Raw genomic sequence first — 56,588 nt, forward strand, 5'->3', positions numbered from 1 at the left:
CCGGAGGCGATCACCCTCGCGCAGGCCGCCGCGATCGTGTCCGAGGTCCGTGGGCGCACCGTCAGCTACCACCCGGAGACGCTCGACGAGGCGTACGCGTCACGGGCGCAGTGGAACCCGGAGCCGTGGCAGGCCGACGCGTGGGTGAGCACCTACACGGCGATTGCCGAGGGGGCGCTCGCGCAGGTGTCTGGCGACGTCGAGCGGATCACCGGGCGGGCGCCGATGTCCCTGCGCGAGGTGCTCGAGGCGCGCTGACCGCGGGCGCTCGCGGTCGCGCGCGCACTTCGTGAGCAGGAATGGTCGGGTTGCGCGCTCCTGCTCACGAAGCGGGGCGCAGGTGGGCTCAGGTGACCCGGCGTGCGGCGATCGTCCCCGCGACGCCGAGGGTCAGCACCGAGACGAGCACGACGAGCAGCGGCGCGGTCCAGGTGCCCGTCGCCCCGTGCAGTGCACCCGCGACGAGGGGGCCGGCGGAGCCGAGCAAGTACCCGCCGCCCTGCACGAAGGCGGACATCCGGCGGGCGTCGGCGTCGCTCGACACGATGCGGACGATGACGATGAAGATCACGGTGATGCCGCCACCCTGTGCGGCTCCGCCGAGCACCGACGACAGCAACCAGAGCTGCGGCGCGAACAGCAGGCCGAGCGGCATCGCGAGCCACAGGAACCCGACCAGGGCGATGATCGCGCGGGGCCGCCACCGCGTCGCGAGCAGCGGGACCCCGAGTGCCCCGACCACGGCGAGGATCTGGAACACCGACGAGCTCGCGCCCGACGACGCCTTCGAGAAGCCGATCTCGTCGTGCAGCAGGGTCGGGATCCACGCGGTGAGGGCGTAGTACGAGAACGCCTGGCCGCCGAACGCCAGTGTCAGGCCCCACGTGATGAGCCGTCGCGCGGGCCGGATCGGTTCGGCGGCGGCGACGCGTGCGGCCTCGGCGGCCCGGGCGGTGCGGATCGCGCCGGTGTCGAGCACCTGGTCGATCGGGCCGGTCACGGGCAGGGGTTCGTCCTGCGCCGCCGGCAGCGGGCGACGCCAGGCCGCGCGGCCGCCGACCGCGTAGGTCCAGGCCGCGGCGGCGATCAGTGCGAAGAGCGCCCAGATCGCGATGGCGACCGGCCAACCCCACAGCGCGGCCAGGGGAGCGGTGCCGAGCGACGTGATCATCGACCCGACGTTGAGCGCCGACGTGTAGACCCCGGTGACCAGGCCGACGCGCTCCGGCGAGGTGTCCCGCCGGATCACGACCGGGATCACCACGTTGCCGATCGTGATGCCGATGCCGATGACCGCGGTGCCGATGAGCAGCGCGGCCGAGCTCGGGACGGACCGGACGACGGTGCCGACGAGCACGATCACGAGCGACAGCGACACCGCGCGTTCGGGGTCGGCCTTCGCGATCACCCAGCTGGCGAACGGCGTCGCCAGCGCGAAGCACAGCACCGGGATCGTCGTGAGCAGGCCGGCGATCGTCGCGGTCAGCCCGAGGTCGGCGCGCACGTCGCCGATCACCGGTGCGGTCGCGACGATCGGACCGCGGAAGTTCAGCGCGATGAGGACGATGGCGGCCGGCAGCAACCAGGCGGCGCCGCGGAGCCCCCGCCGGGCGACCTCGCCGCTCATGCGGCCGGCGGCGAGGACGGCAGCAGGATCGGCAGCAGGTCGAGCGGGGTCGCGGCCCGGGCGATGGTGCCCTCGGCCTCGTGCGGAGCGCCGTAGCCCCACTCGGCGAAGACGACCGGGACGCCGTGCACGGTCGCGCCCTGGACGTCGTGCTCCCGGTCGCCGATGAGCACCGGCCGGCTGATGTCGAAACCCCGCGCCTCGAGCCGGCGCAGTGCCTCCTCGACGACGTCGGCCTTGCTCGACCGGACCTCGTCGTCGCTCGCGCCGGTGATGATGTCGATGTCCCCGGTCAGGCCGTAGTGCTCGAGGATGTAGGTCGCGGGGGTCTCCGGCTTGCTCGTCGCCGTGGAGATCGGCAGGCCGGCCTGGTGCAGGGTGCGCAGCACGACGTCGATGTCGGGGAACATCGCCGAGTCGAGGGCGCCGTGCGAGAAGTAGTGCTCGCGGTAGACGGCGAGGGTGCGGTCGGCGAGCTCGTCGTCCATGCCCATCGCGATCCGGAACGTGTCCATAATCGGCGGGCCCACGAACGACATCAGGGTGTCGTGGTCGGGCACCGGCACGCCGACGGTGCGGAAGGTGTGGGTGAGGCTCTCGAGGATGCCCGGAGCGGAGTCGCTGATGGTGCCGTCGAGGTCGAACAGGATGGCGGAGAACGGGCTGGTCATGTCCTGCCCACCCTAGCCGGGCGGTGGCGGGCGACCACCCGGGTTGCGGCGGTGACGGGGCGGGCGCACGCCGCGCCTCCAGGCCGGGGGACCGGACGGTCCTCGCGGCGCCGGAGGGCGACGTCGACGGACGCGCTGGCCGATCAGCGACGTTTGCGCGAGAACCAACCCCCGGCGGTGAGCGAGAGGCCGGCGATCACGGCGATGACGACGATCCAGATGATTGTTGTGGTCTCCACGTTGTGCTCCTGTCGGTGTTGTGCGGGTGGGTGTGGTGCTGGTCAGGGGTTCGGGTGCTCCGGGCGGGGCTGAGCCGAGCGGACCGGCCTGCGGAGACGGCTGCGGCCGCCGGTGATGGACCGGTGGTAGACCCTCGCGCCGCCGACCGCGGCGATCACCGTGGCCGCGGCGATCACCGCCACGGACGCCACGAGGTCGACACCGGCGACCTCGCCGGCGGCGAGCCGCATCGGCATGAGGATCGCGGAGAACGGCGGGATCAGGCTCATCGTGCGCACCCACGGATCCCCGATGCCCTGGAGCGCGAGGATCGCGACGACGAACACCGCTGCGTTCAGCAGCTGGAGGGGCAGCAACGACGAGGACAGTGCCTCCGGCCGCTTCGCGGTGGCGGCGACCGCCCCGTAGATGAAGCCGTAGAAGGCGAACCCGAGGACGAACCACATGATGCTGACGAGCGCCGCCGGGGCGATGAGGTCCTGCAGGCCAGCCGTCCCGAACGCCCGCACGGCGCCGATCCCGACGAGGGCGAGGATCGCCATCTGGATGAGACCGAAGAGCCCGGTGCCGACGACCTTGCCGACGAGCAGGGACACGGGTCGCACGCGCGAGAACAGGATGTCGACGACCCGCGTCGTCTTCTCCTCCATCGTCCCCTGCGCGACCGACCCGCCGAGGCCGGCGATCTGGGTGAACAGCACGATGGACACGACGTACGCGAGCACGAGGCGTGCTGCGTCGCCGGACGAGTCGGAGACGGCACGGACCACCGGTTCGGGGACCGAGACCGGACTGCCGGTGGCGTCGGCCACCATCATCTCGAGTGTGCCGGTCCTGATCGCGGCTGCGACGGCCAGGCCGGCGGCCTCGTCGGCACTGTCGGCCACCGTGACCGTGACCCGGCCGTCGGCGACCGTTGCCGTCCCCGCGACGTCGCCGGAGTCGAGCGCCCTGGCAGCCTCGCTCGTGGTGTCGACGGCGCGGATGTCCACACCGGGCACCGCGCCCCGGCCGTCCGTCGAGAGCGCGGCGACGGCCTCGGGTGTCGCGGCGAACTCGAGCGCGCTCGAGGCGGTGTTGCCGGCCAGCAGCCTGGGGACGAGCGCGAGCGCGACGATGAAGAGACAGCTCACCACCATGCCGATCCAGAACGACCGCATGCGCAGTCCGACGTGGACCTCGCGTCCGGCGATGTGGCCGACCTGCCGGAGGTCGAGCCGTGGTCGATCAGACAGCATCCTGCGTCACCGCGTCTCGGTAGAGGTCGGACAGGGTCGCGCGGGCACGCTCGACGCCGATCACGTCGGCACCGGCGGCCAGGCGTCGGAAGACGTCCGCCTCCGTGCCGGGCGGTACCCGGACCACGTGGCGATCCGGATCCGTCGTCGCGCCGCTGAGCGCATGGCGACCGCTCGTCACCACGTCCGCACCGAGCTCGGCGAGCACACCCGGGGCGACGGGGGTGGCGGTGCGCACGACGTGGAGGTTCTCCGTCCCCTCGAGGAGGTCGTCGACTCGGTCCTCGGCGACGATCCGCCCGTCGTGGATGATGACGACCCGGTCGCAGACGCGCTCCATGAGGTCGAGTTGGTGACTCGAGAACAGGATCGGGCGGCCGGACCGTGCGGTGTCGGCGAGGACCGCGCCCATCGCGTCGACGCCGCTCGGGTCCAGGCCCGAGAACGGCTCGTCGAGGACGAGGGCAGTGGGGTCGCCGAGCAAGGCGGCGACGAGCTGCACGCGCTGCCGGTTGCCCAGGCTGAGTTCGCGGACGACGTCGCCGAAACGGTGCCGGATCCCCAACACGTCCCCCCACCGCGCGACTTCGGCGCGAGCCTGTCGGCGTCCCATGCCGTGGAGCCGCGCCAGGTACACGAGGTGGTCACCGACCCGCATCTCCGGGTACAGCCCCTGTTCCTCCGGCATGTACCCGATACCGCTGCGGTAGGCGGAGTCGATCGGGTGCCCTCCGACCGAGACCGTCCCGTGGTCGGCCTCGAGCAGGCCCAACAGGATCCGCATCGTCGTGCTCTTGCCGGCGCCGTTGCTGCCGATGAAACCGGTCACCTGCCCCGACGGCACGGTGAAGGAGACCCCGTCGAGTACGAGCCGGGACCCGAAGCGCTTGTCGAGGTCGCGAACCTCGATGGTGCCGGCCGGGTTCATGCCGGCCGCCGGAGGACCGCGATCCAGAGCGGGTTCTCGCCCGCTTCGTAGGGCGTGCCGTACCAGTCGCCGAGCAGCGCGACCCGTTCGAGGCCGGCGTCCTCCGCCCAGGCGGCGAGCTCGTCGGGTTCGACGAAGGCGACCCGTTCGTCGAAGAGCGTGACGGACCGCGGTTCCTCCCACCGGTGCGCGACGGACCAGGTGTCCGTCGCCGTGTCCAGACGGTAGGTCGACGTCAGGCGTGCACCGTCCGGGCGCTCGGTGACGACCGGCGGGGGCTCGACGCCGAACCTGCCGACCGCGGTCGCCCGGTCGTACGCCTCGACCACGAGGTGGCCACCCGGCGCGAGCCAGGACGAGGCCCGCCGCACGACGCCTTCCCGGTCGGCCGGGTCGGGCAGGCAGGAGAGCGAACCGAGGACACAGGCGACGAGGACGGCCGATCCGCTCGCTTCGGAGTGGTCCCGCATGTCCGCTTCGACCACCGTCGTCCGGGCTCGGGTCGAGGCGTCCTCGGCACCCAGGTTGTCCCGCAGGCGGTCCACCATGGCGGACGACACCTCCACGGCGCGCACGGTGTGGCCCGCACGCGCCAGCGGGATCGCCACCCGCCCGGTCCCGGCACCCAGTTCGACGATCCGGGACGCGGGCGCGACGAGGCTCCCGAGCGCCTCGGCCTCGAGCGCGCCACCGTGCTCGAACACCCGGTCGTAGACGCTCGCCCACGCTCCGCCGTACCCACCGGAGCGGTCGATGTCCTGGCGGTCCAGGTCGATGTCGATCACGATCGTTCCTCCGTCGGCGCGGACAGTTCCGCACCCTCGATCCGCGGGACGAGCCCGGAGACGAAGCGGTACTCGGGATCGCCGGACTCGTCGTAGCCGCTGTAGAGCACCACCATGAACTGGAAGGCGTCGCTGCCCGGCTCGAGGTCGCCGGCACGCTCGCGGCGCGCGACGGCGTGGCGGATGTAGTTGGCCACGAGCCGGTACGAGGACGCCTGCTGCATCTGCTCGACCTCGAGCGAATTGAGCGCGATGAGGTCGATGCCGACGTCGAAGAACGCTTTCTCGCGGCGTCGGCCGGGGAACCAGAACGCGTGCACGAGCCGCCGGCGGACGATGCTGGACGCCTCGTGCCAGGGGGACACCTGGCCGTCCGCCCCGCGGGTCCGGTACATCAGGTGGAAGTCCTGGGTGGCCGGCTCGGGGGCGAAGAACCGCCAGTTCGGGATCGTCAGCCCGACCGGGTCCAGGCTGCGGAGCCGGTCGAAGCTCCGCTGCGGGTGCTGGGTCAGGAGCGTCAGGACGAACCAGCCGGCGAACACCGCCTCGACGGCGGTCGTGACGACTGTGGTGGGTGCGGGTCGGCGGGCCATCAGCGCGCACCCTCCGCGTCCACGGGCACCCGCGGTGTCGTGTGCTGGAGGACGACGGCCGCGATCCGTGCGACGACTGCGCGGTCGGCGAGGAGACCGAGGTGGTCGGTGTCGTCGACCACGGTGAATCGGCCGTCGTCGCCGGCGCCCACGAACTCCTCGTCGAGCGCCCGCTGGTGCGGGTGTTCACGCAGGGTGCGGTCGGCAGCCACGACGTCGACACGAGCCGAGGTCGTCGGCAGGGTCCCCACCGGTGCGCGGAACACCTGGTACAGGCTCGTCCACTCCCGCTTGGCTGTGGACCACAGGGCGTGGTCGCGCAGTTCGGCCCGCAGCCGCGCTGCGACCTCGTCCGGGTAGAGGGACACCCACGGCGGGACGTCCAGCATCACACCGAGTCCGAGCCGGAGCGAGGGTGCGACGAGCCGCATCGACATGTCGAGCATGCGGGCCCCCTCGGCCTGCACCGCGGACACGGCGACCTCGCCCGGGTGCGTCGGGTCGAGGAGCACGACGCCGGTCACCCGTGACCCGAGGCGCTCCGCTGCACGGGTGACGAGGTACCCGCCGAGCGAGTGTCCCACCAGCACGACGTCACGATCGGCGGCGACCGCGTCGACCAGGTCGACCAGGTCGTCGACGGACTCCTGCAGGCTGTAGCTGTCCCGTGAGAAGTAGCTGCTCGCGCCGTACCCGGCGCGGCTGTAGAACAGGGTGTCGACCCGTCCGGCGAGCTCCTCGCCGTACCAGTGCCAGTAGGTGGCGGAGGACTGGTGACCGCTCTCGAACACGACGAGCGGCAGGGGCTGGGCACCGGGAGCGCGCCGGAGGCGGTAGGACAGCACGTTCCGTGAACGAGTGCGGTGCCGCCGGGCCTCGGGCCCGTCCGCTCGCTCGATGCCGGCGCGGCGCACCAGCGCGGAACCGATGCCGACGACCGCGAGGATGCCGGTGACCGAGGCGACGATCACCGGGAGCCGAGCGGGGGAGCGGTGCGCGCCTCCTGTCAGTGACCGCGCAGCCCGCCCCTGCACCAACGAGAGGATGGCCGGGTAGGTCGCCATGAAGGCCCACACGAACCGGGCGAGTCCCATGTACCGCGCGTTCGCCAGGTGGAACGCGGCCATCGCGCCGACGACCCCGTAGGCCGCGCGGGTGGGCAGCACGAAGACCAGCGGGAACGCGGTCTCGAGCACGAGGACGGTGTGCGCGGCGAGTCGGGAGAGGCGGGGGTGCGCGGTCAGGAACCGGTAGAGCCCCTCGTCGCCGTACGTGCGGGTGCGCAGGATCCCCGGGAGGGCTTCGCCGGTCCGCCACGTCCGGCTCACGATCTTCACCAGGCCGGAGACGCTGTACGACAACGCGGCCTGCATCGCCAGGAACCACACCGCCGCTTCGGCCGCTCGGGGTGAACCGCGACCGACACGGCCGAGGGCTGCCGAGGTCTGCACGAGGAAGGCGAGCTGGTCGGACCCGTCCGAGCCGTAGTGGTTCTTCGGGTGCAGCACGAGCGCGCTCGCAGCGAGGAAGGCGTTCGCCGGGGCCCGGTGTGCCGTCACGTGCGACGGCAGGAAGAGCGACAGCCCCGCGCCGATCCGGAGCACGTGGACGACGTTGTCGATCTTCTCTTCCGAGACGCGGTCGAGGAACGGCATCAGCTTCGGGAACCGGGCAGCCATCGCGCTGCGACCGTACGTCCAGTCGCCCAGGCCGCCGGGACGCTGGTCGCGTCGGCTGAACAGGTACTCGACGCTGCTGAGCACCTGCGTCACCGCGCTCATCCGTTCGGCCGCGAGCAGCGCCGTGCGCGGTCGCGACACGGCGGTCAACGCGTCACCGATGCCGGCCGTGATCGCCCGCAGACGGGGTGCGCGGAGCGGAGGGACGTGCGCGAGGACGGACCGGGCGTTCACGCGCGGCCCCCGCTCGCGGAACGGTCGAGTCGCTGGTGCATGGGTGTGTGGCCTCCTGGGCGAGGGAGTCGCGGGTGCGACCCGTCTGGACGAGGACGTACGTCGACCCGACCGCTGCGCGGTCGAGCGGGGTGCCGGCCGACGAGGAACCGTCGGCCGGCACGGGAGGTCAGCCGATGGCTTGACCGATGGTGAACCCGGCCGTGAACGCCGCGGCACCCGCCGCTGCGCCCTTGAACGCAGCGACGAAACCGGGGCAGAACGCCGCGGCCGTGGCGGGCGTCGCGAGGACCGGGACGGAGGCGCTCAGACCCCGGCTGGACACGTCGGCGAAGGGCAACGTCGCGAGCGCGGCATCCGCGTTCACTTTCTCGAGCAGCATCGTCACCACCCCTAGTCGGCCGTCGCGACGCCGACCCAGACGCCGGCACCGAACAGCCCGGCGAACGCGGCCGCACCGGCGACCGCCCCCTTGTTGGCTGCCACGAACGCGGCAGCGGCCGTGACGGTGGCCGGGGTGGCCAGCACGGGCAGCTCCCCTGGTGCTCCGGACCAGTTGGTGCGGTCCATCTGCAGGTTCGCGATCGACAGATCGCTGTTCACACGTGACGCGAGTGACGTCATGGTCTTCCCCATTCCTCTTCCGTTATCGACATCGATCACGGCCGGCACCGCCCCGGAGGACGGCGAGATGACGGAGGACAGCTGCGCCGGTCGCCCCGCGACTCCCCCCCTGTCAACTCTTACAGGTTCGGTCACAGAGGTCGCCCGGTCGGCCCCCTTTCGAGGGTCGTCACACGCGATTGCCACGGAAACCTCAGGTCTCCGTACCCCAGAAGGAGGACCCGGATCGGGCCTTTCTCAGAACAGGCGGGTGTGCCCGCCCTCGATGCCGCGCATCGCGTCGTAGTCGAGCACGAGGACGCGGATGCCGCGGTCCTCGGCGAGGGTGCGCGCCTGCGGTGCGACCGTCTGCGCGGCGAGCACGCCCTGCACCGGACGCAGGTGCGGGTCGCGGTTCATGAGCTCGAGGTACCGGGTGAGCTGCTCGACCGCGTCGATGCCGGCGTTGCGCTTCATCTCGACCGCGACGCTCGCTCCCGCGTCGTCACGCGCCAGGATGTCGACCGGACCGATGGCGGTCATGTACTCGCGGCGCACCAGGGTGTGGCCGTCACCGAGGAGCTCGATCTGCTCCGCGAGCAGCTGCTGCAGGTGCGCCTCGACGCCGTCCTTCACCAGGCCCGGGTCGACGCCCAGGTCGTGGGACTCGTCCGCGACGACCTCGTACAGGGACACGATGAGCTTGTCCTGCGTCTTCTTCTGCGTGACCGTCCACACCTGCGTGATGCCGGCGCTCGACTGCTCGTCGTCGGGTTCGGTGATCTCGATCGAGCACGGCGGGCTCATCCAGTTCAGCGGCTTGTAGCTGCCGCCGTCGGAGTGCACGAGGAGCGAGCCGTCCGCCTTGAGCATGAGCAGGCGGGTCGCGAGCGGCAGGTGGGCGGAGAGCCGGCCCGCGTAGTCGACGGAGCAACGGGCGATGACGAGACGCACCTCGGAAGCCTAACGGGCGGGCGTTCGCCGACGTGCGAGCGACTCGGCCGGTGCACTGTGCCCGGATTCACGTGCCCGTAACGACGTTCTGCACATGTACGCCGCGACGGCAGGGTCCTACCGTGGCTCCCAATCCGATCGGCCCCACGCCGAATCCTTCCCCGAGGAGCCCCCATGGCCAGCGAGACCGCAGTGTCAGCACCACGAAGCCCGCGCGGCGAGTCGGTCGTCGTCGACGACTACTCGCTCAGCCGTGTCCCGATGTCCGCCCGCTACGGCTGGTTCCAGGTCGCCGTGCAGCGCTTCGGGCAGATCTCGGCCCTGTCGCAGTTCCTGCTCGGCGCGACGCTCGGCTTCGGCATGGGCTTCTGGGAGGCCTTCTGGGCGATCACGCTCGGTGCCGTCATCCTCGAGATCGTCTCGGTGCTCGTCGGTGTCATCGGCGTGCGCGAGGGGCTGAACACGTCGGTCATCGCCCGCTGGACCGGGTTCGGCAAGGCCGGGTCGGCGCTGGTGGGCCTGGCGATCGGCCTGAGCCTGATCGGCTGGTTCGGCATCCAGTCGGGCGTCTCGGCAGCCGGGCTCGTCGCGATCCTGCCGATCCTGCCCGCATGGGCCTGGTCGCTCGTGTTCGGGCTGCTCGTCACGGCGATCGTCCTGCGCGGGTTCAACTCGATGCAGTGGCTGGCGAACGTGACCGTGCCGCTGTTCCTCGTCCTGGTGGGCTGGGCGGTGGTGGTCGAGCTGAGCCAGCACTCGATCGCCGAGCTCGCCGCGCGGGCCCCGGCCGGCCCCGAGCTCAGCTTCGTCGCGGGCACCACGCTCGTCGCCGGCGGGTTCATCGTCGGTGCGGTCATCACGCCCGACATGACGCGCTTCAACCGCACCACCGGCGACGTCGTGAAGCAGACCCTGCTCGGCGTGACGCTCGGTGAGTACGTGATCGGCCTGGCTGGCGTCCTGCTCGCACACGCCGTCGGCTCCGCGGACATCACCCGCGTGATCACGTCGAGCGTCGGCTGGGTCGGCATCCTGGTGATCCTGCTCGGGACGTTCAAGATCAACGACTGGAACATCTACAGCTCGAGCCTGGGCGTGACGAACTTCATCGACGCGGTGTTCGGCAAGCAGGTGAACCGCGGCCTGGTCACGCTCGTGATGGGTGTCGTCGGGTCGGTGCTCGCCGCGGTCGGGTTCCTCGGCGCACTCGCTCCGTTCCTCACGGTGCTCGGGGTCGTCTTCCCGCCGATCGCCGGGATCATGGTCGCGGAGTACTTCGTGGTGAAGCGGTGGCGGCGTGAGCTCAGCGGTGCCGAGAACATCCCCGCGACCTCGCCGACGTGGGTGCCGGCCACCCTGGTGATCTGGGCGGTCGCCTCGCTGATCGGGTACTTCGTGGCCGTCGGCATCCCCTCGATCAACTCCGTGGTCATCGCGTTCGTGCTCTATGTGATCGCCGGCAAGACCGGCCTGGTGCGGGGCGTGGGCGTGAGCCGCACCGAGTCGGCACCCACGGCCGACGCGCCCACGGCGGCCGCCGCTCAGCCCGCCGGGACCGGTGCCCAGCCCGCGACGGCCGGCGAGCAGCCCGCCGTGCCCGGCACCCAGCCCGCCACGGCCGGCGAGCAGCCCGCCTGACGGGCCCCCGAACGGCCGGTCGCGGCGTCGCGCACCTGATCCGCGTGACGGCGCGGCCGGTCCCCACCCCCGCTCCACCCCCACAGCACCCGCACCCCGCTCCACAGCACCACCGAAGGGAACCACCCATGCGCATCGGCATCGACGTCGGCGGCACCAACACGGACGCCGTCCTGATGGACGGCAGCACCGTCCGTGCAGCGGTCAAGCGGTCCACCACCCCGGACGTGACCTCGGGCATCGTCGCCGCGCTCGAGGGCCTGCGCGAGCAGCACGCCTTCGGCACCACCGACATCGACGGCGTGATGATCGGCACCACCCACTTCATCAACGCGCTCATCGAGGCCCGCGGCCTCGCCCCGACCGCGGCGGTGCGACTGGGCCTGCCCGCGACCGCGTCCCTGCCGCCGTTCACCGACTGGCCCGGCCACCTGGTGTCGGCCGTGAACGCTCAGCCGTTCCTGGCGCACGGCGGCCACGAGTTCGACGGCCGCGTGATCTCGGAGCTCGACCCCGAGGAGCTCAAGCGGCACGCGGGTGCGATCGCCGCCGCCGGCATCCGCTCGGTGGCGATCTCGTCGGTGTTCTCGCCGATCAACGACGAGTTCGAGCAGCGCGCGCAGGAGATCATGGCCGCCGAGCTCGGCCCGGACGTGGCGTTCTCGTTGTCGTCGGAGATCGGGCGCATCGGCCTGCTCGAGCGCGAGAACGCGACGATCATCAACGCGGCACTGCGCGAGCTCGCCGACCGCATCGTCGACGGCCTGTCCGGGTCGGTCACGGGCAGCGGCATCGACGCGCCCCTGTTCCTCAGCCAGAACGACGGCACCCTGATGGACGTCGAGTACGCCCGCCGCTACCCGGTGGCGACGTTCGCCTCGGGCCCGACGAACTCGATGCGCGGTGCCGCCGTGCTGTCGGGCTTCGACACCTGCGCGGTCGTCGACGTCGGCGGCACCACGAGCGACGTCGGCGTCCTGACCGCAGGCTTCCCGCGCGAGGCCACCGGCGAGGTCGCCGTCGCCGGCATCCGCACGAACTTCCGCATGCCCGACGTGCTGTCGGTCGGCATCGGCGGCGGCTCGCGCATCCGCGAGGACGGCAGCGTGGTCGGCCCGGACTCCGTCGGCTACCGGCTGACCGAGGAGGGCCTGGTGTTCGGCGGTTCGACGCTGACCGCCACCGACGTCGCCGTCCGCGGCGGCCGCGGTGCGATCGGCGACCCGTCGCTCGTCGACGGGGTGCCCACCGAGGTCGCCGCCCGCGCCCTCGACGTCATCGCCGAGCGCGTCGCCGACATCGTGGAGCGCATGCGCACCTCGTCGGCGCCGCTGCCGGTCGTGGCGGTCGGCGGCGGCTCGGTGCTGCTGCCGGACACCCTGCCCGGGCTCGGCACCGTGCACCGCCCCGAGCACTACTCGGTCGCCAACGCCATCGGTGCCGCGATCGCGCAGGTCAGCGGGGAGGTCGACAAGGTCTACGCGATCAGCGACGGCCGCCGGTCCGCCGTGGTCGACGAGGCCCGGCAGGAGGCCGTCGACCGTGCGATCGCGGCCGGCGCCGACCCCGGGTCGGTGGACATCGTGGACTTCGACGAGGTCCCGATCCCGTACCTGCCGGGCAACGCCACCCGCATCCGCGCCAAGGCGGTCGGCGACCTGGCGCTCGGAGCGCTGGTCCGATGAGCGTCACGCAAGCAGCGCCCCGCGCCGGAGCCGCACACGCCGCAGCCGCGCGGGCAGCATCCAGGCGCGCCGCGCCCACAGCACCCCTCCTCACCGAGATCGGCACCGACTGCTCCGCCCTCGCCCGGGGCGCCGCGATCCTCGGTACCGGCGGCGGCGGCGACCCCTACATCGGCCGTCTGCTCGCCGAGGCCGCCGTCCGCGCCCACGGCCCGGTCGAGATCGTCCAGGTCGAGGACCTGCCCGACGACGCCGTGGTGCTGTCGGTCGCGATGATCGGCGCCCCGACCGTGATGGTCGAGAAGCTGCCGTCCGCAGCGCAGTTCGCCCAGGCGATCCGCAGCCTGGCCGCCTTCCTCGGCGTGACCCCGACCCACCTGGCCTGCATCGAGGTCGGTGGCGTCAACTCGACGACCCCGATCGTCGCGGCGGCCGAGCTCGGCCTGCCGCTCGTCGACGGTGACGGCATGGGCCGCGCCTTCCCCGAGGTGCAGATGGTGCTGCCGACCCTGTCCGGTGTCAGCGCCACCCCGATGGCGCTCGCCGACGAGAAGGGCAACACCGCCGTCTTCGACACGGTGGACAACCGGTGGGCGGAACGGCTCGCCCGCACCGCGACGGTCGAGATGGGCTGTTCCGCGATCACCGCGCAGTACGCCATGTCCGGCGCACAGGTGAAGGAGTCCTTCGTGCGCGGCAGCCTGTCGCTGAGCGTCCGGCTCGGCGAGACCCTGGTGCGGGCGCGCGAGGAGAACGCCGACCCCGTCACGGCGGTCACCGCCGTGCTCGGCGGCTCGGTCGTCTTCGAGGGCAAGGTCGCCGACATCGAGCGGAAGACCGTCACCGGGTTCGCGCGCGGTACCGCCCGCATCGCCGGTTCCGGCAGCGACACCGGACTGGAGGCACTGCTCCGGTTCCAGAACGAGCACCTGCTGGTCGAGGTGGCCGGCCGGGTCCGCACCACGGCTCCCGACCTCATCATCACCTTGGACGCCGAGACCGGCGAGCCGATCACCACCGAGGCCCTGCGGTTCGGCGCCCGCATCCGGATCATCACGGCCCCGGCCGACGAGCGCTGGCACTCCCCGGACGGCCTGCGCCTGGCCGGCCCGCGGTACTTCGGCTACGACACCCCAGCCGTCCGCCACGACGGCACCACGAGCCGCGGCGAGACGAGCACGGGCGAGACGAGCACGGAGGAAGAACGATGAGCTGGACCCTCGACGTCGACGACCTGCCCGACCTGGCCCGCGGCGCCGCCCTGCTCGGCACCGGCGGCGGGGGCGACCCGACCATCGGGATGCTCCTGGTGCGTGCCGCCATCGAACAGCACGGGCCGATCACGATCCTCGACCCGTCCGAGGTACCCGACGACGCCCTCGTGATCCCGACCGCGCAGATGGGTGCCCCCACCGTGGTGCTCGAACGGATCCCGGCCGGCCCGGAACCCCTCGGCGCCCTCCGTCGACTCGAGGCCCACCTCGGCCGGACCGCCACCGCCACCATGCCGATCGAGTGCGGCGGCATCAACTCGATGATCCCGCTGCTCGTCGGCGCCACCGGTGGCCTGCCCGTCGTCGACGCAGACGGCATGGGCCGAGCGTTCCCCGAGCTGCAGATGGAGACGTTCTCGGTCTACGGGGTCCCGGGCAGCCCGCTGGCGATCAGCGACGAGAACGGCCACGGCGTCATCATCGAGACCGGCACGGACAACAAGCAGATGGAGTGGCTGGCCCGCGGGGTCACCATCCGGCTCGGCGGCGTCGCCTACATCGCCGAGTACGCCATGTCCGGCCGCCAGGTGCGCGAGACCGCGGTGCCGCGCACCCTGTCCCTGGCGCTCTCGGTGGGACGGGCGATCCGGGTCGCCCGCGAGACGAACCGCGACCCCGTCGACGCCCTGGCCGAGGCCTTCGGCGCGACGATCTACACGCACCTGCGCGAGCTGTTCGACGGCAAGGTCGTCGACGTCGAGCGCCGCACGGTCGACGGGTTCGCCCGCGGCCGGGCCACCGTGCAGGGCGCGGACGGCTCCGAGCTCGAGATCCGGTTCCAGAACGAGAACCTCGTCGCGCACCGGGACGGCCGACTCGTCGCCGTCGTCCCGGACCTGATCTGCGTGCTCGACGCCGAGACCGCCGAGCCGATCACGACCGAGCGGCTGCGCTTCGGTCAGCGCGTCCGGGTCATCGGGGTCTCGACGCCCGAGCTCATGCGCACGCCCGAGGCACTCGACGTGTTCGGCCCGTCGTGCTTCGGCCTCGACGACCGGTTCGTGCCGGTCGAGGACCTGCACGAGCACGTGCGCCCGCTCCTCGCGACGGTCGGCTGAGCGACGACCGGCTCCGGGTCGGCCGCGCGCCGACCCGGCTGCCGGTCGCGGCACCAGAATGGACCCATGGACCAGGGCGACCGACGTGGCGGCGGTGTGACGGGCCTCCAGGCCGACGACGCGGCCGTGTTCGGACGCGGCACCGCGCTGCTCGGCTGCGGAGGCGGCGGACGGGTCGACCACATGGTCAGCGCGCTCCGGCTCGCCCTGGGCGACCGCAGCGTGCCCGTCGTCGACCTCGACGACCCGGGGTTGGAGTCCGTGACCGCCGTCGGCCTGGTGGGGTCGACGACCGTGCTCGAGGAGAAGATGCCGAGCGGTGACGAGCTGCCCGCGGCGCTCGCCGCGGTGGAACGGTGGACCGGCCGCCGTGCGGACGCCGTCGTCGCCGCGCAGATCGGCGGGGTCACCGGACCGGCCGCAGCGCTCACCGCCCACGCGGCCGGACTCCCGCTCGTCGACGCCGACCTGGTCGGCCGCGCCGTCCCGCGCATCGACCAGCTGTCGGTGTTCATCGGACCCGTCACCACCGTCACGGCCGCCGCGGCCACCACGAGCGGCCTGCGGATCGTGGTCGACGCGCAGCAGCCGCTCGACCTGGAGACCGTGTGGCGCGAGGCGGTGTCGCACAGCGGCGGCTGGGCGGCCTTCGCGATCGGACCGGTCCCCGTCGCGCTGCTGCGCGAGCGGGCCGTCGTCGGCAGCGTGCAGCGCGCCCTGCACGTCGGACGCGCGGCGGCCCAGGCGCGGGACGCCGCCGACCTCGCCGCCCGCACCGGTGGCCGGGTCGTCGCCCAGGGTCGGGTCGTCGACGTGCACCGCGAGGGGGACGCCCTGGCGTTCGTGCGCAGCAGCATCGCGATCCGCGACGCAGGGACCGGGGCGATCGCCCGGGTGGAGGCGGGCAGCGAGTACGTGCACTGCCTGGTGGACGGTCTGCCGGTCGCCAGCACGCCGAGCGTGATCACCGTCGTCGACGCCCGGTCGCTCGCGCCGGTGGCGACGGACCGCATCCGGGTCGGCAACGAACTCGCGGTGCTCGTGCTGCCGTCGGCGCCGTGGTGGTGGGCGGACCCCGCCCGCACCGAGCGGGTGGCGCCCCGGGCGTTCGGCATCGACGCCGACGTGGTGCCGGAGCCGTCAGCGGAGCCGGTCCCGTGACCGCGCTCGGCGACCTGCTGCCGCTGCTGCCGACCGGCACCCGCCTGCTGGTCGGCCCCCGTGCCGGCCTCAGTGCCGGACCCGGCGCGGGCACGGAGCCCGGCTCGGGGGTCGGCAGCGCGACGGTGCGCGGCGTACGCGGGGTCGTGGGGGCCCCCGACGAGGTCGGCCGCTCGCTGCGCGACGGCGACGACGTCGTCGTGCTCCTGTCGCCGGTCACACGGGCCGACGCCCGGTTCGACGTGCTGCTCCGCCGAGCCTCGGCCGCCGGCGTCAGCACCCTGGTCGTCGACGACGGGCTCGAACTCGGCCCGGGCACCGTCTCGCTCGCCGAGCGGCTGGGCGTGACGGTGCTCGCCACCCCGGACCCCTGGGCGACCTCGGTCCGCCTGCACGAACTCATCGGCACCGGGATGGCCCCGGCGGCCCGGGCGGCGCTCGCCGCGTCACGGGTGGCGCTCGACGCCGGCCCCGAGCTCGACGACCTGTTCGCCCGGATCGACCGGGAGCTCGGGCACCCCGTCCGGTTCCTCGACGCCTCGGGCCTGGCACTCCGCGGCGGCGCCGTCGACGATGCGGCCCGCGCCGTGCTCGTCCGTCGCGCCGGCACGAGCGACGTGCTGACCGCCGAGGGCGCGAGCGAGACCCTCGTCGCGATCCCGGTCGGCACCGGCATCGGGCCGCGCGCCTGGTTGGCCGTCGGACTGCCGGCCCCGATCGCGGCTGAGCAGCAGGTCGTCGCGAGTGCGCTCCGGGTGGCCGCCGTCGCCGTCGGGCACCGGCTGCTGCTCACCCGCCTCGACGACGAGCGCGACGCCCGGTACCGGATGGCGATGCTCGACGAGCTCCGCGCCGCCGACGGGGCCCCGGCCCCGCAGCTCGTGCAGCGCACCATCGCCGCCGGGTGGCGGCTCGACGCCTGGCACGTCGGCGCGCGCGTGGTCGCGCGGCAGGGCGTCGACCTGGTCGCGCTCCGCCAGCAGGTCGATGCCGCCGTGCGCGCCGAGGGACTCGACGCGGTCGTCGTCGAGCAGGCGGACGGCTGGGTGCTGTGGGTGTCGGAACCCGACGAACCCGGCCGGGAGGCGGTGGCCGACACCGCGGGTCGGCTGCGGCGCGCGCAGAACGCACTCCGCTCCACCGTGGAGACCAACGTGGGTGTCGGCAGTCTGCAGGCGGGCCCTGCCGGACTGGTCCGGACGCTCGGTGAGGCGGGCGACGCCGCCCGCCTGGCCGCCAGCCGCCCGGAGTCGGGGCACTTCGTGCACGTCGACCGGCTCGGGCTCGCCCAGCTGCTGCTCGCGTGGACGCAGACGGACACGTTCCTGCCGGCCTCGCGGCAGTTGCTCGCCCCGCTCGAACGCGGCGGCGGGGCGCTGCTGGCGACGCTCGCCGCCTACCTGGACGCCGAGTCGTCGATCGCCGAGACAGCCGCCGTGCTCGGGGTGCACCGGAACACCGTGGCCGACCGGATCGCGCGGGTGGAGCGGGTGCTCGGCGTGGACCTGTCCGACCCGGAGACCCGGCTCGCGCTGCACCTGGCGACGCGGGCGCGGGCGGGGGAGGGGGACTGAGCGCGGGGTGCGTCAGCTGCGGCTGGTCTCGCTCGTCTTGTCGGTCTGGCTGGCCTTCTCGGTCTCACGCTTCGTTGTCCCGCTCGTCTTGGCGGCCCCGCGGGCGGGCCGGGCTGCGGCGCCGGTCTCGCGCGCCGCACCCGAGGCCAGCCCGGCTGCGATGATGAACACGAAGACGATGAGCAACGCCCCGAGCAGGCCGATCTCCTCGCCGAGGAACCCGATCAGCGGCGGACCGGCCAGGAACGCCACGTAGCCGATCGTCGCGACGGCGCTGACCTTGGCGGCCGCGGTGCGGGGGTCGTCGGCCGCGGCGGACATGCCCATCGGGAAGCCGAGGCTGGCACCGAGGCCCCAGAGCACGACGCCGACGATCGCGAGCGGCACGTTGTCGATGAAGATGAGCATGCCGAGGCCGACCACCGCGACGATGGCGCTGATGCGCAGGATCGGCACGCGGCCGAACTTGTCGATCAGGGGGCTGCCCGCGACGCGCCCTGCCGTCATCGCGGCGAGGAACACCGTCAGCACGGCAGCGCCGCCGGCGTTGTCGAGCCCGTGTCCGTCGATCATCGCGAGGGGCAGCCAGTCGTTCGCGGACCCCTCGGCCAACGCCATGCCGAGCACGATCACGCCGATGAGCAGCGTGGAGGGCTGTGCCCAGACCTGCCAGCGGGTGAGCGGCGTCGCGACCGGGCTGGTGTCCGTCGACACCGGCTGCTCGAAGCGGTGCTCGTCCTGGAACTTCGTGACCGCGACGAGCATGACCGCGCTCGTGATGACGACGAGCACGATGAAGTGCCACGACACCGGGATCTCGAACCGCTCGGCCAGGGCGCCGAGGCCCGCGCCGGCGAGCGTGCCGAGGCTGAACGCGGCGTGGAACAGCGGCATGATCGTGCGCCCGCCGGCTTTCTCTGCCGCGGCGCCGGAGACGTTCATCGACACGTCGCACAGACCGTTGCCGAAGCCGAACGCGATGAGCGCGATCCAGATGGCGGCGAAGCCCCACCCGAGCGTCACCGCGACCCCGGCGAAGATCATGCCGAGCGCCAGGCACGCCGCAGCCACCTGCACGCCCCGACGAGCACCGAGCTTCGCGACGATGTGCCCGGCGAACGTCAGGCCCCCGATCGAGCCGACCGCCATGCCGAGCACCAGGATGCCCATCTCGAACGTGCTCGCCCCGAGGGAGTCCCGCACGCTCGGAATCCGGCCGAGCCAGGTCGCGATGTCGAGCCCGGACAGGGTGAACACGACGAACACCGCGATGATCCAGGCCCTGGTGGTCGGGACGGTGCGGGTGGACGGCGTCGTCATGGTGGTTCCCATCGTGCTGCGGCGCGGGCGGTGGTGCGCGTTCTGGTGCCGGTGTTGCGTTGGTCGAATCGATTCGACCGCTCGTTCCGGCTACGCTAACGGGCGATGGACGAACCGGCAACAGGGCGCGGCGCGTCGCTCCCCGGCGACGGCGCTGCTCGTCGACCGCGCCCGACGCTCGCCGCGGTCGCTCGCGCCGCCGGGGTCGCGCCCTCCACGGCCTCCCTCGCGTTCAGCGGCCTGGGCCCGGTGTCCGAGGACGCCAAGGCCCGCGTCCTCGCCGCCGCCGCCGACCTCGGGTACGGCGGCCCAGATCCCCGTGCGCGTTCCCTGCGCCGCGGTCGCTCCGGCGTCATCGGCGTCGTGATGGACGAGCGCCTGAGCGATGCCTTCCGCGACCCGGTCAACGTCCTGACGCTCGACGGCATCGCCGAGGTCGCGGGTGCCGCCGGTGCCTCGCTGCTGCTCGTGCGGAGTCCGCTCGACGACGAGCAGGGCGCCGGCCCGCTGGTCGACGCCCCGATGGACGCCGTCGTGCTCGTCGGGTGCAACGTCCGGATCGACCCCGCCGTCGCGGTGCTGCGTCGTCGGCAGATCCCCGTCGTCGCGATCGAGGCGGACGAGATCGAGGGCGCCGTGCCCGTCCAGCTCGACAACCGGGATGCCTCACGCCGTGCTGCGGAGTACCTGCAGGGGCTCGGCCACCGGGACGTGACCGTCGTGACCCTGCCCCTCGATGCCGCGCGTCGCCGCGGGCCGATCGATGACGACCGCTTCGGCTCGGGCATCGCGTTCACGACGCTCGAACGGCTGCGTGGTGTGCGGGAGGTATACCCCGCTGCGATCGCCATCGAGACCGCCGGCAGCTCGGTGGAAGAGGGGCGTCTGGCCGGGACCGCCTTGTTCGCGGCGGACGGACCCCGCCCCACCGCCGTCGTCGCGCAGAGCGACCTGATCGCCGTCGGGGTCATCTCGGCCGCGCTCGACGCCGGGCTCCGTGTCCCGGAGGACGTCAGCGTCGTCGGGTTCGACGGGATCACGGTGGACGACAGCCTGCTCCACCGCACCCCGATCCGGCACCTGACCACCCTGGTGCAGCCGTTCGTGCAGAAGGGCCAGGCCGCCGCTCGTGCCGCCCTGGCCATGCTCGAGGGGGCGGAGCCGCAGCCGGCGTCGTTCACGTCGGAGTTGCGGGTGGGGGACACGACGGGGCCGCCGCCCCCTTCGCGCTGACCCCACGTCGTCCGAATCCGCCATACCGAGGACCCGGCGCACGGTGGACCGGTTCCGTGTGCGCTTTCATCGTCCGAATCTGCCTGTGGTGCGCTTGGCCTCCCAGCGGTCGAGCTGGTGCAGCGTGTTCCGGGTATGACCGACTGCCAACATCGCTTCCTTGATGCGGGCAATCGAGAGGTCTTCGGCGGCAGCGCGGTCGAGCAGCCTCGGCATCATCTCGTCGGTCTGTCCGTTGCGATCCCACCCGTTGTTACCGATGGTGTGCAGCGTTTCAAGGAGGTCATGCTGGGCTTTGGTGAACCCGACCCATGCGAGCTCAGCCGGCGGAGGTGTCATGACTCCGATTCTCGACCTCGCCGCGTCGCACGTCGACGATCTGGAGCTTCGCCGACTGTCCAGCGAACTCTGCCCACTCGGCAGCGTCTCGTCAACCGATCGGCCACCGGACGTCTCAGCTGCTCAGGCGATTGTGAAGACCAGGGATGCGTTCTGTCCACCGAATCCGAACGAGTTGTTCAGCGCCGCGCGCATCGGAGCGCGCCGAGCAGTGCTCGTGACGACGTCGAGGTTGACCGCGGCGTCGAGCTGATTGAGGTTCCTCGTCGGCGGAACCGTCCCCGTCTCGAGCGCGCGGAGGGTGAGGATCGCTTCGACGGCGCCGGCTGCACCGAACATGTGCCCGATGGAGCTCTTGGGGGCAGTGACGAGCGCGTGTGTCCCGACGGCTCGGCGGATCGCGGCGGCTTCCCCGATGTCTCCGATCGGCGTGCCGGTCGCGTGCGCGTTGACGTGATCGACATCCGTGCCGGTGAGCCCGGCCATCCGTATGGCGGCGGTCATCGCGCGTTCCTGCTCGCCGCCGCTTTCCAGGGGTGCGGTGATGTGGTGTGCGTCGGACGTGATGCCCCAGCCGGCGAGCGTTCCGTGGGAACGCTGACGACGCGCCGCAGCGTGCTCGTCTCGCTCCAGGACGATGAAACCGGACCCCTCACCGAGAACGAACCCGCGACGATCGACATCGAACGGGCGGGAAAGGGTCTCCGGGTCGTCATCGCCGGGCTTGGCGAGTGCCTGCGACTGCGCGAACGAGGCCATCGTCACCGGAGTCACCGCGGCCTCGGTTCCCCCAGCGATCACGACATCCGCCTCGCCCGTCGCAATCAACCGCGCAGCGACAGCGATCGCCTCAGCTCCGGACGCGCATGCCGAGACCGTCGTGTAGGCACCAGCGCGAGCGCCGTACTCGATGCTGATCTGCGCCGCAGCAGCATTGGCCATCAGCATCGGCACTGTGCGCGGCGACACCCGCCGGGCACCACTGGCACCGAGGATGTCGTGGGCGTCGAGAAGTGTTTCGATGCCGCCGATACCGGTGCCGACGACCACCGCGAGTCGATCGCCGTCGACGTCCGGTGATCCGGCATCCGACCACGCCTCTGCTGCGGCGACGAGCGCGAGCTGCTGATTGCGATCCAACCGGTTTGCCCGGACCCGTCCGAGCGCTCCGTCGGCGTCGAGCGCCGCGGGTGCCCCGACCCGGATCGGCAAGTGCTCCCACAGCGGGCCCTCGCGGTCGAGCTGGCGAACGCCGGACCGACCTGCGAGGAGCGCGTCCCAGAGGGGTTCAACGCCGTGGCCAAACGGCGAGACCGCGCCGTAACCCGTGACTGAGATTTCCACGATACTCCTTCTTGTACGTTGAACAAGTTGAGTTGTATCACGTACAATTTGTGTGTGGCAAACACGGTCGACCCTGGCACACGACGAGGCGCAGCGACGCGCGCGCGCATCCTTGCTGCGACGGCAGGGCTCTTGAGTGTGAGCGGATCGCGCAACCTTACGGTCAGCGAGATCGCCAGGGCGGCCGGGGTGTACCCGAACCAGATCACGCACCACTTCGGGTCGAAGGACCGGCTGGTGCTGGACGCCGCTTTCGCACTGTTCCTGCGCGACACCAGCCGACTCCAAGCGGCCGGACGCCGTGCCGTAGGCGCTGAGCAGTTTCGCGAGGTTCTTGCCCGGACCGCGCTCGCGATGCCGTCAACGGTCACCGTCGTGCAGGCGCTGGCCACTACCGGTAGCGACGCGGCACAGCGCGAGCGCGTCAGGCTCCTGCTCGCCGTCCTGTTCCGACAATCAGAGCGCTACCTGGAGCGCGTGATCCGGGAGCAGGGCTGGACGAGCGCGTCCGGTGTCGACAGGGACGCGCGGACGTTCTGGAGCACGGTCTTCGGCGCGACCTTGCTCGTATCCGCGGGCGTCAGCGGCAGTGCAAGCGACCTCAACCTCGCCGCGACCCTCTCCGTCACCGACCCTCTACAGCAATCAGCCATCGCGTCTCAGTAGCCGATCGGCTAACGAAATGGGTTGTGAGGGCCACGTCTGACCGAGCGCAGCGTCGACGCGAACAGCAGTACTAGCGCGGACCGCGGCGCGACATCCTCCAGAGCCAGAGGGCTCTCCCGCCACCGAAAAGGACACACCCGGCGCCGACGCCTATGCCGCCCACGCCGGAGATGTCTGTCAGAGCCCCGAGGGCGGCAAACACCACTATCGCGACGCCGCCGTAGGCAGCGAGAGATCCCATGGCGCGCAGCTCTTTTGTGTCCTTGCCCTTACCAGAGTCTTCGGTCACGGGTGCAGCCTGCCACGTGCTGGCGTTACGTGCAGCGCTGTGCAACCGTAGGACGGACACGCTCAGGACGAGTCCTCGTTCGCCGCCGCGTGGATCAGACTCAGAACAGACCGCTCGAAGTCCGACAGAAGTGAATTGGGCGCGGGCAGTCCAGTCCGATTGCCGGCATGTGATTCGGACCTCAGTGCGGTTCCATCAGGGGCAGTTCGGCCGGCTCGATCACCGATCGGTCATCGGACGCCTTCTCCGCGGAGCTCATCCGTCGAGCGAGTAGGCCCAGCCAATCGTAGAAAGGCCCGCGGCAAACAGAGTCGCGGCTCCTGCCCAGAACCAGGGAGCTCCTGGTCGGCTGGTCAACCGACCTCGTCCGAACCCGTACTCGCGGATCGTCAGCACAGTCGCACGTACGAGCAGCCCCGCTCCAACGAGCCCGACGAGCACAATGGCAGACCAGATCCACCAGGAAAACGTCATAAGTCGAGCATGCCCCACTCGCGACTGATGCCCGTCGTGACCGATGACCGATCGGCTACCGGACAGCGAAGGCGTGACTGTGCACGCTGATTTGCGTTGCTGAGCGAACTCGAGCACCGGCGGGTCGATGAAACAAGAACGGCTGAGCATCGCGTTCCACTCATACGCGAGAGTGTTCCGGTCCCGCTTCATTACGGCAGATTCGAGCCCACCGCGACGCGTCGGAATGAAAGCACAACAGGTGTTGCCTAAACTGATCGCATTACCCGGATCGCCACGCCCTCGACGCATCCTCCACCGCGGCCCAGGTGCTCGACGGCGTCGATATACGCGGCCAGCGTGTCCTGGTGACCGAGGGAGCCTTGGGAATCGGCGCGGCCACCACCGAAGCGTTGGTTCGTGCGGGAGCGTCGGTCGTCGTCGCACTCCGGCAGTCCGCGCAGGGGGAAAAGCTTCCGTCGCTGCGCTCGTTGAGTCATGGACGGGCCCCTGCGCGTCGTGGTCGGCAATGCCGGGGTCATGGCGACCCCGGAGACCCGCACCGCACACAGTGTGGTGACCGGCGGAACTTACGATCACGACCCGCGAGAGCGCACCGCGTTGCGCAGCACCGTCCTCGTGGGGCGTCCCGCAGCCCGGTGGTGAGGGCGTGATGTCCCAGCTTTCAGCTTCCGCTGCATCCTCGGTCATGTGGGACGGCGGGGCACCGAAAGGCTTCTGGGTTTCTGGCCGAACTGACACCAGCACGAAGTTCAATGTGATCGCACAGGCTCCCGCTTTCGTCGCGCGCACTGGAGTTTGCATCAACGGCAGCATCACCAACGGTGGAGTCTCAACGACCGTGGCCTACAGCAAGACGGTGCAGGCGGGATCAGGGTCTCAATAAGGTGAATTTAATCAGGTGCACGAATTACTGGTGATCCACCCCTATCTACGACGGACCAGAGGGGCCGTCGTAGCGCTTGATCCGTCCGACGAGCCTGCCCAGGCTCCCGGCCCGTCGGTCGTTGTGGGCCTACCTAAACTGTGGGCCCGGCCCCGCGGGCCGTGTCTCTGCTGCGAGGATGAGCTTTGCGGTTTCGACCCATTCACGGCCGAGCGTCCGGTAATGCTTCTTCTCGTTCCGGTTGAGGCCGGCTCGGTCGGGAATCAGATCGAACGCGTCCCGGATTGCGTCTGGGATATCGGACTTCTCGCCGGCGGTCGCCGCGATCATGACCGCGGCCACGCCGTCACCGGTGCCGCCGCTGTCGATGAGGCGGACGAGTTCCCGGGCGTCTTTGTAGCCCTTCTCCGTGTCGGGGCGGTCGAGGAGAGCGGCGAACTTCGTGGCGATGTGTGCGTCGAGGGTCAGCATGAGCCAGTTGGCGGAGCGGACTGGCTCAGTGTGTTTCGTGAGCTCCGCGACGTCGAGCAGGAGCCGGTTGCCGAGGCGGGGTTCGTAGGGGAAGTACGCGTCGACGTGGACACCGTCGATGCTTCCTGCCGCCTTCGTGCTGTTGCTGAGCCGGTGGTTCTCTTGGTAGCCGTCGAGTCTGTCTCGCAGCGTGGGTCGCAGGCCCTGGTCGGCGATGATCAGGTCGACGTCGTGGCTGATGTCACCGCCGACGCGCAGGTGCGTGGCCCAGCCGCCGATCAGGATTGACGGATCTAGGTCGTAGCCAAGGGAATCGACGATCGCGCGCACCTGCGCCCCCCGTTCGTGTGACTGATCAGGCATGAGCGTCCTTCTGGTCCCACTCCCGCTCGTGCAGGAGCTTCTCACGCATCGCTATGCGGAACTCGCTTGCCGCCCAGCCCGGGGTAGCGAACAGGTCGGCGTAAGTTTGCGCGACGCTGCTGTAGCCGGTCCACTTCCGGGCAGCACGGCGGTCCATCGCGATGACGCGGACCTCTTCACCCTCCGGAAGGTCGGCGCCTGCCAATCGGGATTCGGGCAGGTAGACCAAGTGCTCGGAGAAGTCGGAGACGTGCCAGCCGGAGAGGTGCACGTTCGCTGCGTCCGGCCCGCCGAGCGCATACGGACCGCCCGCGGTGTCCAGGAACGGCTGGACGCCTGCCACCGTCGTCCGCGCGAGTGTGTCCTTCTCGAGGTTCCGGGCTGCGCAGAGCAGGGTGAGCGCCTTGTCGACACTTACCAGCGCGAACCCACCGCTGGCGTACTTCGTAGCGGCACCGATGCTGCTCAGACGGTTCAGTGTCAGGTACGCAGACGACTCGGGGACACCGGCCTCGAAGGCAAGGTCGCCGGCGTTGTCCCAGCGACGCGTGCCTCCGAGGGCAGCGTCGACGAGCGTCCGCAGGACGAGCTCGTTACTCCGCACACCACACCTCCAGAAAGTATGGAACCGATGCTACAGGTTTTCTGGGACCGGCGCTACAGGACTTCTGGGATCGGGTGCCGAGGAGGAGGAGGAGGAGGAGGCGGCCGCCGATCGGCGACCGGCGACCGGCGAGGCATGCTCAACACGAGCAACGGGTCCTCCCGAAACCGGTGCGCTTGCCCAATTCCGGGCGGGCGAGCTCATGCCGATAAAGTCTCGCTGTGTTCATGGGGCGAGGTAATTGGGGTCAGCGCGCGACAGATCAGACAGGGCATGCGAACGGTAGCGCGGCGCAGGGCCGGCGCCGGCGTGCCTCAGGCGTGGACTCGTCGGTCCTTGAGAAGGTGCGCCGCGCGAACATTAGGAAGGCTGCCAATCAGGGCGCCGGGATCGCCACTGGCTCTGTCCTCCTGGTTCTCGTGGTCACCACATCCACCACGGCATTGCTCGACCCCAGCCTCAACCGGAGCGCGCGGATGCTGAACGCTATCGGGGATCTCGGGATGGCGCTCATCGACGATGCCGGATGGTTCCTCCCGCTCCTGTGCGCCATGTTGCTCGGCATCATCGGCCTGCTGCTCGGGCAGTCCAAAGACGCGGCGAAGGATGATGGGGCACTGCGGCTTCGGCGTCGGCTCGCACTCTCCGCGTGGGCCATTGCGGGCATATGCGTGGCGCACCTCGCCATAGTCGTTATTGCGGTCGTGGAGTACCACCGCGTCGCACCGCACCTGTGGTCCGCCGCCGTCACCACCGTGCTGCTCACCGGAGGAGCACTCTGGATCGGCATCATCGTCCTTGGGACGAGCCACGAGCAGCTCCGGCTGACTCGAAGTCAGGCGCAGCTGGTCGAAGCCGACCTCCGACACAACCCCTCAGATGTCCGCCCAGCTTCCGGGATGCGCCGCGGTCTTCTCCTCATAGCGGCGGTGTCTGTCATCACCTCAGTGTGCAGCATCGTGGTCTCGACGACGCTTCGGCTCACAGCCGATCTCCCGGCCGCGATCATCTCTGACTTGCTCATCGCACTCATGTGGAGCGCAGCCATGTTTGGACTATGCTGGCTCGCCGCTCTGATTGGCCGCCCGGTCTCGAGCCGCGTCCTGATCATCGCTGGCGCAGTCCTGCCGACCGCCCTGTGGGTCGCGACCGTGACACTCGTCGCCGACATTTCAATCACAGAAAGCGCGGTCGACGGCTTAGTGGTGGTGCTCGTCCCCTCCGCTGCCGCGGTCATGCCGCGCACCTGGTTCAGAGGATGGACCTACCAGGACGCGGCACTCAGGATGCGGCGACGTGGGCTCCTTAAACAGTCCGTAGAGCTGTTCGAGACCGAGGCGCATCTTCTCTCGGCGATTCAGGCAGAGCGGCCTCTCCTCGCTCGACTGCTACAGGTCCGGTCGGATCGCGAAAAGCGTGCGCGGGCGTGCTTGTGCCAGGAACGACGAGCCGAGCTTGCCGGCGTCCGCTGACGTGACCGAGCAGCGTCGGGGCCGCTGACGATCGGAAGCGCGCGTCGTGCCGCCTGTTGCCCGCGATGAGGCGGGTCACTCTACAAAGCTCCGCCACGCGCTCTCTGGTGCTAAGTGTTCGCTACGAGCCATTCCTAGCGGCTGGCTTCTTGGAAGCGCGCTTCTTTTTCTCGGTCGGGTCCTCCCCGACAGGCCACCCATGCAATACGCGGGCCTGGCGGTGCATGGTGATCGGCGTCGCACGCATCGATGGAGCCGATCACGTCGAGCATCTGGCCCGCGACACAGTGACTATGTCCGCCGATTGACGCGGGTAGGTCTGCCTGATCCACCGCGGCGAGTCGGCGGCTACCGATACGCTGACCGGAGGCGCGGGGGAACGCTGACGGTCGGAGGGGCGATGGCAGACAGAGGATCGAAACGGTCGAAAGCGACCAGCGCGCCGCCACCGCCACCGAAAGTGAAGCCGTCGCCGAATGACTCGCACGACGTGGTGTTCTTCCGTCGTCATGCGGACGACGACCCGAACGAGCTGGCTCCGGGGATGGCCGAACTGGAGTCGTGGCCGAAGAGCGTTCGGTCGAAGGTGACGGCAGTCATAGCCGCAGTCGCCGGCGCACCGCCGATGCGCTTCTCTGGTGGCGGTTACTGGGAGGCGATGAAGGGGGACATGAAGGGCTGGTTCGAGGTCCGGGTCGATGGTCCGAACCGCGAGCACTTCAGGCTGTTCTGCTTGCTCGACTACGAAGCCGTCGACGACAACGGTGATCCCGTCGGCAAGCCGTACCTGACGATCATCGACGGCCGCCGAAAGGCGTTCAAGACGACCATCTCGGCCGCCGAATACGCGAAGGTGAGTGCGCTCGGCGATGAGTACAAGCGACGGAATCCTCGATCCGTCGTGTAGTGATTACGCGGCAGCCGCGGCGCGCATGGGGTCGGTGATCTCCGCCCGCTCTTCTGGTGCCATCTTCTGCAGCGTGATGCGGTAGCCGAGAGCCGCGGCCACCTCGGCCACTGTCGTGACCGTGGGGTTGACGGTGTCGGCGCTGAGAAGCCGGCGCACCGCGGCGGCCTGCTTGCCCGTCGCCTTCGCGATCTGCTCTCGTGTCACACCTTCTGCCGTCGCTGCGTCTCGGAGCACGTTGACGATCGCGTCGATCGTCCTGATGCGGATCGTGTCCGCGGCGTACATGCGCGCGAACTCCGGGTCCTGCATCTCCTCTGCGAGGTTGTCCCAGAATGCTCCGGTCATCGTGCCTCCTCGGTTCAGGTCCGATCGTTGCCGAACAGCAGCGGTCGGTGCGTAACGTTCATGTTACACCGTGCGGACTGGTCCGCGCGGGTCCCGACAGTCCGAACTTTCGGCACGGTGACTGCCGCATACCAAACATGTCGATCCGCTGCGCCGGTGGAGTCCGAATCCGTCGCTCAGGAGCTGCGCAGACGGCGGTCGAGCGCGCCATCTGCGCCGAGCTGCGCGCGTTCTGCGCAGAACTCGTCCCAGGGATCTTCGTGTGGGCCGCGTCCCGGGCCCGCCCCGACACGAAACGGGGTGGACATGACCGACACAGACCTGCCGATTGACCGCGAACTAGACGCACCGGAGGCACCGAGCGCCGAAGACATCGCGCGGACCGAACGAGGACTGCAGCGCATCTCCGACCTCGACCAGGTGCTCAGGCGCGCCTACCTGACCTACGAAGGGCAATCCCTCGTCGTCGCAGCCCTCGCCCGCGACGCCATCGAGCGGGCGTAAGTGTTCATCCGCGACGCCGGCATCGACGCCGAGCATCTGCTCATCGACCCGGTCGTCACCATCCCGCTGCCGCTCTCCCTCGTCCCGGACGACGAGACCGAACCGCTGCGATGGCCCGGCACCGTCCCCACGATGCTCTGGCACCCGCTCGCATGGCTGCCCGAACGGCTCTCGCAGCCGCTCACCGTCACGATCGACGACGGTGAGGAGGTCACGGAGACCGATCAGGAATGGGCAGTGCGCGTCGCGCTGGAGCTGCAGACGTCGTCATCCGCGGCATGCTCGCCGAGGTCGTCGTCCCGCCTCGTTCCGACGACGTCCCAGACCAGTCGGTGATCGATGATGCCCTCTCCGACTTTGAGGACCTCCTCGACAGCGTCGCGTCCGGGCGCGTGCTCGAGGAACGGTTGAACTTCTTCTTTGGCCGGGGAGCGCCGATTGAGTTCGACTTCGACCTTCGGGAGATCATCGATGACGAGGCCATCTACAGCCTTGCCGTCTTCTTCGGCTAGTGAGTTATGTTCTCAGTAAGGACTTCGTCATCCGTCCTGAGGGGCAGAGCAACGCCCATCCGGTCCTGGGTGTCGACGCTGCTACCGGCCAGCTAACGCTCAGCGCGAGGTCCATCATCGTCGTCATCGGCGCACAGTTCGGCTGGAGATAGGGTTAGCGCCGACGCCCTCCCGCTCCTATCAGTCGAGCCTTCGACGTCCGGTAGCCGAGCGCCAATGAGACGCTTCGCTAGTCGCGGGCGGTCATCGTCGCTGCCCTCTCCCGCGTCCGCTCGACGACCGACTATCGGGCGCCCTCAACGCCTCCGCGAGCGGCCGAGTGCTGGTTGCATGCCGAGCCAGCAGAGAGGCGTCACTGCAATAAGGACTGCACCGCGTTCCACAGATCGAACTGCTTACCGCCCGCGAAGAACGCGCCGGCCTTCTTGTACCGGTAGTTCGTCGCGCCAGGCAGACCTGCGCCGAGCAACCGAACACTGCCGACCAGGCGGCCATCGTCGGCGCTCGTCACCTTCCAGTCCGAGGGGGGTCCGACCGGTGGTCCTTCACAGGTGACCACATAACGGTGACCGGTATCGGTCTCAACTTCGAACCGGTGTACATGATCGAGGCCGGTGTCACGGTCCTGAGCTCGGCCCTGCACTGTCACCGATCTGATGTTCGCCTGCACCGCTCAAGCTTGCTCGCTCGTCGGGTCCGGTGAACGGATAGGGATCGACTAGCGGACGCGCGCCATCATCTTTGACGGGTCAGCTAGGGGTCCGAAGCCGTACTGCGCGTAGAGCCCGTGCGCGTCTCCTGTCGACAGGAGTGTGCGCTTCAGGCCGAGAGGTTCAAGGTCGTCGATGACCGCAGCGACAAGCATCTTGCCCACTCCTCGCCCACGTACTTCCGGCGCAACGAAGACGTCGCAGAGCCAGGCGAAGGTCACGCCGTCAGTCACCACTCAGGCGTAAGCAACCTGCTCACCGGTGTTCTCGTCGTAGACGCCGTAGTTCCGCGACCCGTCGATGGCGGCGTCTTGTGTCTCACGAGAACGTCCTTGTGCCCAGTGCGACTGCTCACCCAACCAGGCGTGCACCCGCGCTCGACTACGCGCGCCGTCTGGGCAGAGATACCGTACCGCTCGGTCATATCCTCACCGTAGTGACCCGTCCGCTTGTCGATCGGCTACCGAGCGCTGCGTAGCTCAAAGCAGACGATATCGACAGTTGAGCTGTCGGTGAGGGAGGCTTGCGGCGGAGTAAGCCCTCGCTGAGGTTGTCCGCGGTGTCGATGTTCTCCGCCTCGGTCGTTCACCGCGCCGTCGACGAGGGCCCCTCGTTAGGCCGTGGGACCTCTCCGTCCCCGCGGTGCAGCTTCCGTGGAGGCCACCGGGCTACCGCTCAGCAGCCACTCAAGATGTAGGTCACGAGAACTCCGCCGACCAGAAGGAGAGGGAGATAGAACGGGGCGATTGCCCAGGACTTCCAGTCCTGGGGGTCGGGCCAGTAGTTGACTTTCGTGCGGTCGGCGGGTGCGGCGAGGGTGGGATTCATTGAGAACGGTGGAACGGACCCGCCGCGGGCCACTTGGTCGTACAGAGCGCGAAAGGAGCGTTCCTGTTTGAGGTAGTTCGCGTCCAGCAAAGCAAACACCGCTACCGCTGCAATCCCCAGCGCGGCGATCGGCCAACTGTGCTGTACGAAAGCGTATCCGTAGGCGGCGATCATGATCGGCAGCAGCCACGTTTTCGCCGACGCAGACGCGGACGCCATCCTCGAGATAACACCCTGAATGAAGCCCAGGTGTTGACGCCGGTCTTCCGGGGAGCTCACCGGAAGCGGCGCCATGGAGGGCATGCTCTCAAGCTGATCCCGGATGGTCGCGGCGGTGACGTGCTGCTTATCTCGAGATTCGGCAGCTTTTCGTGGCCAGCGCAGAACCATGTTGTCTCGTCGCCACCGGGGCACCAAGTGCACGTGCACGTGATCAACTGTCTGTGACGCCGCAGCCCCATTGGACTGGATCACATTCAGCCCCTGCGGGTGAAGCGAATGTCGGAGCGCTTCCGCCACTGTAACGACTGTGCTCATTACCGCGGCCGCGTCCTCGCGCCCTAGATCCCATACACGAGAGACATGAGTCTTCGGGATGACGAGCGTGTGGCCTCGCGTCGCTGGTTCCAGGGGAACGAGCGCGATCGTCTCATCGTCCTCATAGAGGACAATGGCGTCCGGGTCCTCGCCCCGCACGATCCGGCAAAATGCACACTCATCCATCCAGATCAGGCCGTAGCGCCTTGACCGGACCAGGACTCGATCTTGTCGGCGAGATAGTTGTAGGTGGCTTTCGAGTCAATGTTCCCAGCCCAGTCCCGCTGGGTGGGGTCGAAGACGGGGATCCGGTGGCTGGGGACGTCGGCGATATCGAACGGGTTCGCACCCTCCGTGTCGACGGAGCCCATCGAGGAGACGCCATGAATGCGGATACCCAGCAACGGGCGGTTCTCGGCCCAGGCCTTCTCAATTTCATACCGCACCCACGGTCGCTGGGAGGTGTAGCGGCCGATCAGTACGACCACGGCCCGCTTGTACTTCATCTGATCGTCGATCCACTTCTGGATCGCGGCCTGACCCTGCGCCTGGACGCTCTCCCACTCTTGCGAGTTCAGGATCGGCTGCCCTTCGAGAGCGCCGATCTTCTCCACCAGCTGCACCCTGTGCACATCCTGCTTGTAGTGGAAGCTGTAGAACACCGTCTTGGCCATGGTTTCTCCTCACCTCATCGTGTGTCTGAGATCCTACGGTCGGCATCCGACACCAGCCTGGTCCATCGTTGCTGGATGCGACTGCGCGCCGGGCCGCGCGGGTCACGGCTTTTGCGCGCGGGCGCCGATCAGCCCACGTGGGCCGAGTCCTGCCAGTCCCCAGTCTCGCTCTGTCAGTTAGCCGGTCGTCCACCGCGACCTCCTCCCAGGTGGTCTGGTTCCCACGCCGTCCCTTACCTCTTGACCAAGGAATTCTCGAATAGCTGGTCCGCAATGATTCTCATTGAGGGGACGCTAAACGTCACAGCGCGCTGACGCTCCCCCTGCGTGCAGCGCTCACCGCCGCCACACCCCGACCCCCACCACCGCAACCAGGTTCACCGCACTCCCCACCAAGAACCCCGTGGTGCCACCCGCGACACCGGCGACCGGTCCGAGCACAGCCATGAGCCCCGCCCCGACGACGAACCCGGCGACCGAAGCCAGGGCGACCTGGCGTGAGCGTCCAGCGGCGAGCAGCAGCGCGGCGGGCACGAGGCCGACGGTGAACACCCACACCGCGACCATCAGGTACCGCAGGTCGGCGACTGCCGCGGCACCCTCGGCGGGGTAGACGATCGGCAGGAACCACCCGGCGAGCAGGGCGACAACGCCGAAGACGACGGCGGATGCCGCAGCGAACCCGACGACGAGCAGGAGCGACCCGCGGGACCGCAACGAACCACCACCGGTCCGGTGCGCGAACGCCGGCACGAGCACCTGCCCCAACGCCTGCCCGAGCATCGACGCGGGCGTCGCCAGGGTGAATGCGGCGGCGTAGACACCGGCGTCGTACGCCGACGCCGTCACCTGCGCCGAGATCATCGTCAGCTGCAGCAGCCCGTTCGAGGTCACCACCGCGAGCACGTTCCACGCCGCGAACCCGAGCACCCCGGCAGCGGGCTCGCGCGAAGCAGCAGCGAAGCCGTTCCCCCGCGGCCAGCACGCGATTGCGAACACCGTGTACCCGATGGCCAGGGGCAGCAGCACGAACGGCTCGAGGCGGGCGACGCACGCCACCACGAGCAACCCGAGCGCCAGCACGCTCGTCACCGAGTCCCACAGCGCGACCCGTGGTGCCCGGTCGTAGCCGAGCTGCGCACCGCGGGCGTAGCAGTAGAGGCCGTACCCGACGACGACCGCGGCACCACCGAGCACCATCCCGGGGCCGTTTCCCCAGGCCAGGGCGACCGGCACGGTCACCGCCGCGAGCACCACACTCGACACCAGCATCGTCATCCCGAGCAGCCGGTTCACCGCGGCATCGGAGCGCCGACCCCGCAGCGCGATCGCCAGGAAGCGGGAGGCAGTGTTGCCCGCGGCGTTCGGCCAGAGCAGGGCGACGAACACCGAGAGCGACAGCAGCGCCGTGGTCTGCCCGAGGGTCTCGGTGCCGAACACCCGACCGACGACGACGGTCACGAGCAGCTTCGCGACGCCCTGCACCCCGATGCCGACCGTGGCGAGCACGGCCGACGACGCCACGGAAGACGACGCCACAGAAGACCCGCTCACCGCGCCAACGCCTGTTCCACCCAGCCGCGCCGGTGCGCCCGCACCCCGAGCGTCACCGCCCGGACCCCGATGTACCCGAGGGAGAACACCGCCCACAGCCCCGCGAGCGTCCCGCCGGCCCACCACAGCAGCGGCAGGTACACGACCAGGTTCACGCCGCCGGCGATGGCCAGGTACCGCGCATCGCCGGCCCCGATCAGCACGCCGTCGAGCACGAAGACGTACCCGGCGACGGGCATCCCGACGGCGATGAGCACCAGCACGACGGGCAGGGCGTCCCGCACCGCCTGCGAGTCCGAGAACACCGGCCCGAGCACCCCGCTCACGGCCAGGGTCAGCACCCCGAGCACCACTCCACCGGCGATCCCGAGCAGCACGAGCCGGCGCGTCACCAGGCGCACTCGCTCCGGGTCGCGTCCGCCGAGTCCGTGCCCGACGAGTGCCTGCCCGGCGATCGCCAGGGCGTCGAGCGCGAACGCCAGTGTGGAGAACACCGTCAACCCGACCTGTGTCGTCGCCAGCCCGGTGGTCCCCAGCCCGGCGGCGGCCCCGACGGTCGCGAGCATCGCGATCCGCAGCGACGCGGTCCGCAGGAACAGCCACGCGCCCGACCGCAGTGCCCGCGCGACGCCCGAGGCGCCGGGTCGCAGCGGTGCCCCCGACGACCGCGCGGCCCGCACGGCGATGCGGACGTAGACGACGGCCATCGCCCACTGCACGATGACGGTGCCGGCGGCGGACCCCTCGACGCCCCAGCCGGCCCCGTAGATCAAGAGGGCGTTGAGCAGTCCGTTCGCGACGAACCCGACAGTCGCGACGACGAGCGGCGTCTTGGTGTCCTGCAGGCCACGCAGCAGTCCGGTCGAGGCGGTCACGACCAGGATGCCGGGCAGCCCGATCAGCGAGATCGTCAGGTACGCGGTCGCCGCCGCCGACACCTCGGCCGAGGCGCCGAACAGGTCGACGAGCGGCCCGGCGAGCGGCCACCCGACCAGCGCCAACACCACCCCCAGCACGAGCGCGAGCCACATCCCGTCGATGCCCGCGTGCACGGCTCCGCGACGGTCGCCACCACCGAGCGCTCGGGCCACGGCCGGTGTCGTCGAGTACGCCAGGAACACCAGCAGCCCGGTCACCGTCGACAGCACGGCACTCGCGAGCCCGACGGCCGCCAGCGGCGTCGCCCCGAGGTGACCGACGAGCGCGGTGTCGGTGAGCAGGAACAGCGGCTCGACCACGAGTGCGCCGAGCGCCGGCACCGCCAGCCGCACGATGTCGCGGTCGACCGCGCGCCGTTCAGCGGTCACAGCGGGTCGGGTGGGTCGGTGCACCGACCCATTCTGTCGGCGATGCCGACCCGTCGTGGTCGGCGAGCGGTGTGGGCGCGACCCCGAGACGGACTGGAGGCCCGTGGCGGCGCCACAACGGGCCTCCAGTCCGCCATCCCCGGGCCCTGATCGTGTCGCTATCGTGAGCGGGTGAAGCCGAGCAGACGCGAACGCCGTCTCCGCAACGTCCAGTCGCTGATCCTCGTCGGGTCGATGTTCGGAGTGGTCGCCCTGGCAGGTCTTGCCGGCTGGCTCGGTGCCCCGCAGTGGGCGGTCTCGCCGTTCGTCGGCATCGGCTATCTCGTCTGCTGGCAGGTGACGCTCAGGGCCGTACGGCGTCGCCGAGCGCTGTGGAACGACCACGCAGAGCGCTCACCCACCGGAACGGCCGCCGAGACGGACGGGTGAACGTACGTTGTGAGTATGCGTCCCGGTGTCGTGACCGTCCTCTGCCTCGTCCAGTTCGTCGACGTCCTCGGCGTGACGAGTGTGGTCACGGCGATCCCCGCCATCCTCGAAGGACTCAATGCGGATCAGGCTGCTGCTGGTCCGCTGGCCACGACGTACGCCATGTTCTTCGGGGCGATGCTCATCCTCGGCGCGCGACTGGGCGACCGCTTCGGGCATCGGAAGGTCCTGCTGATCGGGATCGCTGTCTTCGGCGCAGTCTCGATCATCGGCGGCACCGCACATACCCTCCCGCAGGTGCTCGTCGCGCGGGCGGTGCAGGGCGCCGCCGCTGCCGTGTCCGCGCCGTCGGCGCTCCGTCTGATCATCCACGCGACGGCGGACGGCCCGGCCCGGACGCGTGCGCTCGCCGCTTGGAGCGCTGTCGGCGCTGCGGCCGGTGCCACGGGGTTCCTCGTCGGCGGCCTGCTCACCGCAGCACTCGGATGGCCCTCGGTGTTCTGGGTCAACGCACCCGTCGCGGCGCTCCTGTTCGTCGCAGTCGTCGTCGTGGTGCGGGACGAGCCGGCCCGGCGGACTGCTGAACGTCTCGACGTCCTCGGTGCGCTCCTCCTCGTCGCTGCCGTGATGCCGGTCATCGCGGGGTTGTCCCTGTTGGAACAGCCCGCCACCAGCGTGCGCGGCACCGCGCTCTTGGTGCTCGGTGCCGCTGGCGCCGCGGCGCTGGTCTGGCGGCTCCGCAGCGCTCGATCTCCGCTGGTGCCGACGGGCGCGTTCCGCAGCAGGAACCTGCGCCGAGGAACGGTCCAGTCCTTCTGCAACACGGCGACCACCAGTTCGTCTTCGGTCCTGGCGACACTGGTGTTGCAGGACCGCCTCGGGATACCGGCGTTGCTGTCCGGCGTGGTGCTGATGGCGTTCAGCGTCGCCGTCGTCTGCGGGTCGGTCGTCACGGGTCGTCTTGCTCCCCGGCTCCGGCCGGACCGCCTGGCTGCCGTGGGGACCACGACGATCGCAGGCGGCAACGTCGTCCTCGCGACGCGCGGGCACGCGTGGCCGGGAATCGCCGCCGGTGTCGCCCTGGTCGGTTTCGGCCTCGCGGCAGCATCGGTCGCGGCGACCGGGCTGGGTACCAGTGTCCCCGGAGCGCTGGCGGGGAGTGCAGCCGGGATCGTGAACACCGGGGCGCAGCTCGGGACCGCTGTCGGAACGGCGCTCGTCATCCTCATCGCCACGGCGTCGAATGCGTCGGTCGGGTGGGCGGTCGCGGCTGCCGCGGCGCTGGTCTGCGCCGCCTGGTGCGGCCTTCGACAGCGATCGGACGGAACGAGCTGACGGAGCGCGTGCTCCTCGTGCTCGGATGAGGACTCCCCGGCCGGTCTGTAACGCTGGAGCCATGACCGGACACTCCAGAGTGTGAAGGACGAACAGGACGACAGCCCACTGTGGACACGGGCGGTCCACGATGACGGGGCTGCGTTCGCCGCGCTGTTCGACCGGCACCGACCGCGCATCTACCGGCGCGCGCTGACCCTGACGGCGAACGTGCACGACGCCGAGGACATCACGGCGGCGGCGTTCTACGAGCTCTGGCGCAAGCGCAAGAGCGTCACCCTCGTGGCGGGGTCCGTCGCGCCGTGGCTGCTGGTCACGACGGTCAACCTGACCCAGAACCACCGACGTGCAGCAGCCCGGTACCGGAAGCTCCTCGATGCGCTTCCGCGAGACGAGTCCCATGCTCCCGCCACGGATGCCGAGGACCTGGAGGCCCGCGAGCGGCTCAGGGCGACCCTCCGCGGCCTGTCGCCGCAGGATGCAGCACTGCTGGTGCTCACCGGGGTCGAGGCGGTGCCGGTCTGGCAGGCAGCGCAGGCGGTCGGTCTCGAGCCGCCGGCAGCGCGCGTGCGGCTGCACCGGATGCGGCAGCGCCTGCAACGTGACCTGCATGACCTCCGTCCCAGTGTCCGCAACGCACCGGAAGGCACCTCCTGATGACCAACGACATGCGCCCCGAAGCCGCTGCGGCCGTCCGTTCCGAGCTCGCGGCCATCGGTACCGGCCGGAGCGCCCTCCAGCGACAGCAACGACGAGCACGCATCGCGATCTCCGTCGCTTCCGTCGCGGCGGTCGCGCTGACGACCAGCGCTGCCGCCCTGGTCGCAGCGGGACTCCCGGGGACCACGACGACGGCAGCCGTCGGGCACACGACCACTGCGACGCACACCGGCCCGGCTCGGATCGACATCGGTGCGGCGCCCGACGACGCCGGGGCCGTGATCGTCGACATCACGTGCCGCAACGACGTCGGCATGGTCCAGGTGCCCACCGTAGGAGGCGGCGCATCCGGTCTGAGTTGTCGGGACGAGGGGACGATGCGCGTCGTCGACGGGCGGTTGCCGAAGGATGGGACTATGACGTTCAGCATCGAGGCGTCCGCGGGGACGACGTGGACGGCGACGCTGCAGTACGCCACCGCGGTCACGTCCGAGTGGGGAGTCAACGACAAGGGCCAGACCTACGGCGTGCCGAACGCGTCCGGTCACCCGGATCTCGTCCCGGGGACGGCGGACAACGGCCGCGAGGGCTGGGTCCTGTGGAGCGAGCCGGACGGCGGGGCCGTCTACGAGTCCGACGGCACGACGGTGGTCGGGCACTGGACTGCGGGGGTCGCCGACGAGGTCCCGCTCGACCAGCGGTACGTCGACGAACTGAACGGCGTGCAGACCGCGTCACCGTCGCCCGGCGCGCCCCGCTGAACCGGGCGGGGGGGCGGGTGGGACCGGAGCGACCGTCTGGGGGGCGTTCCGGTCCCACCCGCGCCGTGACGGACTGGAGGCCCGTGGCCGTGTCGACCACGGGCCTCCAGTCCGGTGGTCCCACGTCGTCGGGCCGGACGCACGTTCCGGGCGACGAACCGCGTCAGTCCCGACGCGGTTCGGCGGGGACGCCGCCGGTGGCGGCGTGTGCCGGGTCGGGAGCCTCGGTCGAGGGCTCGTCCGTGCCCCGGGCCCGACCGATCAGGTCCATCACGTGGTAGACGACGATCGCGGCGATCGTGCCGACGATGATGCCGCCGAAGCTGGCCTGGCCGAACCGGAACGTGAAGTCGGCGATGCCGATGATCAGGGCGATGCCCGCGGTCAGCTGGTTCTTCGGCTTCGCGAAGTCGACGCGGTTCTCGACCCAGATGCGGATGCCGATGACGCCGATCAGGCCGTACAGGGCGGTGGTGGCGCCGCCGAGCACGCCGGCGGGGACGGAGGAGATGACGGCGCCGATCTTCGGCGACAGGCCGAGCAGGATCGCGGCGATGGCGGCGACCCAGTAGGCCGCCGTCGAGAAGACGCGGGTGGCGGCCATGACGCCGATGTTCTCGCCGTAGGTGGTGGTGGCGGAGCCGCCGCCGACGCCCGCGAGGACGGTCGAGACGCCGTCGGCCAGGAGCGCGCGACCGGTGAGCGGGGTGAGGTCACGGCCGGTGAGCTGTCCGACGCCCTTGACGTGACCGACGTTCTCGGCGACGAGCGCCAGCACGACCGGCACGAAGGCCAGGTAGATCGCCAGCTGGCCCGGGTCGAACGCGGGGGCGGTGAACTCGGGCAGGCCGAGCCAGGGGGCGGCGTCGACCTTCGAGAAGTCGACCTGACCGCCGATCAGTGCGGCGACGTAGCCGACGAGCACGCCGATGACGATCGACAGTCGGCCGATCAGGCCCTTGAACAGGACGGTGACCAGGATGATCGCCACGAGGGTGATGAGCGCGATGACCGGGGCCGCCGTGAAGTTGTCGCGTGCCGCGGGGGCCAGGTTGAAGCCGATCAGTGCGACGATCGCGCCGGAGACAACCGGGGGCATCAGCCGGTCGATCCACCCGGCGCCGGCCAGGTGCACGACGAGCCCGACGATCGCGAGCAGGGCGCCGACGACGATGATGCCGGACAGGGCGAGCGGGATGCCGCCGATCTGGGTCGCCGCACCGATCGGGGCGATGAAGGCGAACGACGAGCCGAGGTAGCTCGGCAGGCGGTTGCCCGTGATGAGCAGGAACAGGATCGTGCCGATGCCGCTGAACAGCAGGGTGGTCGACGGCGGGAACCCGGTGAGCAGCGGCACCAGGAAGGTCGCGCCGAACATCGCGACGACGTGCTGCACGCCGAGGCCGACCGTCCGGCCCCAGGTGAGTCGCTCGTCCGGTGCCACGATCGTCGTCCCGGAGACGGTCTTGCCGTCACCGTGCAGCTTCCACGGAAGTCCCATGCGATGACCGTACCGGCGGGGGACCCTTCCGTCGATCTGGCGGCCGTGTATATGGTGTGTGGAGTACCGCAGGAGGAGAACCATGCACCTGCCCTTCCGTCCGACGACGCCGTCTCGGTCCCAGTCCCGGTCTCGGTCCCGCTCGCTGCTGGCGACGCTGTCCGTCGCCGTTCTGGCCTGCGCGAACCTGACCCTCACCAGCGTTGCGTTCGTGCCGACCGCCGGAGCCGCGTCCGCGTCGGCGCACGCGGCGACCACGGCCGCGGCCTCCGACACCGAGCTCACCGCGGAGGTGCGGTCGATCGACCACGGGCGCGGCATCGTCACGCTCGCCGGGAGCGCGCCCGCGGGTGACGTCGTCGACATCGACGGGCAGGACGTCGAGGCGACCAGCGCCGAGGCCGACGACGCCGGCGTGTGGAGCGCGGCGGTGCGTGTGCGGATCGGGGACCGGCTGCTCCACGTCACCTCGCGCGCGACCGGACGGACGATCGACGTGCCGGTGACGGTCCTCGTCCTGATGCCGCCGGAGATGGTGGTCACCGTCGACCGCTTCGCGCGCACTCTCGACATCGTCGGCACCGGCCACCCGGGGGCGCACCTCGTCATCAAGGACAACGGCACGACCGTCGGTGAGACGGATGTCGACGGCGACCGGCAGTGGGCCTTCGCGATGCGCGACCTGTCCTACGACGACCACCACATCGAGGCGTGGCAGTACTTCGACGGCACGCACAACGGCGGCGTCGACGAGGTCTTCCGCATCGAGGGAACCGCGGCCGTGACCGGGTCGTCGGCTTCCCGAGCCAGCGAGCGGATCACCCTCGTAGGACGGGCAGCGGCCGGGACGACGCTGCGCTTCGCCGACGACGAGGGCCGCCCCTTCGTCGACCGCGACGGGTCGCCGATCACCCTGACCACACCCGGCGACACGCACTGGACGGTGGACCTGCCCATCCCCGAGGACGCTCGGTTCGCCCGGGTGGTCGTCACCACCGCCGACGGGGACACCGTGCTGGGGTCGACGACGGCGAGCGTGATCGTCCCGATCGCCCTGTCCGCGGCCGTGCAGCAGGTCGACGGCGGCTCGGTGCGCCTGTTCGGCAGGGGCGAGATCGGGGCGACGGTCAGCCTCGAGGACGAGCGCGGCCGGCCCCTGCGTGACGCGGACGCCGAGCCGATCAGCACGACCGTCGGCCGGGCGTGGGAAATCGTGGTCCCCCGTGCGGTGCTGCCGGCGGACACGGTCGTCGTGCGGCAGCGCATCGACGGGGCCGACCAGGGCCGCGTGCGTCTGCGCCTGCCGGAGCTCCCGGTGCGTCCGGATCCAGGGACGGACCCCGGCACCGATCCAGGCACTGTGCCGGGCACGGTGCCGGGCGACGGACACGGGCCCGCTGACGGTCCCACACCTGCGGTGTCGAGACCAGGCGTGGCGGCGTCGACGGGAGGGTCCACGCCCGGGCACCTGGCGTTCACGGGCGCGGACCCCGTCGGTGCGCTCGGCGCGGCCGGCGTCCTGCTCGCCACCGGCCTCGGTGCCACCGGTGTCGCACGGCTGCTCCGCACGCGTCGGGACCGCCGGAACTGACCGACGCGGGCACGGAGTCGGTGACTATCGTGGACGGCATGACCGACGTCGCACGTGCCTCCGGCATCCACACTGACGAACTCGACCCCGCGGTGCGCCCCCAGGACGACCTGTACCGCCACGTGAACGGGACCTGGATCGAGGCGACGCCGATCCCCGACGACAAGGCCCGGTACGGCTCGTTCACCGTGCTGGCCGAGGCCGCCGAGATCGCCGTGCGGGACATCATCGAGCGCTCGCAGCAGGCCGCCCCCGGCACCGAGGAGCGCAAGGTCGGTGACCTCTTCACCTCGTTCACCGACGAAGCCCGGCTCGAGGAGCTGGCGACGGCGCCCATCGAGCCGCTGCTCGCCGAGATCGACGCCATCCAGTCCGTGCCCGAGGTCATCGCCGCCGTCGGCCGCTTCGAGCGGCTCGGCCTGCCGAGCTTCCTGCAGCTCTTCGTCGACAACGACCCGGGCGACCCCGAGTCGTACGTCGTGTTCCTGGAGCAGTCCGGCCTGGGCCTGCCCGACGAGTCGTACTACCGCGAGGAGCGGTTCGCCGACATCCGCACGAAGTACCGCGAGTTCGTCGCCGCGATGTTCCCGCTCGCCGGGTTCGAGGACGGCGGGGAGCGCACCGAGCACGTCATCGCGCTCGAGACGGCGCTCGCCGCGAAGCACTGGGACAACGTCACCACGCGTGACAGCCAGAAGACCTACAACAAGCTGCCCTGGGCCGAGGTCGCCGCGCTCGCGAAGGGCGTCGACCTGCAGACCTGGTGGCTGGCGATCGACGCCCCCGCCGGAGCCTTCGAGACCGTCGTGGTGCGCGAGCCCTCGTTCATCACCGGACTGGCCGAACTGCTGCACGAGCAGCCGCTCGAGGTCTGGAAGGACTGGCTCCGCTGGCAGGTCATCCGTGGCTCGGCCGCCTACCTGAACAGCGCGTTCTCGGCCACGAACTTCTCGTTCTACGGCACCGCCCTGACCGGTGCGCCCAAGCAGCGCGAGCGCTGGAAGCGCGGCGTCTCGCTGGTCGAGGGCGCGATGGGCGAGGCCGTCGGCCGCATCTACGTGCAGGAGCACTTCGACGAGACCTCGAAGGCGAAGATGGACGACCTCGTCGCCAACCTGGTCGAGGCGTACCGGCAGAGCATCACGGCGCTCGACTGGATGACCGACGAGACCCGTGCCCGAGCGCTCGACAAGCTCGACAAGTTCACGCCGAAGATCGGGTACCCGGTGAAGTGGCGTGACTACTCGGCCCTGCCCGTGCGCGCCGACGACCTCGTCGCGAACGTCCGCGCGAACGCCTCGTTCCAGGTCGACCGCGAGCTCGGCAAGATCGGCAAGCCGATCGACCGCGACGAGTGGTTCATGACCCCGCAGACGATCAACGCCTACTACAACCCGGGCTTCAACGAGATCGTGTTCCCGGCGGCCATCCTGCAGTTCCCGTTCTTCGACGCGAACCGCGACGCCGCCGCGAACTACGGCGCGATCGGTGCCGTCATCGGCCACGAGATCGGGCACGGCTTCGACGACCAGGGCTCGCAGTACGACGGCGACGGCAAGCTCGAGAACTGGTGGACCGAGGCCGACCGCACCGCGTTCGAGGAGCGCACGAAGGCCCTGATCGCCCAGTACGACGCCCTGGTGCCGACCGAGGTGCCCGACGGCCACGTCAACGGCGCCCTGACGATCGGCGAGAACATCGGTGACCTCGGCGGCCTGTCGATCGCGTGGAAGGCGTACCTGCTGTCCCTCGACGGCCAGGAGCCCCCGGTCATCGACGGACTCACCGGCGCCGAGCGGTTCTTCCTGAGCTGGGCCCAGGCCTGGCGGATGGCGATCCGACCGGAGGAGGCCGCGCGCCTGCTGAGCATCGACCCGCACTCGCCCACCGAGTTCCGGTGCAACCAGGTCGTCCGCAACATCGACGTCTACTACGACACCTTCGGCGTGACCGAGCAGGACGCGATGTACCTGGACCCCGCCGAGCGCGTCGCCATCTGGTGATGACGGAGCCGGACGCGGCCCGGTCGTCGCGCCGCCGCCGACCGGACGACCGCCCAGCAGGTGGCGGCCGCGGTCGTGGGCGGCACAGCGGCCGGTCCGACGACCGCTTCACCGCCACCACCGAGGCGCTCGGCGCCCTCGCGCTCGAGGGCGCCGGCGTCAGCGCCTCGGTCATCGACACGTCCAGCGGCAAGGCGCTGCTCGCGATCGACGACACCCTGGTGCAGCCGGTCGCGAGCCTGGGCCGCGTCCTGCTGCTCATCGAGGTCGCCGCGCAGCTGGAGGACGGCCGCCTGCACGGCGACCGGCTGCAGCGGATGGCACGCGACACCGCGACGGGTGCTGGGCTGTGGCAGTTCCTGCAGGAGCCGACGATGCAGGTGCCGGACCTGGCGACCCTGGTCGGGGCCACCGCCGACGCCTGGGCGGTCAACGCCCTGCTGTCGACCGTGGGCATCGACGCCGTCCGGGAGCGCGCGGAGTCGCTCGGCATCGAGCGGACGGCACTGATCGACCGTGTCCGTGACCGCCGCGGGCCGGACGATGCCCCGGACGCCTCCGTCGCACCGACCGGGGAGCTGTCGTGGGTGATGCGCGGCCTGGCCCTGGGCGAGGTCGTCGACGAGGCGGTGTCGAACCGGGTGCTCGGGTGGCTGTCGCTGGCGAGCGACCTGAGCCTGGTCGCGGGCTCGTTCGGGCTCGACCCCCTGGCGCACCGAGCGCTCGACCACGGGTTGCAGGTCGTCGCCGTCACCGGGTCGAGCACCGGCGTGCGGGCCGAGGCGGGGATCCTGCGGGGCCCGGGGTCGTCGGTGAGCTACGCGGTGACCGTCACGTTCGACGACGCGTCGTTGCAGCGGCGGTTGGCCGTCGTCGAGGCGCTGCGGACCATGGGGACCGAGGTGCTCGAGGCCGTGCACGCTCCGGCGCGGCGCTGACCGCGCGCCCGCTGACCCTCGGCCGTCGAGCGGGGATCAGGGCACGCAGACCGACTCCGCGGTCAGGCTCAGCCCGTCGGCGGTCCCGCGGATACTCGCCGAGGCTGGGTCCGCGCCCGTCGTCGACGACCAGTCGTCGCGCCCCATGGCCCGTCCGCCGGGTGCGAGTCCCGCCGACGTCCACAGCGCGGTCACGGCGTCGAACGGGACCTGCGCGTCGTCCATCACCGTGAAGACCGGTACCACCGTGCTGGCCGTCGCCCGGGTGCCGCTCGCGTCGGAGGTCCCGGTCGGCGTGCACGGTTCGGCCGCGGTGTCGACGGTGGCCGGCACCCCCGTGGTCTCGGCCGAGCGGAGCAGGAACCGGCGGAGTGTCGCGGCGCGGTCGTCGACGTCCGCAGGGGTCCAGGGGTGGGCCGAGGGCGCGGGCGGTACCGTGTCCTCGTCGAGCCCCTGGTCGTCCGGCTCCCGCGCGTCGAGGGGGAGCCCGAGCCATCCGCCGGGCCCGTCGAGCCCCACGTGGTACGCCGTCCGCGGGCCCTCACGCGCATCGGCCGCTTCGTCCTCCGTCGTGGCGAGCACCCGGGCGATCGTGCCCGGCGCGCGCGCGTCGATCGCCAGGTACGAGCGGAGCGTACCGGCTCCGGTCGGTCCGCCCGCGGCCTCCGCTCCTGCGTCGGCTCGCGCTGCCTGGGCGTAGGTCGTCCCCGGCGAGTAGGACACTCGATCGACGCCCGGATCCCGCTGGAAGCCGTCGATCGCCCGCAGCAGTGCCGGGCCGGGCTGCGTCGCCGTGATGCCCATGGAGATGTCACCGCGGTCCAGGGTCGCGGCACGCTCGGCGATGATCGGCCGAGCCAGTGCGGTGGCCTCGGCGAAGTCGATCCGCCCGACGAGCGTGATGGTGGTGTCGTGCGGGGTCACCACCAGCCGGTGCACGAAGGGCTCCGCGCGAAGCCGTCCGGCCAGGTCGACGACGTCGGGGTCCATCGGGTCGACTGCGACCGGCGCCGACGCCCGGCCGCGGGGCACGTCCACGCTCACCGTCAGCGTCGTCCCGGTCACACCCTGCGCGGCAGTCCGCCGGATCCGTTCGGCGACACCGAGGTCGGTGGTGTCGGCCTGCACCTCGAGCGACGCGATCCAGTCGTGCGGGTCGTCCTTCGCGTCGACCTGACGGATCTCGCCCTCGGCCGTGTCGACCCCGGGCAACCGCTCGACCCTCGTGATCAGCTTCGCGAGCGCTGACTCCGATCCGGTCGGCGGTGGTGGGGACAACGTGCACGCGGCGAGGGTGAGCAGGACGCCGAGCGCGGTCGCGAGGGCGGCTGCTGAACGTGTCCGTGCGCGAGCCCCCATGCGTCCGAGTCTAGGAACGTCGTGGTGCGGGTGGAATCGGTCGCGAGACCCATCCGTGCTCAGCGCAGGAGCGCGCAGGAACGCAGTGGCTGCGGTTGGATGTCGTGCACCTCGACGAACCCGCGTGACTCGTGGAACGCCGAGCAGGACCGTCTGGCGAACGCCGGCGTACCGCTGCAGGACGGCGTCGTACAGCGCCACGAGCTCGCGAACTCCGACCAGCCAGCGCGCGAGGAGGACAGCCGTCCGACCGGTGCCCAGCGTCCGACGGGTACGAATCGATGCGAGGCGCGACCTCCGCGCTCGGAAGGAAGTTCTTCGTGACCGAGATCACCGCCCACCACGGGCTCTTCAAGGACACCGACCTGCACGTCGACGACACCGGCGGCCCCGGGCGACCCGTCGTCCTCATCCACGGCTGGCCGCTGTCCGGCGAGTCGTGGAGCAAGCAGGTCCCCGCCTTCGCCGAGGCCGGCTACCGGGTCGTCACCTACGACCGCCGCGGGTTCGGCCGGAGCGACAAGCCGAAGACCGGCTACGACTACGACCACCTGACCGAGGACCTGCACACCGTCCTCACCGAGCTCGACCTGCAGGACGTCACGCTGGTCGGGTTCTCGATGGGTGGCGGCGAGGTCGCGCGCTACTTCACGAAGTACGGCACGGAACGGCTGCACAGCGTCGTCTTCGCCTCGGCCGTGCCGCCGTACCTGCTGCAGACCTCGGACAACCCGGACGGGCCGCTGCCCAAGGAGCAGGCCGCCGAGATGACCGCGGGCCTGACGAAGGACGAGGACGCCTTCTACGACCAGTTCACGACCGACTTCTTCTCGGTGGACGGCACCCTGGTCGTCTCAGAGGAGGACCGGCAGCAGGCACTGGCACTGGCGAAGCAGGCCTCGAAGCCGGCAGCGCTCGAGGCGATGGCGTCGTTCGCGAACACCGACTTCCGCGACGACCTGCCGAAGGTCACCGTGCCGACGCTCGTGATCCACGGTGACGGCGACGCCACCGTGCCGTTCGCGGGGTCCGGCGCCCGGACCCACGCCGCGATCGCGGGGTCCGAGCTGCACGTCGTCGCCGGCGGGCCGCACGGCGTCAACGTCAGCCACCCGGACGAGTGGAACCGCGTCGTCCTGCAGTTCCTGGCGAAGTAGCCACGCGACGACGGTGCCGCCGACCCCGGAGACGGCGGCACCGCCCCGCCGCTACGACGTCGCCTGTCCCTCCGGCACGAACGCCTGCACCGACAGCAGTGCAGCATCGGCGGAGGCACACGCCTGGTAGTCGGTGTCCTGCACGAACAGGGACTGCTCCGACCCGGGCGGGTACACGCGGAAGCCGTCCGGGGTCTGCGGCGAGCAGTCGCCCGACGAGTAGTTCTCGGCCCGGACGATCTTGAGCGGGGCGACGGCGGTCTTCCCCGGCGCCAGGGTCACGGTCGGGTGCGGCGAGCTCTTCTCCTGCGTCGCTGCCGCCCCGATCTGCTCGCCGTCGCCACTCCCGACGAACGAGACGCCGGGCCACCCCTGCAGGGTGCAACTCGACGACCCGGTGTTCTCGAGCACCAGGTGCACGACCACGCTGCCGGCCGCACCACCGCTGCCGGCCTCGATGCGTCCGGCCAGCGACGACACCGCGCACCGGTCACCGGCAGCCGCACCGGACGAGCCAGAGCCAGAGCCAGAGCCGGATCCAGACCCGGCCGACGGTGTGGCCGGAGCCGACTGCGGTGTCGACGCCGACACGGACGGCGACGGTGGGGGCGCCGTCACGGTCTCGGTGGCGGTCGGCTGCCCGCCCGAGGCACACCCCGCCAGCGTCCCGACGGCGACGAGCCCGGTCACGACGAGCAGGAACTTCGATCGACTGCTGCGCTGCATGGTGCACAGGCAACCACCGAACGCCGCACCCGGTTCGGTCGGCGTCCAGGCACCGCGGGCACACTCCGAGGCAAGCAACCCGAGCAGCGGAGGTCGGCATGGCAGGCAAGCACGAACAGGCACGAGGCGACGAGGGTCGCGCGGACGGCGTGGAGCCCCGCGCCGGAGCCTTCACGGACAGCGAGATCCCGGGCGAGCACCACGTCGAGACGACGGAGCCGGTCGGCGAGTTCGTCTCGAGCGACATCCCCGGCGAGGTCCGCCCGGACGGCTCGGGACCCGACGGCGAGTACGTCGACTCGGACATCCCCGGCGAGGCCGAGCCGGCCCAGAACGGCGAGGTCGGCGAGTACACCGACGTCGACAAGGCCTGACGGTCAGTCGACCAGCTCCGCCGCCACCAGGCGGCGGAGCGTCTCCACGCCCGCGGGTGGGCAGCGGTCGACGTCCGCCGAGGTGACCCACTCGATCTCGTCCACCTCGGCCGAGGCGACGGGCGTGGCGGAGCCGAGCGCGCCTCCTGGCCGGACCAGGAACAGGGTCATCGCGACCATCGTCCCCGGAGCCTGCCCGTGGGCGGGCTCGAGCACGACGCCGAACTCGTCGACGTCGTCGGCGGTGAGCCGCAGGCCGGTCTCCTCGTGCGCTTCGCGGATGACGGCCTCGACGTCGGTCTCGTGCGGCTCCGCCTTGCCGCCCGGCAGGTAGAGCACGTCGCGCGCCCGCGCGCGCACCATCAGGACACGTCGGTCACGCACCAGCAGCAGCGCGCTCACGCGCAGCGTGGGTGGTTGCGAGCCTGTCTGGAGGCTCAGCTCGCGTCCGCCTGGTCGTCGCGATCCGACGCGGTCGGGTCCAGGGCCGTGCGGTCGGCCAGCGGCACGACCGGCGTGGGCAGGTCCGCCTCGGGCTCGGGGCGCACGCCGTACAGGGAGTCGATCGCGCCGACGAACTCCTCGCCACGTCCGGCGCGACCGAGCTCGCGGGCGCGGACCGAGGGACGGTGCAGCAGGACGCCGACCAGGTGCCGGAGCGCCCGCTCGGTGTGCTCGACGGACTCGCCGTCGGCGTCCGCGCGGCGCTTGGCCCGCTCGATCTCGTCGTCGAGGATGTCGAACACGTGCTTGCGGAACGCCACGAGCGCCGGGGTCGTCGACTGCTCCATCGCCTGCGCGCGGAACCGGGACACCGCGTCGTCGACCATCGCGCGGGCCTCGGACTCGGCGTTCAGCTCGGAGATCGGGGCGTGGATGCTGATGGTCTCGAGGTCCAGGAGCTCGACGCCGTCGACGCCGGCGGCCGCGGGGTCGACGTTGCGGGGGAGCCCCAGGTCGATGACGATCCGGCGGGAGCCGTCGTCCAGGTCGGCCGGTGCGACGACCGGTACCTCGCTCGAGGTGCAGGTGATCACGACGTCGCTCTCGCCGATGGCCTGGCGCAGGTCACGGGCGGCGACGAGGTCGTGCTTGGCGGCGAACCAGGGGGCCCGGCCCGAGGGCGAGAACACCTGGATGGTCGTGGCACCGCGGTCGCGCAGGGCGGCGATGGTGGTGGCGGCGTAGCTGCCGGTGCCGACGAGCAGCACGCGGGCGTGCGCCCAGTCGGTGACGCGGGACGACGCGAGCTCGAGGCCGAGGCGCACGAGCGAGCGGCCGGCGGCACCGATGCGGGTGCGGGTCTTGACGCCGCGCGAGGTGTGCGCGGCCTCCTGGAACAGCCGCTCGAGGTCGGACGTGGTGGTGCCGTTGGACCGGGCGTCCTCGAGGGACCGGCGGACCTGGCCGGAGATCTCGGTCTCGCCGACCACGACGGACTCGAGTCCGCTCGACACGGCGAACAGGTGCTGCACGACGTCCCCGCCGCCCAGGACGTTGACGGACTCGAGCACCTCGGCGGCGTCCAGGTCGCTCGCGCTGGCGACGGCCTGCACGGTGGCGGCCACGGCGGAGTCACCGTCGTCTCCGGCGATGTCGAGGTAGGCCTCGAAGCGGTTGCACGTGGCGAGGACCACGGCGCCGTCGAGGACGCCGGAGTCGGTCACGAGACGGCTCGCGGCCGCGGGTGCGCCGATGCTCAGTCGCTCCAGGAGGTCGAAGCTGGCGTTGCGATGCGACGCCGTGAGACAGATGAGCACGTAGTCAATGGTAACGCGCTCGATGGGAGAATCATCCGGTGACCGAAGCGACGACCACATCCCTCCCCGACTCCCACCCCCTCGTGACAGGGCGGACGAGCGGGTCCCGCCTCGTCCGGGCGCTCCGGGGTGACCGTCCGGACACGCTCCCGGTGTGGTTCATGCGGCAGGCCGGTCGCTCCCTGCCGGAGTACCGCGAACTGCGGGTCGGCACGGCCATGCTCGACGCCTGCCTGGACCCGGCGATGGCGTCGGAGATCACGCTGCAGCCGGTCCGCCGGCACGGGGTCGACGCCGGCATCTTCTTCAGCGACATCGTCGTGCCGATCAAGCTCGCGGGCGTCGAGGTCGAGATCGTCCCCGGTCGCGGCCCGGTCCTCGCGTCACCGATCCGCACCCCCGCCGACGTCGACGCCCTCGAGCAGCTCGACCCCGCGGCCCTCGAGCCCATCCGTCAGGCGGTGCAGCGCACGGTCGAGCAGCTCGGCGACACCCCGCTCATCGGCTTCGCGGGGGCGCCGTTCACCCTGGCCGCCTACCTGGTCGAGGGCGGTCCCTCGAAGGACCACATCCGCGCCCGCACGCTCATGCACGCCGACCCCGAGACCTGGTCGCGGCTGCTCGCGTGGGCCGCCGACGTGTCCGGGGCGTTCCTCCGGGCCCAGGTGCTCGCCGGGGCCTCGGCCGCACAGCTGTTCGACTCGTGGGTCGGGTCGCTCTCGCGTGCCGACTACGTCCGGTCCGTCGCTCCGCACTCGGCGCAGGCGATGTCGCACGTCGCCGAACTCGGGGTCCCGCGGATCCACTTCGGCGTCGGCAGTGGCGAGGTGCTGGCCGACATGACGACCTTCGGCACGGAGACCGTCGGCGTCGACGCGGTCGGGGTCGACTGGCGTCTGCCGCTGGACGAGGCCGTCCGCCGCGTCGGCACCGGGGTCAGCGTGCAGGGCAACATCGACCCGGCGATGCTCTCGGCGCCGTGGGACGTCCTCGAAGCGCACGTCCGCGACGTCGTCCGCCGGGGCGGCACGGCGCGGGCACACGTCGTGAACCTGGGCCACGGGGTCCCGCCGGAGACCGACCCGACCGTCCTGACGCGGGTGGTCGAGCTGATCCACTCGCTCGGCGACGGGACGACGCCGGACGACGCCGCCCAGGACGGAGCCCGCGCGTGACCGACGTCGTCGTGGTCGGCGGCGGGGTCGCCGGGCTCGTCACCGCGCGCGACCTGGCGAAGGGCGGCGCGAACGTGGTGCTGGTCGAGTCGTCGGGCGTGCTCGGCGGCATGATCCGTCGGCACAGCGTCGGCGGACTCGACCTGGACATGGCGGCGGACTCGTTCGCCACCCGCACCGACGCGGTCGGCCGCCTGGCGATCGAGCTCGGCCTGGGCAACGACGTGGTGGCCCCGGACGCGCGCGGCGCCTGGCTGATGACCCGCGACGGTCGGACCGCGCCGATCCCGGCGACCGGGCTGCTCGGCATCCCCAGCACCCCGATGGCGGCCGACGTGCTGGCCGTCGTGGGGCAGAAGGGCGGGCTCCGGGCGCAGATGGACTCGCTGCTGCCCGGCCCGGTGGGCGCGAAGGCCCCGTCGCTCGGTGAACTCGTGCGGCGACGCATGGGGGAGCGTGTGCTCGACGACCTGGTCGTGCCGATCGCGGGCGGCGTGCACTCGACGCACCCGGACCAGCTCGACCCCGACCGCGTGGCCCCCGGCCTGCGCGCCGCACTGCTCCGCGAGGGGTCGCTCGCCCGGGCGGTGCTCGCCCTGCGGGCCCGTGCGGCAGCGGGCACCCCGGTGCAGGGCATCCGCGGCGGCATCGTGCGCCTGGTGGACGAACTCGTGGCCGACATGACGACCTACGGCGTCGACGTCCGGCTGCACACCCGTGCGACCCGGATCGAGGCCCACGCGGTCGAGGTCGTCGGGGCCGACGGCACGACCGAACGGCTGCCCGCCGAGCACACGCTGTCCTCGGTGCCCGACCCGGGGCGCACCGCCGCCGCCGACCGGACGGGCATCGAGCTCGTCACGCTCGTGGTCGACCAGCCCGAACTCGACGCGGCACCCCGGGGCACCGGCATGCTCGTGCACCCCGATGCATCGGCCGTCTCGGCGAAGGCGCTCACGCACGCCACCGTGAAGTGGCCCTGGCTCGCGCAGGTGGCGGGCGGCCGGCACGTGCTGCGGCTGAGCTACGCGACCACCCCGACCATCCGCGCCCCCGGCGCCGACGCGACCGGTCCGCTCGACGGGACGGCCACGGACGGCGTCGCCACGAGCCTCCCGGTCGACCCGGACGACGCCGTCGGCCAACGGGCACTGCGCGACGCGACCACGCTGCTCGGCGTGCCCCTGTCCGCCGACCGGGTGACGGGCGCGGCGCGGGTGGGGTGGCACGGTCCCGACCTGACCGCGGCAGGTCTGGCCGAGGGCGTGGTCGGGATCGGTGAGACCGCCGCCGGACGTGGTCTGGCGGGCATCATCGCAGCGGCGCGTGCGACTGCTGGACAGATCCTGGGTACCTGAGCGGACCGCCGGGCCCCCGAGGGCTACTGTGGTGGGACCGCCGGACGTATTCCGTTCGGCGCATGACCACCGCACACCACAAACGGAGGAATCGCACATGCGAGGAAAGCTCCTGTTCGTCGCCGGCGCAGCTCTCGGGTACGTCCTGGGATCGCGAGCCGGACGGGCGCGGTACGAGCAGATCAAGACCGTCAGCGGCAAGGTCTGGAACAGCAACGGCGTCCAGAAGGGCGTGCACGTCGCCGAGGACTTCATCGCCGACAAGACGCCGGACGTCGCCGAGTTCATCGGTGAGTCCACCAAGAAGGCCGTCCGCAAGGTCAGCCAGAAGAAGGACACCACCACCTCATGACCGACACTCGCGACCGCAAGTCGCGTTCGCTGTTCGGCCTGGTCGGGGACGTCCCCAAGCTCGTCAAGGGCCTGGTCAAGGGCGAGATCGACCTGCTCAAGGCCGAGATGCTGGCGAAGGCGAAGGTCTTCGGCCTGGCCGCCGGCCTGCTGGTCGGTGCGCTCGTCATCGTGCTCTACGCGATCGGCGTGCTGCTGACCGCGGCCGTCATGGGCCTGGCGACGGTGATGCCCGCGTGGCTCGCCGCACTCCTGCTCGCCGTGGTGATGCTCATCGTGGCGGCGATCCTCGGGTGGATCGGGTGGAAGCGCCTGCAGAAGGGGCTGCCCATCACGCCGAAGCGCACGATCGACAGCGTGAAGAACGACATCAACGCGGTCAAGGGCCTCGGCAAGAAGCCGACCCCGCCGACGCAGTACGGCAGCCGCAAGCCGGACGTCGACGCTCGATCCTGAGCGCCGACAGCCGCACCACCGACGGAGGAACCGTGTCCGACCAGCACGACGACATCGCTGCGCGCGTCGCTGCGACCCGCGCCCAGCTCTTCGACACCCTCGACGCGATCGAGGACAAGCTCAACGTGCCGAAGCAGCTCGGCATCGCGGCGTCGAAGCTCAAGCGGGGCATCGACGAGAAGCCGGTGCCGTACCTGACCGGTATCGCAGCCGGAGTAGCGGTGGTCGGGGGTATCGTCGTGATGGTGCTCCGACGGCGGTAGACCGCCCGAGCGCGGTCCACCGGCACGGGGCGGCCACCACCCCCGGCGACCGATAGGACAGAGGACCCATGAGCTCCGACGTGCCCGCGACCACCCCGCCCGCATCCGCGCACGAGACCACACCCGCGCACGAGACCGACCCCGCGACCGGGATCGACCCGAACCTGTTGACGGCGTACGCCCTCTGGGCCGTCTTCCGCCGTCCGCTCGGGCCGATCCACCGCGTCGGCGACGACGCCGTGGCCGAGCTCGACGCCGTCATCGCGAGCGCTGCCGAGCGCGGCGTGACGATCCGCGGGTTCTACGACGTCTCCGGCTTCCGCGCCGACGCCGACGTCATGGTCTGGCTGCACGGCGACGACGCGCAGGCGATCCAGGCCGTGCTGCGCGAGGTGCGCCGGACCGGGCTGTTCCAGGACGCCGAGCCGGTGTGGCACGCCATGGCGATGCACCGCGAGGCCGAGTTCAACAAGCGGCACACGCCGGCGTTCCTGCGCGGCAAGGACCCCGAGGCGTGGATCACGGTGTACCCGTTCGTCCGCTCCTACGAGTGGTACCTGCTGCCCGAGGAAGAGCGCTCCACGATGCTCCGCGACCACGGCATCGCCGGCGCGAAGTACCGCCGCGTCCTCACCAACACCATCGCGACCTTCGCCCTGAGCGACTACGAGTGGATCCTGCCGCTCGAGAGCCCGGACCTCGTCGACCTCGTCGACCTGATGCGCGACCTCCGCTACACCGAGGCGCGCATGCACGTGCGCGAAGAGGTCCCCTTCTTCACGGGTCGTCGTGTGACGACCGCCGAACTCCCGGAGGTGCTGTCTTGACCGACACCAGCATGATCACGAACGGCCAGCCCGTCCTCGCCGCGACCGAGGCGGCAGCCTCCGGGCCGGAGCACGTCGAGGTCCCCACCGCGTACGACGCGATCCTGCTCGCCGGCTTCGGCGGACCGGAGGGCCAGGACGACGTCATCCCGTTCCTGCGCAACGTCACGCGTGGCCGTGGCATCCCGGACGAGCGGCTCGAGGAGGTCGCGCACCACTACCGTCACTTCGGCGGAGTGAGCCCGATCAACGCGCAGAACCGTGCGCTCAAGGCGGCGCTCGAGGCCGAGCTGGCGTCGCGCGGCATCGACATGCCGGTGCTGTGGGGCAACCGCAACTGGGCGCCCTACCTCGAAGAGGCCTTCACCGAGGCCGCCGACAAGGGCTACAACAAGCTCATCGCGATCGCCACGAGCGCGTACTCGTCGTTCTCGAGCTGCCGGCAGTACCGCGAGGACTACGCCCGCGTGCTCACCGAGACCGGGCTCGTCGACACGATCCAGATCGACAAGGTCCGCCAGTTCTTCGACCACCCCGGCTTCGTGCGCCCGTTCATCGACGGCGTCCGCGACGGCATGGCCCGGGCGATCGCCGAGAACGAGGGCCTCGACGTCGCGACCGAGCTGCACGTGCTGTTCTCGACGCACTCGATCCCCTCGACCGACGCCGCCCGCTCCGGCCCCGACTACCGCGGCTTCGACGAGCACGGCGCGTACGAGGCGCAGCACCTGGCCGTCGGCCAGGTCGTGCTCGACCAGGCCTGGGCCGAGCTCCTCGAGCAGCCCGAGCACGCCCACCTGCAGGGCACGTCGAAGCCCGCCTGGAAGCTCGTCTACCAGTCACGCTCCGGCCCCCCGACGCAGCCGTGGCTCGAGCCCGACATCAACGACTACATGAACGAGGACCTCCAGGGCGGCCCGACGCGTGCCGTGCTGATCGTCCCGCTCGGCTTCGTCAGCGACCACATGGAGGTCATGTGGGACCTCGACGAGGAAGCCACCGAGACCGCCGGTGAGCTCGGCTTCTGGTCCCTCCGCACGCAGACGCCCGGCATCGACCCGGCCTACGTGTCCGGCCTCGTCGACCTGGTGCTCGAGCGCGTCAACGGCACGCCCACGACCGAGCGTCCGCACCTGACCGACATCGGTCCCTGGTACGACGTCTGCCGTCCGGGCTGCTGCGAGAACGTCCGCGCCGGGTTCAAGCCCGCCGCGGCCGGCGTCGCACCGTGACCGACGCCACGACCGACGGCCCGGCCCCGATCCGGCTCGGCACCCGTGCCAGCCGGCTCGCGGTCGCGCAGTCGCAGGACATCGCCGACCGCCTGGCGAAGGCGGCCGGACGTCCGGTCGAACTCGTCACCGTCACGAGCGAGGGCGACACGAACCGTGCGTCCCTGGCGTCGCTCGGGGGCACCGGCGTGTTCGCCAGCGCCCTGCGCGAGGCCCTGGTGGCCGGCGAGGTCGACGTGCTCGTGCACTCCCTGAAGGACCTGCCGACCGCGCCGTACCCGGGCCTGACCATCGGCGCCGTGCCGAAGCGTGCGGACGCCCGTGACGTCCTGGTCGCGCGGAACGGCGCCACGGTCGAGACCCTGCCCGAGGGTGCGAAGGTCGGCACCGGCTCCCCGCGTCGCGTGGCCCAGCTCAAGGCGCAGCGACCCGACCTGGACGTCGTCGACATCCGTGGCAACATCGACACCCGGCTCGGTCGGGTGGACGACGACCTGGACGCCGTGGTGCTCGCGGCCGCCGGGCTCGGGCGCATCGACCGACTGTCGGCCGCCACCGAACTGCTCGACCTGGGCTTCTGGCCGAGTGCTCCCGGTCAGGGCGCCCTGGCCGTCGAGGTCCGCTCGGACGAGACCGACCGCACCCTGCTCGCGGCGCTGCGGAAGATCGAGCACGCGCCGACCCGGCTGACGGTCACCGCCGAGCGCGAGGTCCTCGCCAAGCTCGAGGCCGGGTGCTCCGCGCCGATCGGTGCGACGGCCGTCGTCGACGCCGAGCTGCTGCTCGTGTCCGCCACGGTCTACCGCCCGGACGGCAGCGAGTACCGCACGGCCTCGCACGCGGCGGTGCTCGAGGGCTCCGCGCAGGACCGCCTCGACGAGGCGCTCGAGGTCGGCGGTCGCGTGGCCGCCGAGCTGCTCGAGAACGGCGCCGCACAGCTCGCCGACCTGGCGACCACGGTCGCCGAGGACACCACCGACGGCCCGTACACCGCGGGTCCGGGCCTCGCGACCCCTGCCGAGTAGGCGGTCGTCACGGAACCCACCAC

Annotated in this window: 59 protein-coding genes (1 of these 59 cut by a window edge); 31 read left to right on the forward strand and 28 right to left on the reverse strand. The window is 71.0% G+C overall.

What is annotated here, in order from left to right; all coding sequences use genetic code 11:
- Positions 1–258: the final stretch of an SDR family oxidoreductase gene (locus I8920_RS00290; protein ID WP_198657230.1), read on the forward strand. It extends 576 nt beyond the left edge of the window; 258 of the gene's 834 nt are visible here — the last part of the coding sequence; its start codon lies off the left edge, out of view; the stop codon is at positions 256–258.
- Positions 259–346: 88 nt separating this feature from the next.
- Here the strand turns inward: I8920_RS00290 and I8920_RS00295 are convergent, their stop codons facing one another.
- The 10 genes from I8920_RS00295 to nucS all read right to left on the reverse strand — a co-directional run bounded on the left by I8920_RS00295 (position 347) and on the right by nucS (position 9,552).
- The gene (locus I8920_RS00295) at positions 347–1,627 is read right to left on the reverse strand and encodes an MFS transporter (RefSeq protein WP_198657231.1); all 1,281 of its coding nucleotides are present in this window, start codon (positions 1,625–1,627) and stop codon (positions 347–349) included.
- A complete protein-coding gene (locus I8920_RS00300; protein ID WP_198657232.1) occupies positions 1,624–2,298 on the reverse strand; it encodes an HAD hydrolase-like protein in 675 nt (224 codons plus the stop codon). Before I8920_RS00300 ends, I8920_RS00295 begins: the two co-directional genes overlap by 4 nt.
- Before the next feature lie 281 nt (positions 2,299–2,579).
- Complete coding sequence (locus I8920_RS00305; protein WP_198657233.1) at positions 2,580–3,776, reverse strand: ABC transporter permease; 1,197 nt, start codon at positions 3,774–3,776, stop codon at positions 2,580–2,582.
- Complete coding sequence (locus I8920_RS00310; RefSeq protein WP_198657234.1) at positions 3,766–4,704, reverse strand: ABC transporter ATP-binding protein; 939 nt, start codon at positions 4,702–4,704, stop codon at positions 3,766–3,768. Before I8920_RS00310 ends, I8920_RS00305 begins: the two co-directional genes overlap by 11 nt.
- Positions 4,701–5,489, reverse strand: a complete 789-nt coding sequence (locus tag I8920_RS00315) for a class I SAM-dependent methyltransferase (RefSeq protein ID WP_198657235.1) — start codon at positions 5,487–5,489, stop codon at positions 4,701–4,703. Before I8920_RS00315 ends, I8920_RS00310 begins: the two co-directional genes overlap by 4 nt.
- Complete coding sequence (locus I8920_RS00320; protein ID WP_198657236.1) at positions 5,486–6,082, reverse strand: DUF5819 family protein; 597 nt, start codon at positions 6,080–6,082, stop codon at positions 5,486–5,488. The genes I8920_RS00315 and I8920_RS00320 overlap by 4 nt, the downstream gene beginning before the upstream one ends.
- Positions 6,082–7,995 (reverse strand): alpha/beta fold hydrolase, encoded by a 1,914-nt coding sequence (locus tag I8920_RS00325; protein WP_198657237.1) that lies wholly within the window; start codon positions 7,993–7,995, stop codon positions 6,082–6,084. Before I8920_RS00325 ends, I8920_RS00320 begins: the two co-directional genes overlap by 1 nt.
- 169 nt (positions 7,996–8,164) lie before the next feature.
- Positions 8,165–8,383 carry a hypothetical protein gene (locus tag I8920_RS00330; RefSeq protein ID WP_198657238.1) on the reverse strand — a complete coding sequence of 73 codons (219 nt, stop codon included), beginning with the start codon at positions 8,381–8,383 and terminating at the stop codon, positions 8,165–8,167.
- 5 nt (positions 8,384–8,388) lie between these two features.
- A complete protein-coding gene (locus tag I8920_RS00335; RefSeq protein ID WP_198657239.1) occupies positions 8,389–8,619 on the reverse strand; it encodes a hypothetical protein in 231 nt (76 codons plus the stop codon).
- 237 nt (positions 8,620–8,856) lie between these two features.
- Positions 8,857–9,552 carry an endonuclease NucS gene (nucS, locus tag I8920_RS00340; protein ID WP_198657240.1) on the reverse strand — a complete coding sequence of 232 codons (696 nt, stop codon included), beginning with the start codon at positions 9,550–9,552 and terminating at the stop codon, positions 8,857–8,859.
- Between the two features lie 174 nt (positions 9,553–9,726).
- Here nucS and I8920_RS00345 point away from each other — a divergent pair, with 174 nt between their 5' ends.
- The 6 genes from I8920_RS00345 to I8920_RS00370 all read left to right on the forward strand — a co-directional run bounded on the left by I8920_RS00345 (position 9,727) and on the right by I8920_RS00370 (position 17,942).
- Positions 9,727–11,190 (forward strand): purine-cytosine permease family protein, encoded by a 1,464-nt coding sequence (locus I8920_RS00345; protein ID WP_198657241.1) that lies wholly within the window; start codon positions 9,727–9,729, stop codon positions 11,188–11,190.
- Between the two features lie 128 nt (positions 11,191–11,318).
- Positions 11,319–12,875 (forward strand): hydantoinase/oxoprolinase N-terminal domain-containing protein, encoded by a 1,557-nt coding sequence (locus I8920_RS00350; RefSeq protein WP_198657242.1) that lies wholly within the window; start codon positions 11,319–11,321, stop codon positions 12,873–12,875.
- Complete coding sequence (locus I8920_RS00355; RefSeq protein WP_232832769.1) at positions 12,872–14,086, forward strand: DUF917 domain-containing protein; 1,215 nt, start codon at positions 12,872–12,874, stop codon at positions 14,084–14,086. The genes I8920_RS00350 and I8920_RS00355 overlap by 4 nt, the downstream gene beginning before the upstream one ends.
- The gene (locus I8920_RS00360; RefSeq protein WP_198657243.1) at positions 14,083–15,207 is read left to right on the forward strand and encodes a DUF917 domain-containing protein; all 1,125 of its coding nucleotides are present in this window, start codon (positions 14,083–14,085) and stop codon (positions 15,205–15,207) included. Before I8920_RS00355 ends, I8920_RS00360 begins: the two co-directional genes overlap by 4 nt.
- 66 nt (positions 15,208–15,273) lie before the next feature.
- Entirely contained in the window at positions 15,274–16,368 is a 1,095-nt protein-coding gene (locus tag I8920_RS00365; RefSeq protein WP_198657244.1) for a DUF917 domain-containing protein, read from the forward strand.
- Positions 16,365–17,942 carry a helix-turn-helix domain-containing protein gene (locus I8920_RS00370; protein ID WP_198657245.1) on the forward strand — a complete coding sequence of 526 codons (1,578 nt, stop codon included), beginning with the start codon at positions 16,365–16,367 and terminating at the stop codon, positions 17,940–17,942. The genes I8920_RS00365 and I8920_RS00370 overlap by 4 nt, the downstream gene beginning before the upstream one ends.
- Positions 17,943–17,954: 12 nt before the next feature.
- Here I8920_RS00370 and I8920_RS00375 read toward each other — a convergent pair whose 3' ends face one another.
- Positions 17,955–19,262 (reverse strand): MFS transporter, encoded by a 1,308-nt coding sequence (locus I8920_RS00375; RefSeq protein WP_198657246.1) that lies wholly within the window; start codon positions 19,260–19,262, stop codon positions 17,955–17,957.
- Positions 19,263–19,367: 105 nt separating this feature from the next.
- Between I8920_RS00375 and I8920_RS00380 the strand changes: the two genes are divergently transcribed.
- Positions 19,368–20,495 carry a substrate-binding domain-containing protein gene (locus I8920_RS00380; RefSeq protein ID WP_198657247.1) on the forward strand — a complete coding sequence of 376 codons (1,128 nt, stop codon included), beginning with the start codon at positions 19,368–19,370 and terminating at the stop codon, positions 20,493–20,495.
- A gap of 66 nt (positions 20,496–20,561) precedes the next feature.
- Here I8920_RS00380 and I8920_RS00385 read toward each other — a convergent pair whose 3' ends face one another.
- On the reverse strand, positions 20,562–20,834 hold the full coding sequence (locus tag I8920_RS00385) for a hypothetical protein (RefSeq protein ID WP_198657248.1): 273 nt from the start codon (positions 20,832–20,834) through the stop codon (positions 20,562–20,564).
- Positions 20,835–20,957: 123 nt separating this feature from the next.
- A complete protein-coding gene (locus I8920_RS00390) occupies positions 20,958–22,178 on the reverse strand; it encodes a beta-ketoacyl-[acyl-carrier-protein] synthase family protein (RefSeq protein ID WP_198657249.1) in 1,221 nt (406 codons plus the stop codon).
- A 54-nt stretch (positions 22,179–22,232) separates the two neighbouring features.
- On the opposite strand from I8920_RS00390, the gene I8920_RS00395 reads away from it, so the two are divergent.
- Positions 22,233–22,844 carry a TetR/AcrR family transcriptional regulator gene (locus I8920_RS00395; protein ID WP_198657250.1) on the forward strand — a complete coding sequence of 204 codons (612 nt, stop codon included), beginning with the start codon at positions 22,233–22,235 and terminating at the stop codon, positions 22,842–22,844.
- A gap of 70 nt (positions 22,845–22,914) precedes the next feature.
- Here the strand turns inward: I8920_RS00395 and I8920_RS00400 are convergent, their stop codons facing one another.
- The 3 genes from I8920_RS00400 to I8920_RS00410 all read right to left on the reverse strand — a co-directional run bounded on the left by I8920_RS00400 (position 22,915) and on the right by I8920_RS00410 (position 25,931).
- A complete protein-coding gene (locus tag I8920_RS00400; RefSeq protein ID WP_198657251.1) occupies positions 22,915–23,133 on the reverse strand; it encodes a hypothetical protein in 219 nt (72 codons plus the stop codon).
- Between the two features lie 1,489 nt (positions 23,134–24,622).
- The gene (locus tag I8920_RS00405) at positions 24,623–25,294 is read right to left on the reverse strand and encodes a hypothetical protein (RefSeq protein WP_232832770.1); all 672 of its coding nucleotides are present in this window, start codon (positions 25,292–25,294) and stop codon (positions 24,623–24,625) included.
- Positions 25,295–25,319: 25 nt separating this feature from the next.
- Positions 25,320–25,931 carry a hypothetical protein gene (locus tag I8920_RS00410; RefSeq protein ID WP_198657253.1) on the reverse strand — a complete coding sequence of 204 codons (612 nt, stop codon included), beginning with the start codon at positions 25,929–25,931 and terminating at the stop codon, positions 25,320–25,322.
- A gap of 320 nt (positions 25,932–26,251) precedes the next feature.
- Here I8920_RS00410 and I8920_RS00415 point away from each other — a divergent pair, with 320 nt between their 5' ends.
- Positions 26,252–27,403 carry a hypothetical protein gene (locus I8920_RS00415; protein ID WP_198657254.1) on the forward strand — a complete coding sequence of 384 codons (1,152 nt, stop codon included), beginning with the start codon at positions 26,252–26,254 and terminating at the stop codon, positions 27,401–27,403.
- 400 nt (positions 27,404–27,803) lie between these two features.
- Positions 27,804–28,310, forward strand: a complete 507-nt coding sequence (locus tag I8920_RS00420) for a hypothetical protein (RefSeq protein ID WP_198657255.1) — start codon at positions 27,804–27,806, stop codon at positions 28,308–28,310.
- A gap of 3 nt (positions 28,311–28,313) precedes the next feature.
- Here I8920_RS00420 and I8920_RS00425 read toward each other — a convergent pair whose 3' ends face one another.
- Positions 28,314–28,658, reverse strand: coding sequence for a helix-turn-helix domain-containing transcriptional regulator (locus I8920_RS00425; RefSeq protein ID WP_198657256.1), 345 nt, complete (start codon positions 28,656–28,658; stop codon positions 28,314–28,316).
- Positions 28,659–28,964: 306 nt separating this feature from the next.
- Here I8920_RS00425 and I8920_RS00430 point away from each other — a divergent pair, with 306 nt between their 5' ends.
- The 3 genes from I8920_RS00430 to I8920_RS00440 are packed head-to-tail and all read left to right on the forward strand — an operon-like array spanning position 28,965 to position 29,674.
- Positions 28,965–29,162, forward strand: a complete 198-nt coding sequence (locus tag I8920_RS00430) for a hypothetical protein (protein WP_198657257.1) — start codon at positions 28,965–28,967, stop codon at positions 29,160–29,162.
- Entirely contained in the window at positions 29,163–29,498 is a 336-nt protein-coding gene (locus I8920_RS00435; RefSeq protein ID WP_198657258.1) for a hypothetical protein, read from the forward strand.
- Positions 29,495–29,674 carry a hypothetical protein gene (locus I8920_RS00440; RefSeq protein WP_198657259.1) on the forward strand — a complete coding sequence of 60 codons (180 nt, stop codon included), beginning with the start codon at positions 29,495–29,497 and terminating at the stop codon, positions 29,672–29,674. Before I8920_RS00435 ends, I8920_RS00440 begins: the two co-directional genes overlap by 4 nt.
- Positions 29,675–30,026: 352 nt before the next feature.
- Here the strand turns inward: I8920_RS00440 and I8920_RS00445 are convergent, their stop codons facing one another.
- From I8920_RS00445 to I8920_RS00470, 6 genes are all read right to left on the reverse strand, one after another.
- Positions 30,027–30,344 carry a hypothetical protein gene (locus tag I8920_RS00445; RefSeq protein WP_198657260.1) on the reverse strand — a complete coding sequence of 106 codons (318 nt, stop codon included), beginning with the start codon at positions 30,342–30,344 and terminating at the stop codon, positions 30,027–30,029.
- A 48-nt stretch (positions 30,345–30,392) separates the two neighbouring features.
- Complete coding sequence (locus I8920_RS16315) at positions 30,393–30,620, reverse strand: GNAT family N-acetyltransferase (RefSeq protein ID WP_332873166.1); 228 nt, start codon at positions 30,618–30,620, stop codon at positions 30,393–30,395.
- A gap of 439 nt (positions 30,621–31,059) precedes the next feature.
- On the reverse strand, positions 31,060–31,935 hold the full coding sequence (locus I8920_RS00455) for an HIT family protein (protein ID WP_198657261.1): 876 nt from the start codon (positions 31,933–31,935) through the stop codon (positions 31,060–31,062).
- Between the two features lie 5 nt (positions 31,936–31,940).
- Complete coding sequence (locus I8920_RS00460; RefSeq protein ID WP_198657262.1) at positions 31,941–32,423, reverse strand: TIR domain-containing protein; 483 nt, start codon at positions 32,421–32,423, stop codon at positions 31,941–31,943.
- A gap of 336 nt (positions 32,424–32,759) precedes the next feature.
- Positions 32,760–33,962, reverse strand: coding sequence for a lipopolysaccharide biosynthesis protein (locus I8920_RS00465; RefSeq protein WP_198657263.1), 1,203 nt, complete (start codon positions 33,960–33,962; stop codon positions 32,760–32,762).
- Positions 33,963–33,973: 11 nt separating this feature from the next.
- Positions 33,974–35,284, reverse strand: a complete 1,311-nt coding sequence (locus I8920_RS00470) for an MATE family efflux transporter (RefSeq protein ID WP_198658556.1) — start codon at positions 35,282–35,284, stop codon at positions 33,974–33,976.
- Between the two features lie 171 nt (positions 35,285–35,455).
- On the opposite strand from I8920_RS00470, the gene I8920_RS00475 reads away from it, so the two are divergent.
- The 4 genes from I8920_RS00475 (at position 35,456) to I8920_RS00490 (ending at position 38,469) form a co-directional block, all read left to right on the forward strand.
- The gene (locus I8920_RS00475) at positions 35,456–35,713 is read left to right on the forward strand and encodes a hypothetical protein (protein ID WP_198657264.1); all 258 of its coding nucleotides are present in this window, start codon (positions 35,456–35,458) and stop codon (positions 35,711–35,713) included.
- A gap of 15 nt (positions 35,714–35,728) precedes the next feature.
- Positions 35,729–37,048 carry an MFS transporter gene (locus I8920_RS00480; protein ID WP_198657265.1) on the forward strand — a complete coding sequence of 440 codons (1,320 nt, stop codon included), beginning with the start codon at positions 35,729–35,731 and terminating at the stop codon, positions 37,046–37,048.
- A gap of 81 nt (positions 37,049–37,129) precedes the next feature.
- Positions 37,130–37,705: an RNA polymerase sigma factor gene (locus tag I8920_RS00485; RefSeq protein ID WP_198657266.1), complete on the forward strand. Its 576-nt coding sequence runs from the start codon at positions 37,130–37,132 to the stop codon at positions 37,703–37,705.
- Positions 37,705–38,469, forward strand: coding sequence for a hypothetical protein (locus I8920_RS00490; protein ID WP_198657267.1), 765 nt, complete (start codon positions 37,705–37,707; stop codon positions 38,467–38,469). Before I8920_RS00485 ends, I8920_RS00490 begins: the two co-directional genes overlap by 1 nt.
- A 163-nt stretch (positions 38,470–38,632) precedes the next feature.
- On the opposite strand, the gene I8920_RS00495 is transcribed toward I8920_RS00490, so the two are convergent.
- On the reverse strand, positions 38,633–39,970 hold the full coding sequence (locus tag I8920_RS00495) for a uracil-xanthine permease family protein (protein WP_198657268.1): 1,338 nt from the start codon (positions 39,968–39,970) through the stop codon (positions 38,633–38,635).
- Between the two features lie 82 nt (positions 39,971–40,052).
- On the opposite strand from I8920_RS00495, the gene I8920_RS00500 reads away from it, so the two are divergent.
- From I8920_RS00500 to I8920_RS00510, 3 genes are read left to right on the forward strand one after another with little or no spacing between them, the layout of a single operon-like run.
- Positions 40,053–41,561, forward strand: a complete 1,509-nt coding sequence (locus I8920_RS00500; RefSeq protein ID WP_198657269.1) for a hypothetical protein — start codon at positions 40,053–40,055, stop codon at positions 41,559–41,561.
- A gap of 38 nt (positions 41,562–41,599) precedes the next feature.
- The gene (locus I8920_RS00505) at positions 41,600–43,564 is read left to right on the forward strand and encodes a M13 family metallopeptidase (protein ID WP_198657270.1); all 1,965 of its coding nucleotides are present in this window, start codon (positions 41,600–41,602) and stop codon (positions 43,562–43,564) included.
- Entirely contained in the window at positions 43,564–44,502 is a 939-nt protein-coding gene (locus I8920_RS00510) for a serine hydrolase (protein ID WP_198657271.1), read from the forward strand. The genes I8920_RS00505 and I8920_RS00510 overlap by 1 nt, the downstream gene beginning before the upstream one ends.
- A gap of 36 nt (positions 44,503–44,538) precedes the next feature.
- Here the strand turns inward: I8920_RS00510 and I8920_RS00515 are convergent, their stop codons facing one another.
- The gene (locus I8920_RS00515) at positions 44,539–45,861 is read right to left on the reverse strand and encodes a hypothetical protein (RefSeq protein ID WP_198657272.1); all 1,323 of its coding nucleotides are present in this window, start codon (positions 45,859–45,861) and stop codon (positions 44,539–44,541) included.
- 320 nt (positions 45,862–46,181) lie between these two features.
- Between I8920_RS00515 and I8920_RS00520 the strand changes: the two genes are divergently transcribed.
- Entirely contained in the window at positions 46,182–47,018 is an 837-nt protein-coding gene (locus tag I8920_RS00520) for an alpha/beta fold hydrolase (protein WP_209132642.1), read from the forward strand.
- A gap of 51 nt (positions 47,019–47,069) precedes the next feature.
- Here I8920_RS00520 and I8920_RS00525 read toward each other — a convergent pair whose 3' ends face one another.
- Complete coding sequence (locus I8920_RS00525) at positions 47,070–47,744, reverse strand: DUF4232 domain-containing protein (RefSeq protein WP_198657274.1); 675 nt, start codon at positions 47,742–47,744, stop codon at positions 47,070–47,072.
- 98 nt (positions 47,745–47,842) lie between these two features.
- On the opposite strand from I8920_RS00525, the gene I8920_RS00530 reads away from it, so the two are divergent.
- Positions 47,843–48,118 carry a hypothetical protein gene (locus I8920_RS00530; RefSeq protein WP_198657275.1) on the forward strand — a complete coding sequence of 92 codons (276 nt, stop codon included), beginning with the start codon at positions 47,843–47,845 and terminating at the stop codon, positions 48,116–48,118.
- 3 nt (positions 48,119–48,121) lie between these two features.
- Here I8920_RS00530 and I8920_RS00535 read toward each other — a convergent pair whose 3' ends face one another.
- On the reverse strand, positions 48,122–48,520 hold the full coding sequence (locus I8920_RS00535; protein ID WP_198657276.1) for an NUDIX hydrolase: 399 nt from the start codon (positions 48,518–48,520) through the stop codon (positions 48,122–48,124).
- Positions 48,521–48,555: 35 nt separating this feature from the next.
- Positions 48,556–49,878: a glutamyl-tRNA reductase gene (locus tag I8920_RS00540; RefSeq protein ID WP_198657277.1), complete on the reverse strand. Its 1,323-nt coding sequence runs from the start codon at positions 49,876–49,878 to the stop codon at positions 48,556–48,558.
- A gap of 38 nt (positions 49,879–49,916) precedes the next feature.
- Here I8920_RS00540 and hemE point away from each other — a divergent pair, with 38 nt between their 5' ends.
- The 8 genes from hemE (at position 49,917) to hemC (ending at position 56,565) form a co-directional block, all read left to right on the forward strand.
- Entirely contained in the window at positions 49,917–51,053 is a 1,137-nt protein-coding gene (hemE, locus tag I8920_RS00545) for a uroporphyrinogen decarboxylase (protein WP_198657278.1), read from the forward strand.
- Positions 51,050–52,411 (forward strand): protoporphyrinogen/coproporphyrinogen oxidase, encoded by a 1,362-nt coding sequence (locus I8920_RS00550; RefSeq protein WP_198657279.1) that lies wholly within the window; start codon positions 51,050–51,052, stop codon positions 52,409–52,411. The genes hemE and I8920_RS00550 overlap by 4 nt, the downstream gene beginning before the upstream one ends.
- 97 nt (positions 52,412–52,508) lie before the next feature.
- A complete protein-coding gene (locus I8920_RS00555; RefSeq protein ID WP_198657280.1) occupies positions 52,509–52,763 on the forward strand; it encodes a hypothetical protein in 255 nt (84 codons plus the stop codon).
- Positions 52,760–53,218, forward strand: a complete 459-nt coding sequence (locus I8920_RS00560) for a phage holin family protein (RefSeq protein WP_198657281.1) — start codon at positions 52,760–52,762, stop codon at positions 53,216–53,218. Before I8920_RS00555 ends, I8920_RS00560 begins: the two co-directional genes overlap by 4 nt.
- A 32-nt stretch (positions 53,219–53,250) precedes the next feature.
- Positions 53,251–53,481, forward strand: coding sequence for a DUF3618 domain-containing protein (locus I8920_RS00565; RefSeq protein WP_225559323.1), 231 nt, complete (start codon positions 53,251–53,253; stop codon positions 53,479–53,481).
- A 68-nt stretch (positions 53,482–53,549) separates the two neighbouring features.
- A complete protein-coding gene (gene hemQ / locus I8920_RS00570; protein WP_198657282.1) occupies positions 53,550–54,308 on the forward strand; it encodes a hydrogen peroxide-dependent heme synthase in 759 nt (252 codons plus the stop codon).
- On the forward strand, positions 54,305–55,540 hold the full coding sequence (locus I8920_RS00575; RefSeq protein ID WP_442873565.1) for a ferrochelatase: 1,236 nt from the start codon (positions 54,305–54,307) through the stop codon (positions 55,538–55,540). The genes hemQ and I8920_RS00575 overlap by 4 nt, the downstream gene beginning before the upstream one ends.
- On the forward strand, positions 55,537–56,565 hold the full coding sequence (hemC, locus tag I8920_RS00580) for a hydroxymethylbilane synthase (protein WP_198657283.1): 1,029 nt from the start codon (positions 55,537–55,539) through the stop codon (positions 56,563–56,565). Before I8920_RS00575 ends, hemC begins: the two co-directional genes overlap by 4 nt.
- Positions 56,566–56,588: the final 23 nt, after the last annotated feature.

It is taken from the genome of Curtobacterium sp. YC1, from assembly GCF_016267665.1.
GTDB lineage: Bacteria > Actinomycetota > Actinomycetes > Actinomycetales > Microbacteriaceae > Curtobacterium.

Bases quoted from the DNA above. Each gene is read 5' to 3' on its own strand.
- I8920_RS00295 (WP_198657231.1), bottom strand. From the start codon at position 1,627: ATGAGCGGCGAGGTCGCCCGGCGGGGGCTCCGCGGCGCCGCCTGGTTG.
- I8920_RS00300 (WP_198657232.1), bottom strand. From the start codon at position 2,298: ATGACCAGCCCGTTCTCCGCCATCCTGTTCGACCTCGACGGCACCATC.
- I8920_RS00305 (WP_198657233.1), bottom strand. From the start codon at position 3,776: ATGCTGTCTGATCGACCACGGCTCGACCTCCGGCAGGTCGGCCACATC.
- I8920_RS00310 (WP_198657234.1), bottom strand. From the start codon at position 4,704: ATGAACCCGGCCGGCACCATCGAGGTTCGCGACCTCGACAAGCGCTTC.
- I8920_RS00320 (WP_198657236.1), bottom strand. From the start codon at position 6,082: ATGGCCCGCCGACCCGCACCCACCACAGTCGTCACGACCGCCGTCGAG.
- I8920_RS00335 (WP_198657239.1), bottom strand. From the start codon at position 8,619: ATGACGTCACTCGCGTCACGTGTGAACAGCGATCTGTCGATCGCGAAC.
- I8920_RS00345 (WP_198657241.1), top strand. From the start codon at position 9,727: ATGGCCAGCGAGACCGCAGTGTCAGCACCACGAAGCCCGCGCGGCGAG.
- I8920_RS00350 (WP_198657242.1), top strand. From the start codon at position 11,319: ATGCGCATCGGCATCGACGTCGGCGGCACCAACACGGACGCCGTCCTG.
- I8920_RS00355 (WP_232832769.1), top strand. From the start codon at position 12,872: ATGAGCGTCACGCAAGCAGCGCCCCGCGCCGGAGCCGCACACGCCGCA.
- I8920_RS00360 (WP_198657243.1), top strand. From the start codon at position 14,083: ATGAGCTGGACCCTCGACGTCGACGACCTGCCCGACCTGGCCCGCGGC.
- I8920_RS00365 (WP_198657244.1), top strand. From the start codon at position 15,274: ATGGACCAGGGCGACCGACGTGGCGGCGGTGTGACGGGCCTCCAGGCC.
- I8920_RS00375 (WP_198657246.1), bottom strand. From the start codon at position 19,262: ATGACGACGCCGTCCACCCGCACCGTCCCGACCACCAGGGCCTGGATC.
- I8920_RS00380 (WP_198657247.1), top strand. From the start codon at position 19,368: ATGGACGAACCGGCAACAGGGCGCGGCGCGTCGCTCCCCGGCGACGGC.
- I8920_RS00385 (WP_198657248.1), bottom strand. From the start codon at position 20,834: ATGACACCTCCGCCGGCTGAGCTCGCATGGGTCGGGTTCACCAAAGCC.
- I8920_RS00420 (WP_198657255.1), top strand. From the start codon at position 27,804: ATGGCAGACAGAGGATCGAAACGGTCGAAAGCGACCAGCGCGCCGCCA.
- I8920_RS00425 (WP_198657256.1), bottom strand. From the start codon at position 28,658: ATGACCGGAGCATTCTGGGACAACCTCGCAGAGGAGATGCAGGACCCG.
- I8920_RS00430 (WP_198657257.1), top strand. From the start codon at position 28,965: ATGACCGACACAGACCTGCCGATTGACCGCGAACTAGACGCACCGGAG.
- I8920_RS00455 (WP_198657261.1), bottom strand. From the start codon at position 31,935: ATGGATGAGTGTGCATTTTGCCGGATCGTGCGGGGCGAGGACCCGGAC.
- I8920_RS00460 (WP_198657262.1), bottom strand. From the start codon at position 32,423: ATGGCCAAGACGGTGTTCTACAGCTTCCACTACAAGCAGGATGTGCAC.
- I8920_RS00480 (WP_198657265.1), top strand. From the start codon at position 35,729: ATGCGTCCCGGTGTCGTGACCGTCCTCTGCCTCGTCCAGTTCGTCGAC.
- I8920_RS00490 (WP_198657267.1), top strand. From the start codon at position 37,705: ATGACCAACGACATGCGCCCCGAAGCCGCTGCGGCCGTCCGTTCCGAG.
- I8920_RS00495 (WP_198657268.1), bottom strand. From the start codon at position 39,970: ATGGGACTTCCGTGGAAGCTGCACGGTGACGGCAAGACCGTCTCCGGG.
- I8920_RS00500 (WP_198657269.1), top strand. From the start codon at position 40,053: ATGCACCTGCCCTTCCGTCCGACGACGCCGTCTCGGTCCCAGTCCCGG.
- I8920_RS00505 (WP_198657270.1), top strand. From the start codon at position 41,600: ATGACCGACGTCGCACGTGCCTCCGGCATCCACACTGACGAACTCGAC.
- I8920_RS00510 (WP_198657271.1), top strand. From the start codon at position 43,564: ATGACGGAGCCGGACGCGGCCCGGTCGTCGCGCCGCCGCCGACCGGAC.
- I8920_RS00515 (WP_198657272.1), bottom strand. From the start codon at position 45,861: ATGGGGGCTCGCGCACGGACACGTTCAGCAGCCGCCCTCGCGACCGCG.
- I8920_RS00525 (WP_198657274.1), bottom strand. From the start codon at position 47,744: ATGCAGCGCAGCAGTCGATCGAAGTTCCTGCTCGTCGTGACCGGGCTC.
- I8920_RS00530 (WP_198657275.1), top strand. From the start codon at position 47,843: ATGGCAGGCAAGCACGAACAGGCACGAGGCGACGAGGGTCGCGCGGAC.
- I8920_RS00555 (WP_198657280.1), top strand. From the start codon at position 52,509: ATGCGAGGAAAGCTCCTGTTCGTCGCCGGCGCAGCTCTCGGGTACGTC.
- I8920_RS00560 (WP_198657281.1), top strand. From the start codon at position 52,760: ATGACCGACACTCGCGACCGCAAGTCGCGTTCGCTGTTCGGCCTGGTC.
- hemQ (WP_198657282.1), top strand. From the start codon at position 53,550: ATGAGCTCCGACGTGCCCGCGACCACCCCGCCCGCATCCGCGCACGAG.